At 54.4% G+C, this 57,671-nt stretch carries 49 protein-coding genes (2 of these 49 only partly in view); 26 read left to right on the top strand and 23 right to left on the bottom strand.

Going from position 1 to position 57,671, the window contains the following annotated elements:
- From accC to ACMVME_RS16875, 6 genes are all read right to left on the bottom strand, one after another.
- Positions 1–1,287, bottom strand: partial view of an acetyl-CoA carboxylase biotin carboxylase subunit gene (accC, locus tag ACMVME_RS16900; protein ID WP_020883502.1) — the 5' portion only. Its footprint begins 63 nt before the window's first position; only the first 1,287 of its 1,350 coding nucleotides appear in the window; the start codon lies at positions 1,285–1,287; the stop codon falls past the left edge of the window.
- Positions 1,288–1,297: 10 nt separating this feature from the next.
- Positions 1,298–1,759 carry an acetyl-CoA carboxylase biotin carboxyl carrier protein gene (gene accB, locus ACMVME_RS16895; RefSeq protein ID WP_251858900.1) on the bottom strand — a complete coding sequence of 154 codons (462 nt, stop codon included), beginning with the start codon at positions 1,757–1,759 and terminating at the stop codon, positions 1,298–1,300.
- A 21-nt stretch (positions 1,760–1,780) separates the two neighbouring features.
- A complete protein-coding gene (gene aroQ / locus ACMVME_RS16890; RefSeq protein ID WP_047956178.1) occupies positions 1,781–2,233 on the bottom strand; it encodes a type II 3-dehydroquinate dehydratase in 453 nt (150 codons plus the stop codon).
- A gap of 234 nt (positions 2,234–2,467) precedes the next feature.
- Positions 2,468–3,067: a protein-methionine-sulfoxide reductase heme-binding subunit MsrQ gene (gene msrQ, locus ACMVME_RS16885; protein ID WP_414743460.1), complete on the bottom strand. Its 600-nt coding sequence runs from the start codon at positions 3,065–3,067 to the stop codon at positions 2,468–2,470.
- Positions 3,068–4,069: a protein-methionine-sulfoxide reductase catalytic subunit MsrP gene (gene msrP / locus ACMVME_RS16880; RefSeq protein WP_251858901.1), complete on the bottom strand. Its 1,002-nt coding sequence runs from the start codon at positions 4,067–4,069 to the stop codon at positions 3,068–3,070.
- 77 nt (positions 4,070–4,146) lie between these two features.
- Positions 4,147–5,121, bottom strand: a complete 975-nt coding sequence (locus ACMVME_RS16875; protein WP_020883505.1) for an MDR family oxidoreductase — start codon at positions 5,119–5,121, stop codon at positions 4,147–4,149.
- Between the two features lie 182 nt (positions 5,122–5,303).
- On the opposite strand from ACMVME_RS16875, the gene csrD reads away from it, so the two are divergent.
- From csrD to tldD, 8 genes are all read left to right on the top strand, one after another.
- Positions 5,304–7,244, top strand: coding sequence for an RNase E specificity factor CsrD (gene csrD / locus ACMVME_RS16870; RefSeq protein ID WP_014171861.1), 1,941 nt, complete (start codon positions 5,304–5,306; stop codon positions 7,242–7,244).
- A gap of 281 nt (positions 7,245–7,525) precedes the next feature.
- Positions 7,526–8,569, top strand: coding sequence for a rod shape-determining protein MreB (mreB, locus tag ACMVME_RS16865; RefSeq protein WP_000913396.1), 1,044 nt, complete (start codon positions 7,526–7,528; stop codon positions 8,567–8,569).
- A 61-nt stretch (positions 8,570–8,630) separates the two neighbouring features.
- Positions 8,631–9,647 carry a rod shape-determining protein MreC gene (gene mreC, locus ACMVME_RS16860; protein ID WP_014171860.1) on the top strand — a complete coding sequence of 339 codons (1,017 nt, stop codon included), beginning with the start codon at positions 8,631–8,633 and terminating at the stop codon, positions 9,645–9,647.
- Positions 9,647–10,135 carry a rod shape-determining protein MreD gene (gene mreD / locus ACMVME_RS16855; protein ID WP_014071997.1) on the top strand — a complete coding sequence of 163 codons (489 nt, stop codon included), beginning with the start codon at positions 9,647–9,649 and terminating at the stop codon, positions 10,133–10,135. The genes mreC and mreD overlap by 1 nt, the downstream gene beginning before the upstream one ends.
- 9 nt (positions 10,136–10,144) lie before the next feature.
- Positions 10,145–10,738 carry a Maf family protein gene (locus ACMVME_RS16850; protein WP_014171859.1) on the top strand — a complete coding sequence of 198 codons (594 nt, stop codon included), beginning with the start codon at positions 10,145–10,147 and terminating at the stop codon, positions 10,736–10,738.
- On the top strand, positions 10,728–12,197 hold the full coding sequence (gene rng / locus ACMVME_RS16845) for a ribonuclease G (protein ID WP_014885432.1): 1,470 nt from the start codon (positions 10,728–10,730) through the stop codon (positions 12,195–12,197). The genes ACMVME_RS16850 and rng overlap by 11 nt, the downstream gene beginning before the upstream one ends.
- Positions 12,198–12,239: 42 nt before the next feature.
- On the top strand, positions 12,240–16,040 hold the full coding sequence (gene yhdP, locus ACMVME_RS16840) for an AsmA2 domain-containing protein YhdP (RefSeq protein ID WP_251858902.1): 3,801 nt from the start codon (positions 12,240–12,242) through the stop codon (positions 16,038–16,040).
- Between the two features lie 84 nt (positions 16,041–16,124).
- A complete protein-coding gene (tldD, locus tag ACMVME_RS16835; RefSeq protein ID WP_251858903.1) occupies positions 16,125–17,570 on the top strand; it encodes a metalloprotease TldD in 1,446 nt (481 codons plus the stop codon).
- A 51-nt stretch (positions 17,571–17,621) separates the two neighbouring features.
- Here tldD and ACMVME_RS16830 read toward each other — a convergent pair whose 3' ends face one another.
- Complete coding sequence (locus ACMVME_RS16830; protein WP_020883508.1) at positions 17,622–18,236, bottom strand: YagU family protein; 615 nt, start codon at positions 18,234–18,236, stop codon at positions 17,622–17,624.
- Positions 18,237–18,454: 218 nt separating this feature from the next.
- Positions 18,455–19,381 (bottom strand): HTH-type transcriptional activator AaeR, encoded by a 927-nt coding sequence (gene aaeR / locus ACMVME_RS16825; RefSeq protein WP_014171854.1) that lies wholly within the window; start codon positions 19,379–19,381, stop codon positions 18,455–18,457.
- Between the two features lie 179 nt (positions 19,382–19,560).
- On the opposite strand from aaeR, the gene aaeX reads away from it, so the two are divergent.
- The 5 genes from aaeX to ACMVME_RS16800 all read left to right on the top strand — a co-directional run bounded on the left by aaeX (position 19,561) and on the right by ACMVME_RS16800 (position 24,539).
- The gene (gene aaeX, locus ACMVME_RS16820) at positions 19,561–19,764 is read left to right on the top strand and encodes a p-hydroxybenzoic acid efflux pump operon protein AaeX (RefSeq protein WP_003860416.1); all 204 of its coding nucleotides are present in this window, start codon (positions 19,561–19,563) and stop codon (positions 19,762–19,764) included.
- A gap of 7 nt (positions 19,765–19,771) precedes the next feature.
- On the top strand, positions 19,772–20,704 hold the full coding sequence (gene aaeA / locus ACMVME_RS16815; protein WP_414743459.1) for a p-hydroxybenzoic acid efflux pump subunit AaeA: 933 nt from the start codon (positions 19,772–19,774) through the stop codon (positions 20,702–20,704).
- 5 nt (positions 20,705–20,709) lie between these two features.
- Positions 20,710–22,677 carry a p-hydroxybenzoic acid efflux pump subunit AaeB gene (gene aaeB / locus ACMVME_RS16810; RefSeq protein WP_014171852.1) on the top strand — a complete coding sequence of 656 codons (1,968 nt, stop codon included), beginning with the start codon at positions 20,710–20,712 and terminating at the stop codon, positions 22,675–22,677.
- A gap of 89 nt (positions 22,678–22,766) precedes the next feature.
- Positions 22,767–24,221: an NAD-dependent succinate-semialdehyde dehydrogenase gene (locus ACMVME_RS16805; protein ID WP_153853012.1), complete on the top strand. Its 1,455-nt coding sequence runs from the start codon at positions 22,767–22,769 to the stop codon at positions 24,219–24,221.
- A gap of 45 nt (positions 24,222–24,266) precedes the next feature.
- Positions 24,267–24,539: a barstar family protein gene (locus ACMVME_RS16800; protein WP_014171850.1), complete on the top strand. Its 273-nt coding sequence runs from the start codon at positions 24,267–24,269 to the stop codon at positions 24,537–24,539.
- A gap of 67 nt (positions 24,540–24,606) precedes the next feature.
- Here ACMVME_RS16800 and yhcN (ACMVME_RS16795) read toward each other — a convergent pair whose 3' ends face one another.
- From yhcN (ACMVME_RS16795) to argR, 3 genes are all read right to left on the bottom strand, one after another.
- Entirely contained in the window at positions 24,607–24,873 is a 267-nt protein-coding gene (gene yhcN / locus ACMVME_RS16795) for a peroxide/acid stress response protein YhcN (protein WP_277492683.1), read from the bottom strand.
- A 110-nt stretch (positions 24,874–24,983) separates the two neighbouring features.
- Entirely contained in the window at positions 24,984–25,247 is a 264-nt protein-coding gene (yhcN, locus tag ACMVME_RS16790; protein WP_014171848.1) for a peroxide/acid stress response protein YhcN, read from the bottom strand.
- Between the two features lie 377 nt (positions 25,248–25,624).
- The gene (argR, locus tag ACMVME_RS16785) at positions 25,625–26,095 is read right to left on the bottom strand and encodes a transcriptional regulator ArgR (RefSeq protein WP_014171847.1); all 471 of its coding nucleotides are present in this window, start codon (positions 26,093–26,095) and stop codon (positions 25,625–25,627) included.
- A gap of 397 nt (positions 26,096–26,492) precedes the next feature.
- Here argR and mdh point away from each other — a divergent pair, with 397 nt between their 5' ends.
- Positions 26,493–27,431, top strand: a complete 939-nt coding sequence (gene mdh / locus ACMVME_RS16780; RefSeq protein WP_014171846.1) for a malate dehydrogenase — start codon at positions 26,493–26,495, stop codon at positions 27,429–27,431.
- Positions 27,432–27,514: 83 nt separating this feature from the next.
- On the opposite strand, the gene degS is transcribed toward mdh, so the two are convergent.
- The 3 genes from degS to zapG form a co-directional block, all read right to left on the bottom strand.
- The gene (gene degS / locus ACMVME_RS16775) at positions 27,515–28,582 is read right to left on the bottom strand and encodes an outer membrane-stress sensor serine endopeptidase DegS (RefSeq protein ID WP_020883511.1); all 1,068 of its coding nucleotides are present in this window, start codon (positions 28,580–28,582) and stop codon (positions 27,515–27,517) included.
- A gap of 92 nt (positions 28,583–28,674) precedes the next feature.
- Positions 28,675–30,042: a serine endoprotease DegQ gene (degQ, locus tag ACMVME_RS16770; protein WP_014171844.1), complete on the bottom strand. Its 1,368-nt coding sequence runs from the start codon at positions 30,040–30,042 to the stop codon at positions 28,675–28,677.
- 169 nt (positions 30,043–30,211) lie between these two features.
- On the bottom strand, positions 30,212–30,610 hold the full coding sequence (gene zapG / locus ACMVME_RS16765) for a Z-ring associated protein ZapG (protein WP_014171843.1): 399 nt from the start codon (positions 30,608–30,610) through the stop codon (positions 30,212–30,214).
- Between the two features lie 189 nt (positions 30,611–30,799).
- Here zapG and zapE point away from each other — a divergent pair, with 189 nt between their 5' ends.
- The 3 genes from zapE to rpsI all read left to right on the top strand — a co-directional run bounded on the left by zapE (position 30,800) and on the right by rpsI (position 33,050).
- Complete coding sequence (zapE, locus tag ACMVME_RS16760) at positions 30,800–31,924, top strand: cell division protein ZapE (RefSeq protein WP_138614689.1); 1,125 nt, start codon at positions 30,800–30,802, stop codon at positions 31,922–31,924.
- A 289-nt stretch (positions 31,925–32,213) separates the two neighbouring features.
- Complete coding sequence (gene rplM, locus ACMVME_RS16755) at positions 32,214–32,642, top strand: 50S ribosomal protein L13 (protein WP_003860434.1); 429 nt, start codon at positions 32,214–32,216, stop codon at positions 32,640–32,642.
- 15 nt (positions 32,643–32,657) lie between these two features.
- Positions 32,658–33,050, top strand: a complete 393-nt coding sequence (gene rpsI / locus ACMVME_RS16750) for a 30S ribosomal protein S9 (RefSeq protein WP_003860436.1) — start codon at positions 32,658–32,660, stop codon at positions 33,048–33,050.
- 11 nt (positions 33,051–33,061) lie between these two features.
- Here the strand turns inward: rpsI and ACMVME_RS16745 are convergent, their stop codons facing one another.
- Complete coding sequence (locus ACMVME_RS16745) at positions 33,062–33,364, bottom strand: hypothetical protein (RefSeq protein ID WP_136342246.1); 303 nt, start codon at positions 33,362–33,364, stop codon at positions 33,062–33,064.
- Here ACMVME_RS16745 and sspA point away from each other — a divergent pair.
- From sspA to ACMVME_RS16715, 6 genes are all read left to right on the top strand, one after another.
- A complete protein-coding gene (gene sspA / locus ACMVME_RS16740) occupies positions 33,363–34,001 on the top strand; it encodes a stringent starvation protein SspA (protein WP_014071978.1) in 639 nt (212 codons plus the stop codon). The genes ACMVME_RS16745 and sspA overlap by 2 nt on opposite strands.
- A gap of 5 nt (positions 34,002–34,006) precedes the next feature.
- Positions 34,007–34,498: a ClpXP protease specificity-enhancing factor gene (gene sspB / locus ACMVME_RS16735; RefSeq protein WP_025202910.1), complete on the top strand. Its 492-nt coding sequence runs from the start codon at positions 34,007–34,009 to the stop codon at positions 34,496–34,498.
- Positions 34,499–34,876: 378 nt separating this feature from the next.
- Positions 34,877–35,560 (top strand): DUF1120 domain-containing protein, encoded by a 684-nt coding sequence (locus tag ACMVME_RS16730; RefSeq protein ID WP_014171839.1) that lies wholly within the window; start codon positions 34,877–34,879, stop codon positions 35,558–35,560.
- 120 nt (positions 35,561–35,680) lie between these two features.
- The gene (locus tag ACMVME_RS16725) at positions 35,681–36,385 is read left to right on the top strand and encodes a fimbria/pilus chaperone family protein (RefSeq protein ID WP_014171838.1); all 705 of its coding nucleotides are present in this window, start codon (positions 35,681–35,683) and stop codon (positions 36,383–36,385) included.
- Positions 36,386–36,394: 9 nt separating this feature from the next.
- Positions 36,395–38,815 carry a fimbrial biogenesis outer membrane usher protein gene (locus tag ACMVME_RS16720; protein WP_020883514.1) on the top strand — a complete coding sequence of 807 codons (2,421 nt, stop codon included), beginning with the start codon at positions 36,395–36,397 and terminating at the stop codon, positions 38,813–38,815.
- Positions 38,812–39,372 (top strand): membrane protein, encoded by a 561-nt coding sequence (locus ACMVME_RS16715; RefSeq protein WP_014171836.1) that lies wholly within the window; start codon positions 38,812–38,814, stop codon positions 39,370–39,372. Before ACMVME_RS16720 ends, ACMVME_RS16715 begins: the two co-directional genes overlap by 4 nt.
- A gap of 106 nt (positions 39,373–39,478) precedes the next feature.
- Here the strand turns inward: ACMVME_RS16715 and ACMVME_RS16710 are convergent, their stop codons facing one another.
- Together ACMVME_RS16710 and gltB are read right to left on the bottom strand one after the other, a co-directional pair.
- Positions 39,479–40,897: a glutamate synthase small subunit gene (locus ACMVME_RS16710; protein ID WP_251858906.1), complete on the bottom strand. Its 1,419-nt coding sequence runs from the start codon at positions 40,895–40,897 to the stop codon at positions 39,479–39,481.
- Between the two features lie 9 nt (positions 40,898–40,906).
- Positions 40,907–45,367 (bottom strand): glutamate synthase large subunit, encoded by a 4,461-nt coding sequence (gene gltB / locus ACMVME_RS16705; protein ID WP_020883516.1) that lies wholly within the window; start codon positions 45,365–45,367, stop codon positions 40,907–40,909.
- Positions 45,368–46,049: 682 nt separating this feature from the next.
- Between gltB and ACMVME_RS16700 the strand changes: the two genes are divergently transcribed.
- Positions 46,050–46,991: a TIGR01212 family radical SAM protein gene (locus ACMVME_RS16700; RefSeq protein ID WP_139252549.1), complete on the top strand. Its 942-nt coding sequence runs from the start codon at positions 46,050–46,052 to the stop codon at positions 46,989–46,991.
- On the opposite strand, the gene ACMVME_RS16695 is transcribed toward ACMVME_RS16700, so the two are convergent.
- Positions 46,971–48,473: a helicase HerA-like C-terminal domain-containing protein gene (locus tag ACMVME_RS16695; RefSeq protein ID WP_025202916.1), complete on the bottom strand. Its 1,503-nt coding sequence runs from the start codon at positions 48,471–48,473 to the stop codon at positions 46,971–46,973. The two genes, ACMVME_RS16700 and ACMVME_RS16695, sit on opposite strands and share 21 nt — an antisense overlap.
- Positions 48,474–48,610: 137 nt before the next feature.
- Between ACMVME_RS16695 and ACMVME_RS16690 the strand changes: the two genes are divergently transcribed.
- Positions 48,611–50,257 carry a glycerone kinase gene (locus tag ACMVME_RS16690; RefSeq protein ID WP_251858907.1) on the top strand — a complete coding sequence of 549 codons (1,647 nt, stop codon included), beginning with the start codon at positions 48,611–48,613 and terminating at the stop codon, positions 50,255–50,257.
- A gap of 81 nt (positions 50,258–50,338) precedes the next feature.
- Here the strand turns inward: ACMVME_RS16690 and ahr are convergent, their stop codons facing one another.
- The 5 genes from ahr to pepA all read right to left on the bottom strand — a co-directional run bounded on the left by ahr (position 50,339) and on the right by pepA (position 56,990).
- Positions 50,339–51,358 carry an NADPH-dependent aldehyde reductase Ahr gene (gene ahr / locus ACMVME_RS16685; RefSeq protein WP_020883520.1) on the bottom strand — a complete coding sequence of 340 codons (1,020 nt, stop codon included), beginning with the start codon at positions 51,356–51,358 and terminating at the stop codon, positions 50,339–50,341.
- Positions 51,359–51,441: 83 nt separating this feature from the next.
- A complete protein-coding gene (locus ACMVME_RS16680; protein ID WP_020883521.1) occupies positions 51,442–51,945 on the bottom strand; it encodes a GNAT family N-acetyltransferase in 504 nt (167 codons plus the stop codon).
- A 123-nt stretch (positions 51,946–52,068) separates the two neighbouring features.
- A complete protein-coding gene (locus ACMVME_RS16675) occupies positions 52,069–54,924 on the bottom strand; it encodes a valine--tRNA ligase (protein WP_020883522.1) in 2,856 nt (951 codons plus the stop codon).
- Positions 54,924–55,367, bottom strand: a complete 444-nt coding sequence (gene holC / locus ACMVME_RS16670) for a DNA polymerase III subunit chi (protein ID WP_008502815.1) — start codon at positions 55,365–55,367, stop codon at positions 54,924–54,926. Before holC ends, ACMVME_RS16675 begins: the two co-directional genes overlap by 1 nt.
- Before the next feature lie 111 nt (positions 55,368–55,478).
- Complete coding sequence (pepA, locus tag ACMVME_RS16665) at positions 55,479–56,990, bottom strand: leucyl aminopeptidase (RefSeq protein ID WP_014171826.1); 1,512 nt, start codon at positions 56,988–56,990, stop codon at positions 55,479–55,481.
- Between the two features lie 266 nt (positions 56,991–57,256).
- On the opposite strand from pepA, the gene lptF reads away from it, so the two are divergent.
- On the top strand, positions 57,257–57,671 hold the 5' end (the start) of the coding sequence (lptF, locus tag ACMVME_RS16660) for an LPS export ABC transporter permease LptF (protein ID WP_014171825.1). 686 nt of this gene lie beyond the right edge of the window; 415 of the gene's 1,101 nt are visible here — the first part of the coding sequence; the start codon lies at positions 57,257–57,259; its stop codon lies off the right edge, out of view.

Raw genomic sequence — 57,671 nt, 5'->3', positions numbered from 1 at the left:
GTGCTCGTCGCTCATGATACGCATCTGCAGTTCAACGTTGGTTTTGATACCGTCGATGATCAGCTCCTGCAGGGCGTTCTTCATGCGGGCAATTGCCACGTCACGGTTTTCGCCGTAGCAGATAAGCTTACCGATCATGGAGTCATAGTACGGCGGTACGGTGTAACCCGCGTAGATATGAGACTCCCAACGCACACCAAAGCCACCCGGCGCGTGGAAACGCGTGATTTTACCCGGGCTTGGCAGGAAGGTATTCGGGTCTTCGGCGTTGATACGGCATTCCACCGCATGGCCTTTGACCACAACTTCTTCCTGTTTGATGGACAGAGGCTGACCCGCAGCGATACGCAGCTGTTCTTTGATCAGGTCAACGCCGGTAATCATTTCGGTAACCGGGTGTTCTACCTGAATACGGGTGTTCATCTCAATGAAGTAGAACTCGCCGTTTTCGAACAGGAACTCGAAAGTACCCGCGCCGCGATAGCCGATATCGACACAGGCTTTAGCACAACGCTCGCCGATGTAGCGACGCAGTTCCGGCGTAATGCCCGGTGCTGGCGCTTCTTCAACCACTTTCTGGTGACGACGCTGCATGGAGCAGTCACGTTCTGCCAGATAGATAGCGTTACCCTGACCGTCAGCCAGCACCTGAATTTCGATGTGGCGTGGGTTTTCCAGGTATTTTTCCATGTACACCATGTCATTGCTGAAAGCTGCTTTCGCTTCCGCTTTGGTCATGGAGATGGACTGAGCCAGTTCAGCATCGCTACGCACAACGCGCATACCGCGACCGCCGCCGCCGCCGGACGCCTTGATGATAACCGGATAGCCAATGCGTTTCGCATGAGCACGGTTAGCATCCATGTCGTCGGTCAGAGGACCGTCAGAGCCCGGTACGGTTGGAACACCGGCTTTTTTCATCGCGGTGATTGCGGACACTTTGTCGCCCATCAGGCGGATAGTGTCAGCTTTCGGGCCGATGAAGATAAAGCCAGAGCGCTCAACCTGCTCAGCAAAGTTGGCGTTCTCAGAGAGGAAGCCATAACCCGGATGAATTGCCACCGCGCCGGTGATTTCAGCGGCGCTGATGATAGCCGGGATGTTCAGATAGCTTTTTACGGACGGAGCCGGGCCAATACAGACCGTCTCATCCGCCAGCAATACGTGTTTTAAATCGCGATCCGCGCTTGAGTGCACAGCGACGGTCTTGATGCCCAGTTCTTTACAGGCACGAAGAATACGCAGTGCAATCTCGCCGCGGTTGGCGATAACAATTTTATCCAGCATGTTCGCCTCGTTACTCGATGACGACCAGCGGCTCGTCAAATTCAACCGGCTGACCACTTTCGACCAGAATCGCTTTCACAGTGCCTGATTTGTCTGCTTCGATCTGGTTCATCATTTTCATCGCTTCAACGATGCACAGGGTATCGCCTGCGTTGACTTTCTGACCCACTTCGATGAACGCTTTCGCGTCCGGGCTCGGGGTGCGGTAGAAAGTACCAACCATTGGGGAACGTACGATGTGACCACTGATTTCTGCTGCAGCGGCAGGTGCAGCTTCAACTGCTGGTGCAACGGCTGCGGAAAGCGCAGGCTGCTGCACTGGCGCAGCATAAGCCTGCTGCATTACCGGGAAGCTAGCGGCTGGGGCTGCACGGCTGATGCGTACAGACTCTTCGCCTTCAGAAATTTCCAGTTCGGAGATGCCTGATTCTTCAACCAGCTCGATCAGTTTTTTAATCTTACGAATATCCATGAGTGGGTTCCGTACTCTTGTTTAGTGTGATTGTGACAAGCGTTTTACCGCTGTCTGTAAAGCGTATGAATAGCCGTCAGCGCCCAGTCCGCAAATAACGCCAGCGGCGATATCTGATAGATAGGAATGGTGGCGGAACGGCTCTCGGGCGTGCACGTTGCTCAGGTGGATCTCGATAAACGGGATACTCACTGCGAGCAGTGCGTCGCGAATAGCAACACTGGTGTGCGTAAACGCGGCCGGATTGATCAGGATATAGTCCACAATGTCTTTAGCCTGATGAATACGGTCGATGATTGCGTACTCCGCGTTCGACTGAAAATGATCCAAATCCACATTCAGCGACGTTGCTTCCGTGCTCAGACGGTTAACAATTTCACTCAATGTTAGCGAGCCGTACTTCTCTGGCTCGCGGGTGCCGAGCATGTTCAGGTTCGGTCCGTTTAAAACTAAGATATGGAACTTATCAGCCATTGTGCCGCTATCTCCTGCGATTCTCCGGTAAAAAACAAAATATACCTTCGAAGCACGATTGTCACCTTTTCAGAGGCCTAAAACCGCTGTCGGGTAAACCAAAGTCGCACATTATAACGATTTCGTAGCATTTGGCAGCTAAATACTGGTCTTATCAGGGAAGATTATCAACCGCTATCCGAAAAAGATTCGCGGTTGACAGGGATTCTGCGGGAAAACGCACAGTTTCGCGAATTATCGCAACCACTGACGGAACTTCTTGTAACGCCATGCTAAAAGCACCACAGCCAGCAGCGCGTAGAGTATGGGCTGCGGGGAGAGGATCTTCACCGACCACAGATAATGGATGGGAGCGAGGATCGCGACAAGATAGACGAAGTTGTGCAGCAGTTGCCAGCGCCTGCCCAATGTACGTTGTGCATATTGCGTTGATGTCAGTGCTAAGGCCAGTAACACCAGCCAGCTCACGATACCTAACGTCAGGTACGGACGGGTGACCAGTTCGCGGCCCAGCAGTGCCAGGTTGTTAATGCCCAGTTCCAGCAAGGCGTAGCTGGTCAAATGGAGCGTCGCCCAGGCAAAACACCATAGTCCCAAAAGCCGGCGGGTGCGTATCAATAATGGCTGTTTAGCGTAGCGCGCTAACGGTGACACCAGCAAGGTCGCCAGTAAAAATTTCAGAGCCATCCGACCGGTAAAGTGCTGGATATCCTTTGCCGGATCAGCGCTAAAAAGCCCCTGGCTGGCGGCCCAGAATAACCAGATAAAAGGAAGCAACCCGGCTAAGTGCAACAGCACTTTCAGCCAGGTTATCTGTTTTGCCGTTAAACGCACTCAGAAGTTCTCCCGTAAGTTAAGGCCACGGTAAAGCGACGCCACTTCATCAGCGTAGCCGTTAAACAGCAGTGTCGGCTGACGCTTCACATCCAGCGCGCCGCCGGAACCGATAAATCGCTCAGTGGCCTGCGACCAGCGGGGATGATCGACGTGCGGGTTCACATTGGCAAAAAAGCCATATTCGTCGGGCGCCGCCAGGTTCCAGGTCGTGGGTGGACGTTCGCGGGTGAGTTTAATGCTGACGATAGATTTAATCCCTTTAAAACCATACTTCCACGGCACCGTTAAGCGAACAGGCGCGCCGTTCTGCGGCGGGAGTGCTTTGCCGTAAACACCGACGGTCAGCAGCGTAAGAGGATGCATCGCTTCGTCAAGCCGTAACCCTTCGACATACGGATACGCAAGCCCACCGCCGATAAACCGATCTTTCTGGCCCGGCATCTCGTCCGGGGCGTAGCGCGTCTGGAAAGAGACATATTTTGCGTTGCTGGTGGGTTCAACCATCGCCAGCAGTTTATGCAGCGGGAAGCCTACCCAGGGCACAACCATCGACCAGGCTTCCACGCAGCGCATGCGGTAGATACGCTCTTCCAGTGGGAAACGGGTGGTGAGATCGTGATGGTCCAGCGTCAGCGGTTTTGCCACTTCACCGTCGATTTTCAGCGTCCACGGATCGGTTTTCATACTCCCCGCGTTGGCCGCAGGATCGGCCTTATCGAGACCAAATTCGTAGAAATTGTTATAGCCGGTCACTTTGTCTTCCGGCGTCAGCATCAGTGTGTTTTGCCACTGAGCGGGTTTCGTAAAGGTGAGTGGGGCGCCAGAAGGGGCTTTCGGGCGATCGTTACCTTTAAACCAGTCGAGCAGGTCGGCATGAGCCGCAGGGGAAAGCGTCAGTGCGGTGGCGCTGATGCCAAGCATTTTCAGGATCTGGCGGCGCTGTAACATAAAGACAGATTCCGACGTTACGTCGGCTTCCGTCAGTTTTCGGGTTTTCATGGCATCCTCCGTCATGCGTTTTTCTAAGCATGACGGAGGAGAGGGATTAGCGCGAATATGTCACGAAAATTTGAAGATTAGGCAATTTTCACCAGTGCGCGGCCATGGAACTGGTTGTCCATGATCTTGCTGGCATATTCAGGCGCCTGGCTAAGCGTGATTTCGGTTGCGCTCTGAGTAAAGAACGTGTCCGGCAAATCGCGCTGCAGACGTTCCCAGGCCGCAATGCGGCGCGCCGCCGGGGTCATTACGGAATCAACACCCTGCAGGCGAACGTTACGCAGAATAAAGGGCATCACGGTGGTGGGCAGGGCAAAACCGCCCGCCAGACCACAGGCTGCCACGCAGCCGCCGTAGTTCATCTGCGCCAGCACTTTTGCCAGCACTTTGTCACCGACGGTATCTACCGCACCTGCCCAGAGCTGTTTTTCCAGTGGACGGGTTTCGGCAAACTCGTCGCGGCTCAGGATGCGATTAGCGCCGAGCTGACGCAGGTACGCGTGGGTGCTCTCGCGCCCGGAAACTGCCGCAACCTGGTAACCCAGTTTGTGCAGCAATGTCACCGCCGTGCTGCCCACACCACCGCTGGCACCGGTCACGACGATCTCACCCGATTCAGGGCGAATACCGGCATCTTCCAGCGCCATCACGCACAGCATGGCGGTAAAGCCTGCGGTACCGATGATCATCGCTTTACGACCATCCAGGCCTTGTGGCATCGGCACCAGCCAGTCGCCTTTCACGCGCGCCTGTGTCGCCAGCCCACCCCAGTGATTTTCACCCACGCCCCAGCCCGTGAGCAGCACCTGCTGGCCGGCATGGAAGCGCGGATCTTCGCTCGCATGAACCCGGCCCGCAAAATCGATACCTGGCACCATAGGGAAATTTCGGATGATTTTACCCTTCCCGGTAATAGCCAGCGCATCTTTATAATTTAAACTGGACCAGTCGATGTCGACGGTCACTTCGCCTGCCGGCAGTCGGCTCTCTTCAACGGCCTGCACCGAGGCAAGCGTTTTGCCGTCCTGCTGTTCTAAGATCAAAGCCTGCATACAGGGTCCTCACGACTCAGATGATTGGAAAATAGCTCCTGAAGACTATACTCCCTCAGGGAAAAGCAATGCCGATTTAACGCAATAAATTGCCAGATACGCCAGGTTTGATAGTATGCCGCATTTGAAATGCAAGTTAGCGCTTACTCGCTAACCCCTCAACCCACGGAGTTATCTCAAGGATGCGATTAACGACGAAGTTCTCGGCTTTTATCACCTTACTGACGGGGCTGACCATTTTTGTCACGCTCCTTGGCTGTTCTCTGAGCTTTTATAACGCCATTCAGGACAAGCTGGTTAATCGGGTGCAGTCTGTCGCGTCGGTGATTGATAATCGTCTCCTCACCACCCCGCTGCCGGCGCTGTCCCGCGAGCTGGATGAGTTGATGGTGCCTGTCGATATTGTCCAAATCGACATTCTGCAGGGAAAGCATAATGTTTTAAGCCATGCCCGGCAGGACAGCTATCGGCCTGCGGGCGTGGTAAGCCAGTACCGGGAAGTGACGGTGCACTCCCTTAAAAACCCGGGCATGACCATAAACATGGTCTACCTCGATCCGATGGCCAGCTACTTCCGCTCGATGATGACCACTGCGCCGCTCACCGTCGCCGTCGCGTTTATTGTCCTGCTGATTTTTCTCGCGGTTCGCTGGCTGCGCCGTCAGCTCTCTGGTCAGGAACTGCTGGAGATGCGTTCCGTGCGAATACTGAACGGTGAACGCGGCCCGCAGGTGCGTGGCTCGATCCATGAATGGCCTGCGCGTGCCAGCAGTGCGCTGGATACGCTGCTCTCAGAAATTCAGTTCGCCAGCGACCAGCGCAGCCGTATGGACACGCTGATCCGCTCTTACGCTGCGCAGGATAATAAAACCGGGCTCAATAACCGTCTTTTCTTTGATAATCAACTGGCCACGTTGCTGGACGATCCGGAAAAAGTCGGGACGCACGGTGTTGTCATGATGATTCGCCTGCCCGATTTCGATCTGCTGCGCGACACCTGGGGACAGCGCGTGGCGGAAGAGAATCTCTTTACGCTGATCAACCTGCTCTCCACCTTTATTATGCGTTATCCGGGTGCGCTGCTGGCTCGTTATCACCGCAGCGACTTTGCCGTGCTGCTGCCTCACCGTACGCTGAAAGAGTCAGAAAGCATCGCCAGCCAGCTGCTGAAAGCGGTGGATGCGCTGCCGCAGAGCAAAATGCTCGACAGGGACGATATGGTTCATATGGGCATCTGTGCCTGGCGCGGCGGCCAGTCGACGGAACAGGTGATGGAACATGCTGAAGCGGCAACCCGCAACGCCGTGTTGCAGGGCGCTAACGGCTGGGCTGTGTATGACGATTCGTTACCGGAAAAAGGGCGCGGCAATGTGCGCTGGCGAACGTTGATAGAGCAAATGCTCAGCCGCGGCGGGCCGCGCATTTATCAAAAACCGGCGGTGATGAAAAACGGGAACGTTCATCACCGTGAGCTGATGTGCCGTATTTTTGACGGTACGGAAGAGGTCATCTCCGCGGAATATTTACCGATGGTGCTGCAGTTTGGGCTTTCTGAAGAGTATGACCGCCAGCAGATCACCCGACTCATGCCGTTTTTATCCTTCTGGCCCGAAGAAAACCTGGCGCTACAGGTTACCGTGGAGTCGTTAATTCGCCCGCGTTTTCAGCGCTGGTTGCGTGATACATTAATGCAATGCGAAAAATCGCAACGCAAACACATTATTTTTGAACTTGCTGAGGCGGATGTGGGTCAACACATCAGCCGGTTACGTCCGGTAGTACGGTTGATTAATGCGCTAGGTGCCCGTGTCGCGGTCACGCAGGCGGGTTTAACGCTGGTCAGTACTAACTGGATTAAGGAACTGGATGTGGAGTTATTAAAGCTGCATCCGGGGCTGGTAAGGAACATTGAAAAGCGCACGGAAAACCAGCTGCTGGTACAGAGTCTGGTAGAAGCGTGCAAGGGAACGCGAACACAAGTCTTTGCCACGGGCGTGCGCTCCAGAAGCGAATGGCAGATGTTGACAGAGCGCGGTGTGACGGGCGGTCAGGGGGATTTTTTTGCCTCCTCTCAGCCGCTTGACACCAATGTGAAAAAATATTTGCAAAGATACTCTGTTTGACCTGCCGTTTAATCCGTTTTCACGTAGAATATCGCGCCTGTAGCTTTGAGTATGACGAGCAAAAAGCCAGTGAACGACCTTTAGCGGGTTACAAATGTCAGTGAGGGACGCTACTGTGTACTCAGCCCTGAGGGAATCAGGGAAAGATTTGTAACATCAGGATACGTACTGCACAAATTTTCACCGCTGCAGATGATTTTTGCGCCTTGTCGCTGCTGCGTGTGGTTGGTAAAGTAAGCGGATTTTGTTTTCCGCCCCAGCTTTCAGGATTATCCCTTAGTATGTTGAAAAAATTTCGTGGCATGTTTTCCAATGACCTGTCCATTGACCTGGGTACCGCGAATACCCTTATTTACGTTAAAGGACAAGGCATCGTATTGAATGAGCCTTCCGTTGTGGCCATTCGTCAGGATCGTGCCGGCTCGCCGAAAAGCGTAGCCGCTGTGGGTCATGACGCGAAGCAGATGCTGGGACGTACCCCTGGCAACATCGCCGCAATCCGCCCAATGAAAGACGGCGTTATCGCTGACTTCTTCGTGACTGAAAAAATGCTTCAGCACTTCATCAAGCAGGTTCACAGCAACAGCTTCATGCGCCCAAGCCCGCGTGTTCTGGTGTGTGTGCCGGTTGGCGCCACCCAGGTTGAACGTCGCGCAATCCGTGAATCAGCCCAGGGTGCAGGCGCGCGTGAAGTGTTCCTGATTGAAGAGCCAATGGCGGCGGCAATCGGTGCGGGTCTGCCTGTTTCTGAAGCGACCGGTTCTATGGTGGTGGATATCGGTGGTGGTACCACTGAAGTGGCCGTTATCTCCCTGAACGGCGTGGTGTACTCCTCTTCCGTGCGTATCGGTGGCGATCGTTTCGACGAAGCCATCATTAATTATGTGCGTCGTAACTACGGTTCCCTGATCGGCGAAGCGACCGCTGAGCGTATCAAGCATGAAATCGGTTCCGCTTACCCGGGCGATGAAGTGCGTGAAATCGAAGTTCGCGGCCGTAACCTGGCTGAAGGTGTTCCACGCGGCTTTACCCTGAACTCCAACGAAATTCTGGAAGCGCTGCAGGAACCTCTGACCGGTATCGTGAGCGCAGTGATGGTTGCCCTGGAACAGTGCCCACCAGAACTGGCGTCTGATATCTCCGAGCGCGGTATGGTTCTGACCGGTGGTGGTGCGCTGCTGCGTAACCTCGACCGCCTGTTAATGGAAGAGACAGGTATTCCTGTCGTAGTTGCAGAAGATCCACTGACTTGCGTCGCCCGTGGTGGTGGCAAGGCGCTGGAAATGATCGACATGCACGGCGGCGACTTGTTCAGCGAAGAGTAGTCATTGTGAAAGGGTAGCGTATCGCTACCCTTTCTCTCTGACACGAGAATACGCATAGCCTATGAAGCCAATTTTTAGCCGTGGCCCATCGCTACAGTTTCGCCTCATTCTGGCGGTCCTGGTTGCGCTTGGGGTCATTATTGCCGATAGCCGCCTCGGTACGTTCAGTCAGATCAGAACGTACATGGATACCGCCGTCAGTCCTTTCTACTTTATTTCAAATGGTCCCCGTGAGTTGCTCGACTCCGTTTCTCAAACGTTGTCTTCACGTGACCAACTCGAACTCGAAAACCGGGCATTACGTCAGGAACTGCTGTTGAAAAACAGCGAGCTGCTGATGCTGGGACAATATAAGCAGGAAAACGCGCGTCTGCGCGAGCTGCTTGGCTCGCCGCTGCGTCAGGATGAGCAGAAGATGGTGACGCAGGTGATCTCCACCGTCAACGATCCTTACAGCGATCAGGTGGTGATCGACAAAGGAAGCGTGAACGGTGTGTATGAAGGTCAGCCTGTTATCAGCGATAAAGGCGTTGTAGGCCAGGTTGTTGCTGTGGCCAAACTGACCAGCCGCGTTCTGCTGATCTGCGATGCCACGCATGCGTTGCCGATTCAGGTACTGCGTAATGACATTCGCGTCATCGCGGCCGGTAACGGGTGTACCGACGATCTCCAGCTGGAACATCTGCCGGCTAACACGGACATTCGTGTGGGCGACGTTCTGGTGACGTCGGGTCTGGGTGGACGTTTCCCTGAAGGGTATCCGGTTGCGGTTGTCTCTTCGGTGAAGCTTGATACGCAGCGTGCCTATACCGTGATTCAGGCGCGTCCAACCGCAGGTTTACAGCGTCTTCGCTACCTGCTGCTGCTGTGGGGCGCCGACCGCAATGGTGCTAACCCCATGACGCCTGAAGATGTTCATCGCGTCGCGAATGAACGCCTGATGCAAATGATGCCGCAGGTTCTGCCGGCACCGGATGCTATGGGACCCCCTGCGCCAGTACCGGCCCCTGCTACGGGGCTAACGCAGCCGCTGCCGGATGCACCGCCACCGCCTAAACTCTCCTCGGGAGGGCAGTAGTGGCAAGTTACCGTAGCCAGGGACGCTGGGTTATCTGGCTCTCATTTCTCATTGCGCTGTTACTGCAAATCATGCCCTGGCCGGACGACATTCTCGTTTTCCGGCCAAACTGGGTATTGCTCATTTTGCTCTACTGGATCCTTGCCCTGCCGCACCGCGTAAATGTCGGCACAGGTTTTGTGATGGGTGCCATACTGGATCTCATTAGTGGCTCTACGCTTGGCGTGCGCGCCTTGTCCATGAGTATTATTGCGTACCTCGTCGCACTTAAATTCCAGCTCTTTCGTAACCTCGCGCTCTGGCAACAGGCGCTGGTGGTGATGTTGTTGTCGCTTGCTGCGGATATCGTTGTTTTCTGGGCAGAGTTTTTAGTGATCAACGTCTCTTTCCGACCGGAAGTGTTCTGGAGTAGTGTAGTAAACGGTGTGCTCTGGCCGTGGCTGTTCCTGCTGATGCGTAAGGTTCGCCAGCAGTTTGCTGTGCAATAAAAGGTTTCTATGACGTCTCTATATCTTGCTTCTGGTTCTCCGCGTCGTCAGGAGTTGCTCACTCAGCTGGGCGTCTCCTTTGAACGCATTGTTACGGGCATCGAAGAGAAACGCGCTGAAGGCGAAAGTGCCCAGCAGTACGTTTCTCGACTGGCGCGTGAGAAAGCGCAGGCAGGCGTGGCGCAAACGCCGCGTGACTTGCCGGTGCTGGGGGCAGATACCATCGTTATTCTTAACGGTGAAGTGCTTGAGAAACCGCACGACGCTGAACATGCGGCGCGCATGCTGCGCAAAATGTCCGGACAAACACATCAGGTAATGACCGCCGTCGCGCTGGCGGACAGCCAGCACGTGCTGGATTGCCTGGTGGTGACGGACGTGACATTCAGAGTGCTTACCGACGACGAGATCGCCGCTTATATCACCAGCGGTGAACCGATGGATAAGGCAGGTGCATACGGTATTCAGGGGCTGGGTGGCTGTTTTGTCAGGAAGATTAATGGCAGCTATCACGCCGTAGTCGGCTTACCGCTGGTGGAAACGTATGAGTTGCTGAGCAATTTTAACTCACTGCGTGAGGGAAGGGATAATTATGACGGCTGAATTGTTGGTAAACGTAACGCCATCGGAAACCCGTGTGGCCTATATTGATGGTGGCATTCTTCAGGAAATTCATATTGAGCGTGAAGCGCGGCGCGGAATAGTAGGCAATATCTACAAAGGTCGTGTCAGTCGTGTACTACCGGGTATGCAGGCGGCTTTTGTAGATATTGGACTGGATAAGGCGGCATTTTTACATGCCTCCGACATTATGCCGCATACCGAGTGCGTCGCGGGCGAAGAGCAAAAGCAGTTTGCCGTGCGCGATATCTCCGAACTGGTGCGTCAGGGCCAGGATCTGATGGTGCAGGTCGTCAAAGATCCGCTGGGCACGAAAGGCGCCCGTCTGACGACCGACATTACCTTGCCTTCCCGTTATCTGGTCTTTATGCCTGGCGCGTCGCACGTGGGCGTTTCGCAGCGCATTGAGAGCGAAAGCGAGCGCGAGCGTCTTAAAAAAGTGGTCAGCGCTTACTGCGATGAACAGGGCGGGTTTATCATCCGTACCGCCGCAGAAGGGATCAGTGAAGACGATCTGGCGTCTGATGCGGCTTATCTCAAGCGCGTCTGGACCAAAGTCATGGAGCGTAAAAAACGCAACCAGACCCGCTACCAGCTTTACGGCGAACTGGCGCTTGCTCAGCGCGTCCTGCGTGATTTTGCCGATGCACAGCTCGACAGAATTCGCGTGGATTCCCGCCTGACCTATGAAGCACTGCTGGAATTTACCGCCGAATACATTCCCGAAATGCCTGGCCTGCTGGAGCATTACACGGGGCGTCAGCCTATCTTCGATCTCTATGACGTCGAAAATGAGATCCAGCGAGCGCTGGAACGCAAGGTTGAACTGAAGTCCGGCGGCTATCTGATCATCGATCAGACCGAAGCGATGACGACGGTGGATATCAACACCGGCGCGTTTGTCGGCCATCGCAACCTGGATGACACCATCTTTAATACCAACATCGAAGCCACGCAGGCCATCGCCCGCCAGCTTCGCCTGCGCAATCTGGGTGGCATTATCATCATCGACTTTATCGATATGAGTAATGAAGACCATCGCCGTCGTGTGCTGCACTCGCTGGAGCAGGCACTGAGTAAAGATCGCGTGAAAACCAGCATCAACGGCTTCTCACAGCTGGGGCTGGTGGAAATGACGCGTAAGCGTACCCGCGAAAGCGTGGAGCACGTGCTGTGCAATGAATGCCCAACCTGCCACGGACGTGGCACAGTAAAGACGGTTGAGACCGTCTGCTACGAGATCATGCGTGAAATCGTTCGCGTTCATCATGCCTACGACTCCGATCGTTTTCTGGTCTATGCTTCCCCTGCGGTGGCTGAAGCGCTGAAAGGCGAAGAGTCGCACGCGCTGGCGGAAGTGGAAATCTTTGTCGGCAAACAGGTAAAAGTTCAAATCGAACCGCTCTATAACCAGGAGCAGTTTGACGTCGTGATGATGTAAGACGCGGTACGCCGCGTGACCAAAGCTGACAAGGAGAGATGAGTGAGGCGATTGCCGGGGATTTTATTGCTTACAGGGGCAACGCTGGTCGTGATTGTCGCGTTGCTCGTGAGCGGGCTGCGCCTCGTTTTACCGCATCTGGACAGCTGGCGTCCGCAGCTGCTGGCAAAAATCGAATCCACCACCGGTGTCCCGGTGGACGTGAGCCAGATAAGCGCCAGCTGGCAGAATTTTGGCCCGACGCTTGATGTCCGGGATATCAATGCCAGCCTGAAAGATGGCGGCTATCTGAAAATCAAACGCGTTACCCTGGCGCTGGATGTCTGGCAAAGCCTGCTCCATTTTCGCTGGCAGTTCCGCGATCTCACCTTTTATCAGCTTCAGTTTCTGACCAATACCCCGCTGTCCGGCGGCGATAGCAATCAGAGCCTTGAAACCAACCGCTTCAGCGATCTCTTCCTGCGTCAGTTCGATCATTTCGATCTGCGCGACAGCGAAGTGAGCTTTATTACCCTCTCCGGGCAGCGCGCTGAACTGGCGATCCCACAGCTGACCTGGCTCAACGGCAAAGAACGCCATCGCGCGGAAGGACAGGTGAATCTCTCCAGCCTGAACGGCCAGCACGGCGTGATGCAGGTTCGTATGGATCTGCGCGACGACGACGGTTTGTTAAATAACGGCAAGGTATGGCTGCAGGCCGACGACGTGGATGTTAAGCCGTGGCTCGGCGACTGGTTACAGCAAAATATGCAGCTGGAAACCGCCCGTTTTAGCCTTGAAGGCTGGATGACCCTGACGAAAGGGGTATTTGCCAGCGGCGATATCTGGCTTAAGCAGGGGGGCGCAAGCTGGAAGGGCGAAAAACAGCAGCATCAACTTTCGGTCGATAACCTCACCGCGCACGTGACGAAAGAGAAAGAGGGCTGGCAGTTTGCCATTCCGGACACACGCATCACCATGGATAACAAACCCTGGCCGCGCGGTGCTCTGACGCTGGCCTGGATGCCGGAGCAGGATGTCGGTGGGGCGACCAGCAAACGCAGTGACGAGCTGCGTATTCGCGCCAGCAACCTTGATCTGGCCGCAATAGAAGGTCTGCGCTCGATGGCCGCCAAGCTCTCTCCGGACCTGGGGGAGATCTGGCTGGCAACGCAGCCAAGCGGAAAGATAGATTCGCTGGCGCTGGATATCCCGCTTCAGGCCACGGAAAAGACCCGTTTTCAGGCCGCATGGAAAGGTCTGGCCTGGAAGCAGTGGAAGATGTTACCGGGCGCGGAAAACTTCAGCGGTAAGCTGGAAGGGAGCGTTGAGAACGGCAGGCTAACGGTCGATATGCATGACGCCAGAATGCCTTACGAAACGGTCTTCCGTGCGCCGCTGGAAATTGAACAAGGCAATGCGGTGCTCAACTGGCTGCGTAACGATAAAGGCTTCCAGCTGGATGGGCGCCATATCGATGTGAAAGCCAAAGCGGTGCATGCGCGTGGCGATTTCCGCTATCTGCAGCCTGAAGGTGAAGAGCCGTGGCTGGGTATTCTGGCCGGGATCAGCACTAACGACGGTTCTCAGGCCTGGCGCTACTTCCCCGAGAACCTGATGGGCAAAGCGCTGGTAGACTATCTGAGCGGCGCGATCCAGGGCGGTCAGGCGGATAATGCCACCCTGGTCTACGGCGGTAATCCGCATCTTTTCCCGTACAAGCACAATGAAGGTCAATTCCAGGTGCTGGTGCCGCTGCACAATGCCACCTTTGCCTTCCAGCCGGGCTGGCCTGCGCTGAAAAATCTCGACATTGAACTTAATTTTATCAATGACGGATTATGGATGAAGGCAGACAACGTGGCGCTGGGCGGCGTAACGGCCAGTAACCTGACGGCAAACATTCCGGATTACTCAAAAGAGAAGCTTTTGATTGATGCCGACATTAACGGCCCCGGGAAAGCGGTCGGCCCCTATTTTGAAGACACGCCGCTGAAAGAGTCACTGGCAGCCACCCTTCAGCAGCTGCAGCTGGATGGCGATGTGAGTGCTCGCTTACATCTTGATATCCCGCTCGACGGTGAAATGACCACCGCCAAAGGCGACGTCCGTCTCAATAACAACAGCCTGTATATTAAGCCGCTTGAAAGCACCCTGAAGAATCTCAGCGGGCAATTTAGCTTTGAGAACGGTAATCTGAAGAGCGAGCCGCTCACGGCCAGCTGGTTTAATCAGCCTGTGAATATTGATTTCTCGACCACCGAGGGCGAGAAAGCTTATCAGGTAGCCGTCAACCTGGACGGCAACTGGCAGCCATCGCGCATGGATGTTCTGCCGAAGCCGATTGAGGAGTCCGTTAACGGTACAGTCTCCTGGAATGGCAAGGTGGCAATTGAACTGCCTTATCACGCCGGTGCGCGCTATAAAGTTGATATCACCGGCGATCTGAAAAACATTCAGAGCCAGTTGCCTGCACCGCTGGATAAATCGTCCGGTCAACCCCTGCCAATAAAGGTTAACGTCGATGGCAATCTTAACAGCTTCGCGCTGACCGGCAGTGCGGGTGAGAAAAACCATTTCAACAGCCGCTGGCTGCTTAACCGTAAGCTCACGCTCGACAGAGCCATCTGGACGACGGACAGCCGTACCACGCCGCCGCTGCCCGATCACACCGGCATTGAGCTTAATCTGCCACCAATGGACGGGGCCGAGTGGCTGGCTCTGTTCCAGAAGGGCGTAGGCCAAAACGTTGATGAGGCTGCCCAGTTCCCGCAGAGCATTACTGTTCGTACGCCGTCGCTGATGCTGGGTGGACAGCAGTGGAATAACCTGAGCATTGTTTCGCAGCCCACGGCGAACGGGTCAAAAGTCGAAGCCCAGGGCCGGGAGATCAATGGCACGCTGACCATGCGCGACAACGCGCCGTGGCAGGCGGCGATTCGCTATCTTTACTACAACCCGGCCACCGCGAGCGGAAAAGATCGTCCGTCAAATACGGCGCCGTTGAATAACCCAACCCGTATCGACTTCAGCGGCTGGCCCGATCTCCAGCTACGCTGTGCTGAGTGCTGGCTTTGGGGTCAAAAGTATGGCCGTATTGACGGCGATTTCGCCATTAAGGGGAATACGCTGAGCCTTGCGGGCGGGCTTATCGACACCGGCTTTGGCCGTCTGAGGGCCGCCGGGGAGTGGGTTAATAACCCGGGCGAGCAGCGAACCTCTTTGAAGGGCGACATCAAGGGCAATAAACTGGATTCCGTGGCTAACTTCTTTGGCATCAGCACGCCGCTGCGGGGGGCATCATTTGACGTGAATTACGATCTCCACTGGCGTGCGGCACCGTGGACGCCGGATGAAGCCTCACTGAACGGCATTCTGAAAACCCGCTTTGGCAAGGGTGAGATTGCCGATGTGAGTACCGGGCATGCGGGCCAGATACTGCGTCTGTTGAGCTTTGATGCCCTGCTGCGTAAGCTGCGTTTCGACTTTAGCGATACCTTCAGCGAAGGTTTCTATTATGACTCCATCCGCAGTACGGCATGGATCAAAGACGGGGTGCTGCATACCGACGATACGCTGGTGGACGGCCTGGAAGCGGATATTGCGATGAAAGGCTCGGTCAACCTCGTGCGCCGCGAACTGGATATGGAAGCGGTGGTGGCACCTGAAATTTCTGCCACCGTCGGCGTGGCGGCGGCTTTTGTGGTGAACCCGATTGTCGGTGCGGCGGTGTTTGCCGCCAGTAAAGTGCTGGGGCCGCTGTGGAGCAAAGTCTCTATTCTGCGCTATCGCATCACCGGGCCGGTGGATAAACCGCAGATTAATGAAGTGTTGCGCCAGCCGCGCAAAGATGCACAGCAATGATTTGACGTGGGCAGGTAATTGCCTCACTCTCAATAAATACGATTTATATACCGCCACGGGCGGCAACGAACGAGTAGCAATACGATGAGTCTGAACCTGGTAAGTGAACATTTGCTCGCAGTGAACGGCCTGAGCCATCAGGACCTGTTCTCCATTCTTGGTCAACTGACCGAACGCCGTCTCGACTACGGCGATCTCTATTTCCAGTCGAGCTATCACGAATCCTGGGTTTTAGAAGACAGCATCATTAAAGATGGCTCTTATAACATTGACCAGGGTGTCGGTGTACGTGCCGTCAGCGGCGAGAAAACCGGTTTTGCTTATGCCGACCAGATTAGCCTGGCCGCACTGGAGCAGAGCGCGCTGGCCGCGCGGACTATCGTGCGCGAAACCGGTGACGGTCGCGTGAAGACGCTGGGCGAAGTGCAGCACTCTGCGCTATATACCAGTATCGATCCCCTGCAGAGCATGAGCCGTGAAGAGAAACTGGATATCCTGCGTCGCGTGGATAAAGTCGCACGCGCTGCGGATAAACGCGTGCAGGAAGTCTCTGCCAGCCTGAGCGGTGTCTATGAACTGATCCTGGTCGCGGCGACAGACGGCACGCTGGCAGCGGATGTGCGTCCGCTGGTACGTCTTTCTGTCAGCGTGCAGGTTGAAGACGACGGTAAACGTGAGCGCGGTTCAAGCGGTGGCGGCGGTCGTTTTGGTTATGACTGGTTCCTGGGCGATGTTGACGGTGAAGCACGCGCTGACGCGTGGGCAAAAGAAGCCGTGCGCATGGCGCTGGTGAACCTGTCTGCCGTGGCGGCACCCGCCGGTACATTGCCGGTGGTACTCGGCGCAGGCTGGCCTGGCGTGCTGCTGCACGAAGCGGTGGGCCACGGCCTGGAAGGCGATTTTAACCGTCGCGGCACCTCCGTATTCAGCGGCCAGATGGGACAACGCGTCTCATCTGAACTCTGTACCGTGGTTGATGACGGCACGATGCAGGATCGCCGTGGCTCGATTTCAATCGACGATGAAGGTACGCCCGGGCAGTACAACGTGCTGATTGAAAATGGCGTCCTGAAAGGCTACATGCAGGACAAACTCAACGCGCGTCTGATGGGCGTTGCGCCAACGGGCAACGGCCGTCGTGAATCCTACGCGCATCTGCCGATGCCGCGTATGACGAACACTTACATGTTGCCGGGTAAATCCACACCGCAGGAGATCATCGAGTCCGTTGATTACGGCATCTTCGCGCCAAACTTTGGTGGCGGTCAGGTAGATATCACCTCCGGTAAGTTCGTCTTCTCCACTTCAGAAGCGTATCTGATTGAGAAAGGCAAAGTGACCAAAGCGGTGAAGGGGGCGACCCTGATTGGCTCCGGTATTGAAGCCATGCAGCAGATCTCCATGGTCGGTAACGATCTGAAACTGGATAACGGCGTTGGTGTCTGCGGTAAAGAGGGCCAGAGCCTGCCGGTTGGCGTCGGTCAGCCAACGCTGAAAGTGGATAACCTGACGGTGGGCGGCACCGCCTGACCTGAACCAATCTGAAAAAATGGCGCGACTGTAAAAGTCGCGCCATTTTTTTTAACGTGCGTTACCCAGCGGGATTTCCGGGTCGGGCTCGTGCGTGATGCGGTTACGTAGGTCACGACGAATGATTTCAATCGACCAGAACCAGATCAAATGCCCCACGATCTCTGAGACGTGTTCGTACCAGGGCAGTTCGAACAGCGGGGGTGTCAGCCCCATCAGCGGGAAGGAGATCATGTGAACAAAAAGCTGTGCTAACGCACCCGCCAGTAAACCTTGCCAGAGTTTAATTTTTGGGAAGACTTCAGCAACTACACAATACCCTACAGCAAAGACGATAGAGAAAATAATATGTGTTACGCCGACCGCGTTAAATATATGTCCGGCAAAGGTATAAACCGCGGCGTTAGGGTCAGCAATGCCCAGCCAGTCGCGTAAAAATACATAAGGAGGATTTAAAAAATTGCGGGAACAATCAATCTGACCTGCGGCTCTTATTAATTGCTCCGGTCCGCATGCGCTGGTGAATAAATCGGTAGGGCTTCGCGGCGGAAGCGGCACCTCTGCTCCCCATTTTACGAAGGCGGAGACAATCCCTGCAATCAAACCAATGAACGCGGCGAGTCCATAGCGCCTGCGTGAAGGCGGTGTTTGTTCAAATATATTCATTTCTTTTCCTTGTTTAACGTCATCCTGAGAAATACATTTTATTATTCATATCGGTAACAAATTAATAACAGCCTGACTGTCAGACTGTTTATAAGGTAAGGCGCAGATGGCGGCAGTGTCAATTCGCTATTCCTGGCAGGGGTGAAGGAATATTCCTGAATGACGGTCTGTATCATCCTGGAATATTCATCACAAATATACATTTCGGAAATTAAAGGTTATTCCTTTCGTCTTTCGCGCATTCCCTGAAACAACTCTGCCACGTCCACAAAATACTCGGTCAGATAGTTTATGCACACCTGAACCTTGAGCGGCAGTTTGTCTTTCTCGGTATACAACGCGTACACCGGACGCGGATCGGATTGATAGCGCGGGAAGAGGATCTCCAGTACACCGCTGTTGATCTCGTTGATCACCCACATTAACGGCACATACGCAATCCCGGCACCGGCCACCAGCCAGCGCGAAATAGTCATCGGATCGTTGGTGACGAACCGTCCTTCCGGCAGCAGTCTGGTGGAAATCCCTTCCGGGGCAATCAGCTCAAATTCATTGTCGGGGCGAACGCTGTACTCCAGCCAGGAGTGGTTGGTGAGATCGGCGGGTTTCTCCGGTACACCGTACTGAGCCAGATAGCTTTTCGAGGCGCAGACCACCATTGGCATACTGCCTAGCCGCCGGGAGAAGAGGCTGGAGTCCTGTAATGCCCCCACGCGGATCACCACGTCCAGCCCGTCGGCAATCAGGTCCGGGGCGGGAATGCCCGTGACCAGATTGACGGTTAATCCCGGGTACTCTTTCAGCATGTCAGCGGTCATGGCGGCGAGAACATTTTGTGCCATAGTTGAAGAACAACCGATGCGCAGCGTACCGATAGGCGTGTTGTTGAAGGCGTAAAGTTGTTCGTGCACATCCTGCACTTCGAGCAGCATGCGGCGACAACCCTGATAGTAAATCTTACCCGCTTCCGTCAGCCCAATGCTGCGGGTGCTGCGGTTGAGTAGCTTGACCTGCAGCTCATCTTCCAGTTTGGACACGGTCTGGCTGATGGAAGAGACGCTCATCTGAAGCTGACGTGCAGCGGCGGTAAAAGAGCCAAGTTCAACCACTTTGGCAAAGACCGACATCCGTTTTAGACGTTCCATTGTTAACTCTGACTTAAAAGTGATTTAGATCACATATTATAGATAACAGCATAACAGTTACGTTAATATATTATTAATTACATAACGGCTGCGCCATTCTCGCCCGGCGTTTCTTGCTCTCCTGCGGTGGCGTGCGCTAAAAAAGTCTGAAGCCTGCACTCTCTCTAATCAAGGTCAACATGAGTCTGTTTCCCGTTATCGTGGTGTTCGGTTTGTCGTTCCCACCGATATTTTTCGAGCTTCTTTTATCACTGGCGATTTTCTGGCTGGTGCGCAAGGTGCTGGTCCCCACCGGGATCTACGATTTTGTCTGGCATCCTGCATTGTTCAATACCGCGCTGTATTGCTGCCTGTTTTACCTGATATCGCGCATGTTTGTCTGAGGTTGATGTGAAAACGCTAACAAGAAAAATCTCCCGCACTGCCATCACCATGGCGCTCGTTATCCTCGCGTTCATCGCTATTTTCCGCGCCTGGGTCTATTACACTGAATCACCGTGGACGCGTGATGCGCGCTTTAGCGCCGATGTCGTGGCAATCGCCCCCGACGTGGCGGGTCTCATCACTGCGGTCAATGTCCACGATAACCAGCTGGTGAAAAAAGATCAGGTACTGTTCACCATCGACCAGCCGCGTTATAAGAAAGCGTTAGAAGAAGCCGAAGCGGATGTGGCCTATTATCAGGCGCTGGCTTCCGAGAAACGCCGTGAGGCAGGTCGCCGTAACCAACTGGGTGTTCAGGCGATGTCCCGCGAAGAGATTGACCAGTCCAATAACGTCCTGCAAACCGTGCTGCATCAGCTGGCCAAAGCGCAAGCGACACGCGATCTTGCCCGGCTCGATCTTGAGCGCACCGTGATCCGTGCACCAGCCGATGGCTGGATCACCAACCTGAATGTTTATGCCGGGGAGTTTATCACCCGCGGCTCAACCGCCGTGGCGCTGGTTAAACAGAACTCCTTCTACGTGCTCGCTTATATGGAAGAGACCAAACTGGAAGGCGTGCGTCCGGGGTTCCGGGCTGAAATTACGCCGCTTGGCAGCAACCGAGTGCTTAAAGGCACCGTCGACAGCGTAGCCGCGGGGGTCACTAACTCCAGCAGCTCTAACGATACTAAAGGGATGGCGACGGTGGATTCCAACCTGGAATGGGTACGTCTGGCCCAGCGTGTGCCGGTGCGTATCCACCTGGATGAACAGCAGGGCAATCTGTGGCCTGCCGGGACCACAGCGACGGTGGTGATCACCGGTGAAAAAGACCGTGACGCCAGCCAGGACTCCATCTTCCGTAAAATTGCCCATCGCCTGCGCGAGTTTGGTTAATCGTTATGGGTATCTTTTCCATCGCCAGCCAGCACATTCGCTTCGCCGTTAAGCTGGCGTGTGCCATTGTGCTGGCGCTGTTTGTCGGCTTCCACTTTCAGCTGGAAACCCCCCGCTGGGCCGTACTGACGGCGGCGATTGTGGCGGCAGGGCCTGCCTTTGCTGCGGGCGGGGAACCTTACTCCGGGGCGATCCGCTACCGTGGGATGCTGCGCATCATTGGGACATTTATTGGCTGTTTCGCCGCACTGACCATCATCATATTGATGATCCGCACGCCGCTGCTGATGCTGATGGTGTGCTGTATCTGGGCGGGCTTTTGTACCTGGCTCTCGTCGCTGGTGAAAGTGGAGAACTCCTACGCCTGGGGTCTGGCCGGTTATACCGCGCTGATTATTATCATCACCATTCAAAGCGAACCGCTGCTTGCCCCGCAGTTTGCCGTAGAGCGCTGCAGTGAGATTGTCATCGGTATTGTCAGTGCCATTGTCGCTGACCTGCTTTTCTCTCCTCGCTCCATTAAGCAGGAAGTGGATCGTGAACTGGATGCGCTGATTGTTGCCCAGTATCAGTTGATGCAGCTCTGTATTAAGCATGGTGACAGCGAAGAGGTGGATAAAGCCTGGAGCGCGCTGGTGCGCCGCACCACGGCGCTGGAAGGAATGCGCAGCAATCTGAACATGGAGTCTTCGCGCTGGGCACGTGCCAACCGACGCCTTAAAGCCATCAACACCGTCTCCTTAACGCTGATTACCCAGGCGTGTGAAACCTATCTGATCCAAAACACCCGCCCGGACGCGGTAACCGATACCTTCCGCGAGCTGTTTGCGGAGCCGGTGGAAACCGTTCAGGACGTACACAAACAGCTTAAACGCATGCGCCGGGTCATTGCCTGGACCGGGGATCGTGATACGCCAGTGACGATCTATACCTGGGTCGGGGCCGCGACGCGCTACCTGTTGCTGAAACGCGGTGTGATCAGTAACACCAAAATCAGCGCGGTGGAGGAAGAGGTGCTGCAGGGTGAAGTGGTGATCAAGGCAGAATCCGCCGAACGCCATCACGCGATGGTTAACTTCTGGCGAACAACGCTTGCCTGTATGCTCGGCACGCTGTTCTGGCTGTGGACCGGCTGGACCTCCGGCAGCGGCGCGATGGTGATGATCGCCGTCGTTACCGCGCTGGCGATGCGTCTTCCGAATCCGCGCATGGTGGCCATTGATTTCCTGTTCGGCACAATTGCTGCACTGCCGATTGGCGCGTTCTATTTTCTGGTGATCATTCCCTCGACCCAGCAGAGCATGTTACTGCTCTGTATTAGCCTCGCGGTGATGGCGTTCTTTATCGGAATCGAAGTGCAAAAGCGCCGGCTGGGTTCATTGGGTGCCCTGGCCAGTACGATTAACATCATTGTGCTGGATAACCCGATGACCTTCCATTTCAGCCAGTTCTTAGACAGCGCCTTAGGTCAGCTGGTGGGCTGTTTCCTGGCGATGATGGTCATTCTGCTGGTGCGGGATAACTCTCAGGCACGGACGGGCCGCGTGCTGTTGAATCAGTTTGTCTCGGCTGCCGTGTCGTCCATGACCACCAATACCGCGCGTCGCAAAGAGAACCACCTGCCGGCGCTCTATCAGCAGCTGTTTTTACTGCTGAACAAGTTCCCGGGTGACATCGCCAAGTTCCGTCTGGCCTTGACCATGATTATCGCGCACCAGCGTTTACGTAATGCCCCCGTGCCCATCAATGACGATCTGTCGGCTTTCCACCGCCAGCTGCGTCGGACGGCCGATCACGTGCTTTCCGCCTCCAGCGATGACAAACGACGTCGTTACTTTAAGCAACTGCTTGAAGAGCTGGATATCTACCAGGAGAAGCTGAAAGTCTGGGAAGCACCGCCTCAGGTGACAGAGCCGGTAGGACGGCTGGTGTTTATGCTGCATCGCTATCAGAACGCCCTTACGGATAACTGACTGAAGTAAAAAAGCCGACGCCAAAAGCGTCGGTTTTTTTGTGGCTATACTTATTCCAGCATGCTCTTACATTCAGGAAGGGAGGACACATGACAACCCAGGCGCTTCAGGACAATCACCTTTTTCAGACCGGTTATCTGGTCAACGGCATATGGAAAATGCTGGATACGACGTTTGATGTGCTGAACCCGGCTACCGGTGAGGTCATCGCCAGAGTAGCCAAAGCCGGCAAAGCAGAAACCGAAGACGCCATTGCCGCGGCGGCCAAAGCCTTCCCGGCATGGCGCGCCAAAACCGCGAAAGAGCGTTCGGCAATTCTCTACCGCTGGTACGAACTGATCATTGAGAACAAAAGCTGGCTCGGGCGTTTAATGACCACCGAACAGGGCAAGCCCCTGAAAGAAGCGGAAGGCGAGGTGGAATACGCCGCGAGTTTTATCCAGTGGTTCGCCGAAGAGGCCAAGCGCGCGAACGGCGAAATTATTCCACCGATCAAACCGGGCTCCCGCATCCTGGCGACCCGCGAGCCCATCGGCGTGGTTGCGGCGATTACGCCGTGGAATTTCCCGATGGCCATGCTCACCCGTAAATTAGGTCCGGCGCTGGCGGCAGGGTGTACCGGGGTAATCAAACCGGCAAATAACACACCTCTCAGCGCCTTCGCGCTGCTTACGCTGGCAAAACAGGCCGGCGTACCGGATGGGGTACTCAACGCCGTAGCCGGGAATACGCATGAAATCAGTGACGCGATTATGGCGAGCCATGAGGTGCGGAAAATCTCCTTTACCGGCTCGACTTCCGTCGGCAAAACGCTGGTGCGTAACGCCGCAGAAACCATGAAGAAAGTGTCGATGGAGCTGGGAGGCAATGCGCCGTATATCGTCTTTGAAGATGCGGATATCGAGGCTGCCGTTAAAGGGGCTATCGCCAATAAATTCCGCAATGCCGGCCAGGTCTGCGTCAGCGTTAACCGTTTCTATATTCAGGAAACCGTCTACGACAAATTTGTGAATAAGCTTGCCGATGCGGTGAAGGCCCTGAAGGTCGGGAATGGTCTGGAAGAGGGCGTCATCGTGGGGCCGCTGATCGAATCCTCCGCCGTCGATAAGGTGCGTGAACACGTTGAAGATGCCGTGGCCCGGGGCGCGACCGTTCTGGCGGGCGGTAAACCCCATTCGCTTGGCGGCAATTTCTGGATGCCAACTGTCCTGGGTGATTGCCATGAAGGCATGAAACTGGCTGAAGAAGAGACGTTTGGCCCGGTTGCGGCCTGCTTCCGTTTCACCTCGGAAGATGAGGTTATCCAGCGTGCCAACAACACGCCATATGGCCTGGCGGCTTACTTCTATACCCAAAATCTGGCACGTGTCTTCCGCGTGTCGCAGGCCATCGAAAGCGGGATGATAGGAATTAACGAATGTGCCGTCTCCACAGAGCTGGGGCCGTTTGGTGGGGTAAAAGAGTCTGGCCTTGGGCGTGAAGGGTCCGTGCTGGGACTGGAAGAGTATCTGGAAGTCAAAACCCTGCATATTGGGGGATTATAATAATCAGGGCGGCGCAGGCCGCTCGCCTGGACTGGGTGACTGGCAATGAAAACCTATACCTTTGATTTTGACGAGATCGACAGTCAGGATGACTTCTATCGTGAATTTATCCGGGTGTTTGATCTTGAACGGGAAAGCGTCACCAATCTGGATACGCTGTGGGACGTGGTGACCGGCAGCCTGCTGCCGTTACCGCTGGAAATTGAGTTCATCCATCTGCCTGAAAAGTTGCGCAGACGGTTTGGCGCACTCATTTTGCTGTTTGATGAAGCGGAAGAAGAGCTGGAAGGGCAGCTACGTTTCAACGCGCGCCATTGATCAAGCCATAAAAAAGCCCCTGACCAGAAGGCCAGGGGCAAGTCGTATGATGAGATACGACGAGGGTTTATTTATACAGTTGAGCCGTTGCATGCCAGTGGTCACCCTGGTTCAGCTCGGTGACGCGATAGCTGCTGGCGCCTGCTTTTTCAGCTTTAGCGGCCAGTGCCTGACGGATATCCATTGGAGAGCCGGTAACGGACGTCACAGACACACTCCCCATAGACTGCAGATTCTGCGCCTGGTCAGCGTTTACTTGCTGTACGGCGGCACTTGCGCCGAAAGAGAGAACGGATGCCAGACCGAGGGTTGCGATGATGAATTTGATTTTCATAGTTTTTGCTCCTGAATAGGGTTTTTGCTCAACGGCGAGAAGGGTTGAACTGCTATTTTTATGCCTGGTGCCGTTGAGTAGAGATTTTGGTCTTCAGTTATTACTAAAACTTATTTGTACAGCTCAGCGGTGGCGTGCCAGTGGTCACCTGAACGCGCTTCAATGATGCGATAAGATGACGCACCTTGTTCTTCCGCTTTTTTGTTCAGCATCTCATGCATGTCCATTGGAGACGTGCCGATTGCGCCGACAGAAACCGTACCGATTGCCTGGCGGGATTGTGCCTGCTCGGCATTGATAGCGTCAGCGGCGAAAGCACCGAATGACAGGACAGACAGGACGCTGAGCGCCGCTACAGTAGTTTTGATTTTCATGATTCTTTACCTCGTCGAATTTTTAGTGGGGTCTTTGTTTCGTGACCCTCATCACAAAATCAAGTATACACTAATAACGTTAAAAATTAATACCAGACTAATTGTTTCTGTTGTTATTACGTATTAACTAACCTGTTTTTTATAACCTAATGGCATAAAATTGTACGTTTATTGTTCAGTGTGTGGCTGTATATCTAAGAAAATCATATGGATATCAGCTTTTGATTTTTTGTGCGATTTTTTGATTTATCATTCACCAAGTGAATGTTAATGAGCGGTAAAAAGCACTATTTGTTAAAGTAAAGGGCGGGATAAAACAGGGGTAAACGCAGCAGAAGCAGAATGATCCCCGCAGCAGAACGCCACGGGGAGGGTAATCAGAGTTCCTGCTCGAACAGGTCCAGAATCGCTTCGTAGAGATCTTTCACTGAGAAGCCATTGGCGGGGGTAGTGAAGATGGTATCGTCACCCGCAATCGTCCCAAGGATGCCTTTGGGCTTACCCAGCGAGTCCAGCATACGTGCAATCAACTGTGCAGCACCTGGGCTGGTATGGATCACGACAACGGCATCGTTGTAATCGATATCGAGAACCAGATTCTTCAATGGGCTGGAGGTGGTTGGCACGCCAAGTTCTGCAGGCAGGCAGTAGACCATCTCCATTTTGGCGTTACGCGTACGTACCGCACCAAATTTGGTTAACATGCGGGAGACTTTCGACTGGTTGATGTTATCGAAGCCTTGTTCCTGTAAAGCCTGAACAATTTCTCCCTGAGAACTGAATATCTCTTCTTTGAGTAGCGCTTTAAACGCCTTCACTAAATCTTCTTGCTTAGACGAGCTTCGCATAAGTCACCCGGAATATGACGAAAGAAACAACATTATTATGCATGTGGATGAATTTTTATGCAAATTATCTGCCAGCGGTTAGGCTGAAATAATGTTATGAAAGGGAGTGATTTTATCAGATTTCGTTATCAGAAAACATGCCTGGGTCACGGCAAGCAAATAAGCTTAAAAGTAAATTAAATGTTATCAAAATGATGTTGTTTTGGTGGCGTGGCAGGGTGTATTGTAACCCCCTCTTAATTCGTTGTCGTCTGTCGTCAGATAGCCTTCTGGTGAGAGATAAAGTCGCGCGACCTCAAATTATTTAGTGACGAAAATTGTAATTAATTACCTGCTGAATTATGGTCGCCGCAACGGAGTTACAGATACTTAAGTTAACCATAATAAGGAGTTTAGGATGAAAGTCGCAGTCCTCGGCGCTGCTGGTGGTATCGGCCAGGCGCTTGCCCTACTACTGAAAACCCAACTGCCTTCAGGCTCAGAACTCTCCCTGTACGATATTGCTCCGGTAACCCCAGGTGTGGCGGTTGACCTGAGCCACATCCCGACAGCTGTGAAAATCAAAGGCTTCTCCGGTGAAGATGCTCGTCCTGCCCTGCAGGGCGCGGACGTGGTGCTGATCTCCGCTGGCGTGGCGCGTAAGCCAGGCATGGATCGTTCAGACCTGTTCAACGTCAACGCGGGTATTGTGAAAAACCTGGTGCAGCAGATTGCTGAAACCTGCCCGAAAGCGTGCATTGGTATCATCACTAACCCGGTGAACACCACGGTTGCTATCGCGGCAGAAGTGCTGAAAAAAGCCGGTGTTTACGATAAGAACAAACTGTTCGGCGTAACCACGCTGGACATCATCCGTTCCAACACCTTTGTGGCTGAACTGAAAGGCAAACAGCCTTCAGAAGTTGAAGTGCCGGTTATCGGCGGTCACTCTGGTGTCACCATTCTGCCTCTGCTGTCGCAGATCCCTGGTGTTAGCTTCACCGAGCAGGAAGTGGCTGACCTGACCAAACGCATCCAGAACGCGGGCACCGAAGTGGTGGAAGCGAAGGCGGGTGGCGGTTCTGCAACCCTGTCTATGGGCCAGGCGGCGGCACGTTTCGGTCTGTCACTGGTTCGTGCACTGCAGGGCGAGAAAGGCGTTGTTGAATGCGCGTATGTTGAAGGCGACGGCGAACACGCTCGTTTCTTCTCTCAGCCGCTGCTGCTGGGTAAAAACGGTATCGAAGAACATCAGCCGATTGGCAAGCTGAGCGCGTTTGAACAGAACGCGATGGAAGGCATGCTGGATACGCTGAAGAAAGATATCACTCTGGGCGAAGAGTTCGTTAACAAGTAAAACGGATGTCCCCACAGGCCGGGTAAGCCGTCATGCCGCCCGGCAAAAAAAACGGAGCAATGCGCTCCGTTTTTTTATGCCTGTCAGTTGGTGGCCGGGTATTCCTGAATCGTCACCTGCAGCGTCAGCTTCTTATCGTTACGCATGACTTCAACCGGGATGATAGAGCCAGGACGGATCTCCGCAACCTGATCCATGGTCTCCAGCGCCGATACCGCTGGTGTGCCGTTGACCGACACGATGACATCATTAACCTGAATTCCCGCGTTAGCCGCCGGGCCGCCAGGCGACACTTCGTTGACCACGATGCCCTGAATCTGATCGATACCGCCGCCCTGCGAATGCATAGGCGCAATTTCACGACCGCCAATACCAATATAACCGCGGATCACACGGCCATCGCGGATCAGCTTATCCATGATCTTGGTCGCCAGCTGGAATGGAATGGCGAACCCAATCCCTTCCGGCGTCTCACCGTCATTGCTCTTATCGAACGAGAGTGTATTGATACCCATCAGTTCGCCCAGCGAGTTGACCAGCGCACCGCCGGAGTTACCATGGTTGATGGACGCATCGGTTTGCAGGAAGTTCTGCCGTCCCGACGGGTTGAGGCCAATGCGACCGGTGGCGCTGATAATCCCCTGGGTGATCGTCTGACCCAGGTTATAAGGGTTACCAATAGCCAGCACGACGTCGCCAATATGAGGGGTTCGTTTACGGTTGATAGGAATAACCGGTAAACCGCCCGTGGCGTTGATCTTCAAAACAGCCAGGTCGGTCAGGCTATCCGAGCCCACCAGCAGGGCCTCAAACACGCGGCCATCCTGCAGGGCAACGATGATCTGGTCGGCATCGTTAATCACGTGTTTGTTGGTAATGATGTAGCCGCGCTCGTCCATAATTACCCCGGAGCCGAGAGTGCGGATCTCCAGCTGGTTATGGGCTGAGCTATTGAGGCCACGGTTATAAACGTTAACCACGGCAGGCGCGGCACGGCGAACGGCCTGGTTGTAGGTCGCAGGCGTTTCATCCGCACTGTCGAACTGAGGCGCCGACAGCTTATTGAACTGGCGTAAAGACGGCATGACGACCAGCAGCAGGCCGGCAACAATCAAACCGATGACAATTGAACGAAAGAGCTTTAAAAGCATGATGCGCGTGTCGTTAATAAAGGAACGATTTGCAGCATAACATGAGTTATCCGGACATCACACGCAGCGGTGATGTCCGGAATCGCAAATGCTTAGCGCAACAGAATATAGATAGACTCGTTGCCGCGCATAACCTGCAGGGCAATGACCGCCGGTTTGCTTTCCAGCACCTTGCGCAGTTCTGCGATGGATTGCACGCGATTGCGGTTCACGCCGATGATCACATCATCCTGATGCAATCCGGCCTGCGCGGCAGGGCTGCTCTTCTCGACGGTATCGACGCTAATCCCTTTCGTCCCGTCTTTCAGCTGCCCATCGCTCAGCGTTGCCCCTTGCAGCGCCGGGGCGATAAGCTCCGCGCTGGCAGAGGATGAGGTGCTCTTATCAAGCGTCACTTCGACATCCAGCGGCTTACCATCACGAATCAGGCCTAACTTCACTTTGGCACCCGGTTCGGTGGTGGCAATACGCGAGCGCAGTTCCGCAAAGCTGCTCAGCGGTTTATCGTTCAGGCTGACAATCACATCGCCCGACTTCACGCCAGCTTTTGCCGAGCCGGAGTTTGGCAGCACTTCACTGACAAACGCACCGCGCTGCACATTGATGTTGAATGCTTTCGCGATGTCAGCGCTCATCTCCATCCCTTTGATGCCCAACAGCCCGCGTTTGACCTCACCGAACTGAATGAGCTGCTGCGCCAGCGTTTTGGCCATATTGCTGGGGATAGCAAAACCGATGCCGATACTGCCGCCGCCCGGCGCCAGGATAGCGGTGTTAATCCCAATCAGCTCGCCGTTGAGATTGAGCAATGCCCCGCCGGAGTTCCCGCGGTTGATTGAGGCATCGGTCTGGATAAAGTTTTCCAGACCTTCCAGATTCAGACCGCTGCGACCCAGCGCCGAGATTATCCCGGAGGTGGCGGTTTGCCCTAAACCAAACGGATTTCCCACGGCGACAGCAAAATCACCAACACGCAGTTTATCGGAGTCCGCAATGGCAATCTGAGTCAGATTGCTCGGGTTTTGCACCTGCAGCAGCGCGATGTCACTCTGGTCATCGCCGCCAATCAGTTTGGCCTCAAACTCACGCCCATCGTTCAGCTGTACGCTGATTTTATCGGCCTGACTGATAACATGATTGTTGGTCAGAATATAACCTTTGGCCGCATCAATAATGACGCCAGAACCCAGACCTTCAAAAGGCTGCGCCTGCTGGTCGGGCGACTCATCGCCAAAATATTTTTTCAGTTCTTCAGGTACGCGTTGATTTTGTAATGCCGTGCCTTCTACCTGCACGCTCACTACTGCAGGCAGAACTTTTTCCAGCATTGGCGCAAGACTTGGAATTGCCGCCTGGCCGGGTACCTGGGAAGGCAGGGCGGCAGATGCAGGGAAGGACGCCGAGAGAGATAACCCGACACTTAACGCTATAGCGCTCAACAGCTGGTTTTTTTTCTTCATCGATGCTGACTCTCGTAACCTGGAATAAAGGAAAAACGGCCCTAAAACACGTTGATGTTATTGAATTTTAAACCGCTGAACAATGAAGTGCTTACTCAATAATAGCTGGGGTCATGAAGAAAGGACGGGCGCAATAGCAGCGCCCGTAAAATAAATTCAGGTTGTGCGATTAATCGCGTTTTGCACCGCCGCGCAGTAGGCCGGATGCGCCATCTGAATAGTCGCGTGGCATCTGAACAGGGGCCTGATCGTTACCGGCTTCAGAGTCGGCCAGACGGTTACGGAATGGATTGGATTCCGCGGTCATTTCTGGCAGCAGGCTGCTGGAGCTTTTTGCCATATGTTGATAGAGCTGACGATAATCAGTCGCCATGTTGTCCAGCAGCTCAGCGCTACGGGCAAAGTGGCTGACCAGCTCTTCACGATACTCTTCCAGTTCGGCTTTGTTCTTTTCCAGTTCGTACTGCAGTGACTGCTGCTGACGCAATTTGCGATTACCGAAACGCATGGCCACAGCACCAATGACGATGCCGACGACTAAACCGATTAGCGCATATTCCCAGGTCATGAACTTCTCCCGTTGTCTTGTTGTTCCGTAGGGTGTTGGCTCGGCTCCTGCCTGTGCCTGATATTGCCACTATAACCGCTATTTCCGCAGAAGTGGAATCCTGACGTATCATCGCGTAGTGTAGAACGGCCTTTTTTTCATCAGTCACGTCTGCTGGTGAGTATTATTTGAAGGAATAACAATACGTTTATGCAAAACCTGTCCCCTGCATCGCGATACCAACTTGCCCTAAATGAGGGTACACATCAGCCGGATGACGTTCAGCGTGAAGCGGTGAATCGTCTGGATACGATTTATCAGGAGCTCACGGCAAAACCTGCAGAGGGTGAACAGAGCGGTGGGTTGAAGGCGGCTCTGGGGCGGTTGCTCGGAAAAAAAGAGCCGCAGACTCATGCGCCGGTGCGCGGTTTGTATATGTGGGGCGGCGTCGGGCGCGGGAAAACCTGGCTGATGGACCTCTTTTATCTGAGCCTGCCGGGTACCCGTAAGCAGCGCCTGCATTTCCACCGCTTCATGCTGCGTGTTCACGAAGAGCTGACGGCACTGCAGGGCAAAAGCGATCCGCTGGAGATTGTGGCCGACAGGTTTAAGGCGGAAACGGACGTACTCTGTTTTGACGAGTTTTTTGTCTCCGATATTACCGACGCCATGCTGCTGGGTGGCCTGATGAAAGCGCTGTTCGCACGCGGGATAACGCTGGTGGCGACCTCGAATATCCCGCCGGATGAGCTTTACCGCAATGGCCTGCAGCGCGCGCGTTTCCTGCCCGCTATTGATGCCATCAAACAGCACTGCGACATCATGAATGTTGATGCCGGGGTGGATTACCGCCTGCGTACCTTAACTCAGGCGCATCTGTGGCTCTCTCCCTTAAACGATGAGACCACGCAGCAGATGGATAAACTGTGGCTGGCGCTGGCGGGGGCAAAACGGGCTCATGCCCCTGAGCTCGAGATTAACCATCGCCCGCTGCAAACCCTGGGTGTCGAAAATCAAACCCTGGCCGTCTCCTTTGCAACGCTCTGTGTGGATGCCCGCAGTCAGCATGACTACATCGCGCTCTCGCGTTTGTTCCATACCGTGATGCTGCTCAACGTGCCGGTCATGACGCCGCTGATGGAAAGCGAAGCGCGCCGCTTCATTGCGCTGGTCGATGAGTTCTATGAGCGTCACGTGAAGCTTGTGGTCAGCGCCGAGGTACCTTTATATGAGGTGTATAAAGGCGAGCGGCTGAAGTTTGAGTTCCAGCGCTGTCTGTCGCGCCTGCTGGAGATGCAAAGCGAGGAGTATCTTAAGCTTCAGCATATGCCATAAATGCGACCTTCTCCCTGTGGGAGAGGGGCTGGGGGTGAGGGCGGCAGACCGCAAACACCTTACCCCCGAAAAACCCGCCTCGAATCACATTTAAGGGTCGATCTTTGACCTCAACTTCTCTATAATCTTGCGACCCCACGTTACGAGAAGGTTTTTTTCCCGAAACTTTCTATGTGTCGGCATTAGCTATTCGAAGGGGTAGGTTTGCCGGACTTTGTCGTGTGAACCTCAACTGACTAAACGTTTGGGTGTTCACCAACGTGTAACTTATTATTTGGGTAAGCTTTTAATGAAAACTTTTACAGCTAAACCAGAAACCGTACAGCGCGACTGGTATGTTGTTGACGCGACCGGTAAAACTCTGGGCCGTCTGGCTACTGAACTGGCTCGTCGCCTGCGCGGTAAGCATAAAGCGGAATACACTCCGCACGTTGATACGGGTGATTACATCATCGTTCTGAACGCAGATAAAGTTGCTGTAACCGGCAACAAGCGTACAGACAAAATGTACTACCATCACACTGGCCACATCGGTGGTATCAAAGAAGCGACCTTTGAAGAGATGATTGCTCGCCGTCCTGAGCGTGTGATTGAAATCGCGGTTAAAGGCATGCTGCCAAAAGGCCCGCTGGGTCGTGCTATGTTCCGTAAACTGAAAGTTTACGCAGGTAACGAGCACAACCACGCGGCACAGCAACCGCAAGTTCTTGACATCTAATCGGGATTATAGGCAATGGCTGAAAATCAATACTACGGCACTGGTCGCCGCAAAAGTTCCGCAGCTCGCGTGTTCATCAAACCGGGCAGTGGTAAAATCGTAATCAACCAACGTTCTCTGGAACAGTACTTCGGTCGTGAAACTGCCCGCATGGTAGTTCGCCAGCCGCTGGAACTGGTTGATATGGTAGAAAAACTGGATCTGTACATCACCGTTAAAGGTGGTGGTATCTCCGGTCAGGCAGGTGCGATCCGTCACGGTATCACCCGCGCTCTGATGGAGTACGACGAATCCCTGCGTTCTGAACTGCGTAAAGCTGGCTTCGTTACTCGTGACGCTCGTCAGGTTGAACGTAAGAAAGTGGGTCTGCGTAAAGCACGTCGTCGTCCACAGTTCTCCAAACGTTAATCCTTTTCTGCTTACGCAGAAACGATTGGCGAAAAACCCGCTTCGGCGGGTTTTTTTTTATGGATAATGTGCAGGTTATCCACAGCATCACTGCATATATCTTCTCTTTTTCCACATTTCCAGAATCCCCTCACCACAAAGCCATCAAAATCTGGTAAACTATCATCCAATTTTCTGCCCAAATATCGGTGAATACTCGTTTTTTGTTCGATTCTTGAACAATGTGTTTTCTCTGGGATGGGCGATACAACATCTGGCTGGCCCTGTTTGGGCTGGTAGCAGTAAAAATTCTGAATATACCTGGAGGTTTTCATGGCTGTCGCTGCCAACAAACGTTCGGTAATGACGCTGTTTTCTGGTCCTACTGACATTTATAGCCATCAGGTTCGTATCGTGCTGGCCGAGAAGGGTGTCAGTTTTGAGATCGAGCATGTGGAAAAGGATAACCCGCCTCAGGATCTGATCGATCTCAACCCGAGCCAAAGCGTACCGACGCTGGTGGATCGCGAGCTGACCCTGTGGGAATCCCGTATCATTATGGAATATCTGGATGAGCGTTTCCCGCATCCACCACTGATGCCTGTTTACCCTGTTGCACGTGGTGAAAGCCGCCTGTACATGCAGCGTATCGAAAAAGACTGGTACACGCTGATGAACGTTATCGTCAATGGTTCCTCTTCTGAAGCAGACGCTGCACGTAAGCAACTGCGTGAAGAGCTGCTGGCGATTGCTCCTGTGTTTGGTCAGAAACCATTCTTCCTGAGCGATGAGTTCAGCCTGGTAGATTGCTACTTGGCGCCATTGCTGTGGCGTCTGCCAACCCTGGGCGTAGAGTTCAGCGGTCCGGGCGCGAAAGAGCTGAAGGGCTACATGACTCGCGTATTTGAACGCGATTCTTTCCTGGCATCTTTAACTGAACCGGAACGTGAAATGCGTCTCGGCCGAGGCTAATGACTGTGGAAATGTCACAACTTACCCCACGCCGTCCGTATCTGCTGCGCGCCTTCTATGAATGGCTGCTGGATAACCAGCTCACGCCGCACCTGGTTGTGGATGTGACGTTGCCGGGCGTGCAGGTTCCTATGGAATATGCACGTGACGGGCAGATCGTACTGAACATCGCGCCGCGCGCGGTGGGTAACCTTGAACTGGCCAACGACGAAGTGCGCTTTAACGCGCGTTTCGGCGGTGTGCCGCGTCAGGTTTCTGTACCGCTGGCTGCGGTGCTGGCGATTTATGCGCGTGAAAACGGTGCAGGCACCATGTTTGAGCCGGAAGCGGCTTATGACGAGGATGTTGTCGGCCTGAATGACGAAAACGGCGCTTCGGAAAACGAAAGCGAAACGCTGATGTCGGTCATTGAGGGTGACAAGCCCGATCACAATGACGATCCTGATGACGATCCGCCGCCGCGCGGAGGCCGTCCTGCACTGCGCGTTGTGAAGTAGTAAAAGCATTTTTATCGACTATCCAGTTAGTTATTCAGACTAGCTGGATTTTTTATGTCTTTTTATGTCAAAACGTTTAATAAAGTAAATTATATACATCCCCTCTTTTTTGCCTGTCCCCACCGTTCGGATAATTTCAAGCTATATCTTCGCTGAATATAATATGTCGTTTTAAAGCTATATACACTCTTATAAATAAATATCACTTATTGATAACGTTATTCTAAATCCATAAATTAATTTTTCTAAATTGCTTGTATTTATAAAGATTATATTATCTACGCATGCTCTCAAGCATGACGATAAACAGTATGGGGTAAATTTATTTATCCCTGCTGTATTTAATATTGCAATTACTCATATGTTAAGGAATAACAAGTGAAAAAGGTTTTACTCGCTACTGCGCTCTCTCTCTGTGTGACATCCGCTTTTGCAGCTAACCCGACTGCCGTTCTGAAAGTCAAAGGTACGCTGACTAATTCAGCCTGTACGCCTCAGTTAAGCAACGGCGGAACGGTTGACTACGGCACAATTAGTTTGGGTGGTTTAAGCTCAACGGCAGTTAACCAGCTGGGCCAGAAAGACATCGATCTGACTATTACCTGCACCGCAGCAACAAAAGTGTCCTGGAATATGATTGACGATCGCGCTGATTCTAACGCGAAACTCACCGTTGAGAATGGCGTGTTTGGTGGTGGTTCTAATTCGTCTGAAAGCCAGACTTACGGTGTAGGTAAAACAACAGGTGCAACACCAGTGAACATCGGAACTTACTCGCTGTTCGTTAAAACTGACAGCGTAATGGCTGACGGCGCTAAAGTTGACCCAATTTACCAGCAGAATGCTACGGGTAACTGGTCGAAGAGCACCAACGGTACAACTCAGGGCGATAACTATCGTGATTTCACCGTTGCAACTGTTGGCACCCTGGCTCCACTGGCGTTCCAGACCGCAACCTTCCCACTGGTGACCTCTCTGGCGATCCAGGATACCACCACGCTGGCGATCACTGATGACACCCAGCTTGATGGTCAGGTGACTATCAGCCTGCGTTATCTGTAAGACTTTTAATCGAGTAAACGTAATTTAATTAACCGGAGAGTAAATGCGCTGCATTTACTCTCTTTTTAACGGCGCGATAAACATGGACTGTTCTGTTGTTGCTTTCAAGGAGATATTATTATGCATTGTTTAAAATCTACTTTATTTAACACGCTGATTACTGCCGCGTTATTATCTGCCAGTGTTGCTGTACATGCAGAAGGCATGGTGCCTGAAACCAGTCTGTTAATCATTGATGAAGCGACGCACAGTGGAACGATTAACGTCAAGAATACCGATTCGCATCCTTCACTTTTATATACAAATGTCGTTGACCTGCCGGACGATACCGGTCTTAAGCTTATTGCAACGCAGCCGGTGGTACGTCTTGAGCCAGGTCAGACGCAGCAGCTGCGCTTTATTCTTCAGAACAAACAGCCATTGGATGTAGAGCATTATAAACGCGTCACATTCGACGGTATTCCGCCTAAAAACGATGATAAAAAAATAAAGATTGGCATTAACATTCGCCAGGATATCCCCGTGCTTATTCGTCCGGCATCCCTGGGTGTGGTCACTGATGCCTGGAAGTTCCTGAAGTGGTCCTCAAACGGCACATCCGTCACCGTGAACAATCCCAGCAAATATGTGGTCCGTCTTGGGCAGAACGTGATGCTGCTGCCTTCAGGGGTGAGTGCCTCTCTGTCCAAAACCTACATTCTTCCTGGCGAAACGCTAACGGCTGATATGAGTAAGAAAGTCAGTGGTGACAGCAGCGTTAAGTTTTTCCCGGCCAGCCGTTATGGCGTTGAGGTCCCGAGCTTTACGTCGGAATTAAATAAATAAAATAGGGATATGACGGTGAGTAAACAAAGCCGCCTTGCACTTTGTGTCCGCGCCATTCTTTGCGGCACATTACCTCTGGTGTTACTTGATTCAACATCCGTACTGGCGAGGGAGGTCACCTTCGACACGGGGATAATGCAAACGCTGGGGTTGAATAAAGATCTCAACCATTACTTCGCAGAAGCACCGCGCTTTTTACCCGGAACCCACTCCGTTTCGGTGAAGGTCAACGGGAAAGAGCGAGGAATGGCTGCAGTTCGTTTCAACAAAGACGGCATGCTTTGCTTTGATAACGATCTCATGGAGTTTGCTGGGCTGATGCCTGTGTCAATAAAGTCCGGTGAGGAGTGTCATGATATTCGGGATAACTATCCTAAAGCCGTCATCAACGCCTTGCCTAACCAGGAGGCCGTTGAACTCTATCTGCCAGCTGAAGCGGTGAACAGTCTGTCGTCGGATATCAAAAACTTCCAGCATGGCGGAACGGCGGCGCTGCTGAACTATTCATTGTTCAGCACCCATAACGACTATGGTGACAATGACAGCAGCCGCTACTCTCAGGCCAGCCTGGAAGCCGGTTTCAACACGATGGACTGGGCGCTGCGCAGCCGTTATATCCTGACGGATGACGACGGTAGTCGAAATGCCGAAAGCATTTACACCTATGCAGAGCATGTCTTTACCGCGCAAAAAATGACGATGCAGGTGGGTGAAATCAACGCCATGTCCAATGTGTTGAGCGGGGTGCCGATTACCGGCGTTCAGTTTATGCCGACCAGCGGTCTGGCGAGAGCAAGCTCTGGCGTGAGCGTTTCCGGTATTGCACAGTCTTCCCAGGCACGTGTCGAAATCCGCCAGAATGGTCAACTGGTCTTCAGTACCCTTGTGCCAGCCGGCCCCTTCACGCTGGATGACGTGCCCGTGGTTCGCAACAATGTGGATCTGGACGTCTCGGTGGTGGAATCCGACGGCGCAACTAACCGTTTCATCGTCCCGGCGTCTCAGGTAAGGGCGCGCAACCTTTCACGCCCGCAGGGTCTAACCCTTTCTGTAGGTCAGGTGCGCAGCATCGACAGCGACTATAACGATCCGCTGGTGATGAACATCTCTGACGGCTGGCGTGTCTCTCCGTGGATGAATCTCCTGGCTTCAGGTGCCGCTGCGGAAAACTATCAGGCGGCAGGCGGCAGGACAGAGTTCCTGGTAAGCGATGACTGGACCCTTTCAACGGGCGCGGCAGTCAGCAATGCGAGCTTTGGTGACAGCAGCAGCGGGGTAAAAACCGAGCTGCAAAGCGATTACATTCTGAACGAGTACGTCGGTCTTTCAGGCAGTGCGACGCATTACAGCGGAGAGTATCGCGAACTGGCTGATGCGATGGACGACGATTATCAGGGATATGACAACACCTATTCCGGCAACGTTCGCTTCTCCTCCCCTCTGGCGGGGGTGTTTAGCGCAGGGTTCAACTACAACCAGACCAGCGGTGACGGTGAAGATTCACGTTACCTCTTGCTGTCATGGGGCAAGACCTTTACGTACGCGTCAGTATCCATGAACTGGCAAAGTGCGGTCGGTAATGTCGATGACGATCAGGACAATGAGATGTTCTACGTCAACGTGAGCATCCCGCTCGGCGGCAGTCAGTCCATCAGTACCTATATGCGTAAACAGGGTGATAGCACCTCCTATGGCGCGTCTAACAGCGGCTCGCTGGGAGACAATACGAACTATTACATCTCAGCCGATCGCGATCAGGATTCGAAAGACAACAGCTTCAACGGCAACATCAACACTAACCTGCGCTATACGCAACTGAGCGTGGGGGGCGGAACCAGTGGGGATAATCAGCGGAACTACAATGCGACATTGTCGGGTGGCGTGGCCATGCATAAAGAGGGTGTGACTTTCTCGCCGTATACGATTCAGGACACCTTCGCGATTGCCAGACTGAGCGAGAAGAAGAGCGGCGTTGAAATCTCCACTCCGCAAGGTACCGTCTGGACCGATCCATGGGGCCAGGCCGTGGTACCTTCACTCAACGAATGGCATAACTCCCGCATAGAAATTGATGCTAATAAGCTGCCGCAGAGTATGACGCTGGCTAACGGCACGAAATATATTGCCGCAGGCCATGCCTCGGTCAGCGAGATTGATTTCAAAGTACTTAACAGCCGCCGCGTCATGCTAAGCGTTAAGCAGGCTGACGGTCAGCCCCTGAGTAAAGGGATCTCGATTGTTGATGAGAAAGGTAACTATATCGTGACCACGGTTGATGATGGCCACGTCTTTATTAACGATGCCGATCAGCTGAGCGCGCTCTACGCGCTAGACGGTGACAATAACCGACTGTGTAAGATTGATTACACCCTGGCTGATAAGCGTGACGAAAATGCCTTCTATGAAGAAGTGAACGGAGTCTGCCGATGAACAGTCGACACTTATCGGGCTTAGTGGCCTTGCTGATGCTCGGTGTGACAGGAATAACCCATGCTGAAGATTGCCAGCTCAGTCTCTCACAGCCGGTGGTGGATTATCATGAAATGCGCCGGGATACGATCGAAACGACGCAGCAGGACTGGCATAAAATGGCCGATCGTGACATCACGGTAAATGTTTTTTGCCCTCAGTCTCAGCAGATGGCGGTGATACTGCGCGGTACAGCGGGAGATAAGGGGCGGTTTCTTTTTGGGCAGTCCGGCGGTGTCGCAGTCAAAATTGACAACATGACCGTCGATGGCAAAAGTTACACCGTGGGTAAAACGGTCGATCAGCTGAATTTTACGCCGGAAAACGGTACACCGACGCCGTTCTATCTGCGTAATAACGAGGCGGTGATTGCGCTTGAGAATAACCAGGTCCCTTCCGGCCAGCAGATGAGTTTCAACGTAACGCTCTCACCGGTTCTCAACGAAAGCGCGTTCAGCCATCTGACAGATCAAACTACGCTGGAAAGTGATTTGACCTGGAGCTTATTGACGAAGTAACCCTTCTTTTTGCGGCACCACAGAAAAGCGGAGCTGCAGGGGGAGAATCAACGGCGGTTAGCCGCATAAAAAAAGCCGGATGGTATTTGCCATCCGGCTTATTTTTTTACACTTCCAGGTAGTTCAGAATACCGTCAGCGGCTTTACGGCCTTCGGCAATTGCGGTAACGACCAGGTCGGAACCGCGAACGATATCACCGCCAGCAAAGATTTTCGGGTTGCTGGTCTGGAACGCGTTTTCGTTGCCTTCCGGCGCAATAACACGACCCTGAGAGTCCAGCTCTACACTGTGCTTCGCCAGCCACTCCATGCTGTGAGGACGGAAACCGAACGCCATTACTACGGCATCGGCCGGGATCACATGCTCGGAGCCTGCCATGATCTCTGCGCGACGACGACCTTTCGCATCCGGCGCACCCATCTCAGTGCGCGCCATTTTCACGCCGCTCACTTTGCCGTTGGCATTCACTTCAATACCCAGAGGCTGGATGTTGAACTGGAATTCCACGCCCTCTTCACGCGCGTTTTTCACTTCGCGTTTAGAGCCCGGCATGTTCTCTTCGTCACGACGATAGGCGCAGATCACGTGTGCCGCATTCTGGCGAATGGAGGTACGCACGCAGTCCATCGCGGTATCACCCCCGCCCAGCACCACCACGCGTTTGCCTTCCATGCTGACATACGGCTCATCGGCGGTTTCGCCATAGCCCATGATCTGTTTGGTATTGGCAATCAGGAACGGCAGTGCGTCGAATACGCCCGGCGCATCTTCGTTTTCCAGACCACCGCGCATGGACTGATAGGTTCCCACGCCCAGGAAGACGGCGTCGTAATCCTTCAGCAGGTCGTCGAGCTGCACGTCGCGACCCACTTCCACGTTCAGTTTGAACTCAATGCCCATACCGGTGAAGATTTCACGGCGGCGGGTCATGACCTCTTTTTCCAGCTTGAAGGCCGGAATACCGAAGGTCAGTAGACCGCCGATTTCCGGATGGCGGTCAAAGACCACCGCCTTCACGCCGTTACGGGTCAGAACGTCCGCACAGGCCAGGCCCGCCGGGCCCGCACCGATGATCGCCACACGCTTGTCGGTTTGCTTCACGCCGGTCATATCCGGACGCCAGCCCATTTCGAAGGCTTTATCGTTGATATAGCGTTCGATATTACCGATGGTCACCGCGCCAAATTCGTCGTTCAGCGTACAGGAACCTTCACACAGACGGTCCTGAGGACACACGCGGCCGCACACTTCCGGCAGGGTGTTTGTCTGGTGAGACAGCTCGGCAGCTTCAAAAATACGTCCTTCGTTGGCCAGTTTCAGCCAGTTCGGGATGTAGTTATGGACCGGACATTTCCATTCGCAGTAAGGGTTACCGCAGGACAGGCAGCGGTCTGCCTGTGCTTTGGCCTGGCCTTCTGAAAACGGCTCATAGATTTCTACAAATTCAATTTTACGGATCTTCAGCGGTTTTTTTGGCGGATCAACACGCTGCAGGTCGATAAACTGGTATACGTTCTGGCTCATCTGAATTCCTTACTGCGCCTGCACACGCAGCTCTGCTGCGCTACGACTACGGTGACCCAACAGGGCTTTAACATCGCTGGACTTCGGTTTAACCAGCGCGAATTTCGCAGAGAACGCCGGCCAGTTGGCCAGGATCTCTTCGCCGCGCGAAGAACCGGTATGCTGCACGTGTTCGGTAATCAGACCGCGCAGGTGTTCTTCGTGGATAGCCAGCGTTTCAACATCCAGCACTTCCACCAGTTCAGGGTTCACGCGTTTGCGGAACTCACCGTCTTCATCCAGGACGTAAGCAAAACCGCCCGTCATGCCTGCGCCAAAGTTCACGCCGGTTTTACCCAGGACGCACACAATCCCGCCCGTCATGTATTCACAACCGTTATCACCGATACCTTCAACCACGGTGATGGCACCGGAGTTACGTACGGCGAAACGTTCACCTGCACGACCCGCTGCAAACAGACGACCACCGGTCGCGCCGTACAGACAGGTGTTACCGATGATGCTGGCATCGCAGCTACGGAAGGCAGAACCGACCGGCGGACGCACCGCCAGCAGACCACCCGCCATGCCTTTACCGACATAGTCGTTGGCATCACCGGTCAGATACAATTCAACGCCGCCGGCGTTCCACACGCCGAAGCTCTGACCCGCGGTACCGCTGAAGTGCGCGGTAATCGGGTCGGCCGCCAGGCCCTGGTCACCGTGCGTTTGCGCGATGTAACCGGAAAGCGATGCACCGACAGAACGATCAGTGTTGCGAATATCAAACCAGAACGTTTTGCTCTGCTTGTCATCCACGTACGGCTTCGCTTGCTGCAGCAGCTGCGCGTTCAGCACGCCATTGTCGAACGGCGGGTTGTTCTCGGTGCAGTAGACCGCTTTGCCAGGATGTGGCTCGGCAGTTTCCAGCAACTTAGACAGCTCCAGCTTCTGCTGTTTGGCTGTGAAACCTTCCAGCTCTTTCAGCAGGTCGGTACGGCCAATCAGATCCACCAGGCGTTTCACGCCCAGCTGTGCCATCAGCTCACGGGTTTCGCGGGCGATGAAATCAAAGTAGTTCGTCACTTTGAACGGCAGGCCGTGGTAATGATTCTTACGCAGCTTCTCGTCCTGGGTTGCAACACCGGTTGCACAGTTGTTCAGGTGGCAAATACGCAGGTATTTACAGCCGAGCGCGACCATAGGGCCTGTGCCGAAACCAAAGCTTTCCGCACCCAGAATCGCCGCCTTGATGATGTCGAGGCCGGTTTTCAGGCCGCCATCCACCTGCAGACGGATCTTATGACGCAGACCGTTAGCCACCAGCGCCTGCTGGGTTTCCACCAGGCCAAGCTCCCACGGACAGCCCGCGTATTTCACGGAGGAGAGTGGGCTTGCCCCGGTACCACCGTCATAACCGGCGATGGTGATCAGGTCCGCATAGGCTTTTGCCACACCGGTCGCGATGGTGCCAACGCCCGGTTCGGAAACCAGCTTCACGGAGATCATCGCTTTCGGGTTGACCTGTTTCAGGTCGAAAATCAGCTGCGCCAGATCCTCGATAGAATAAATATCGTGATGCGGTGGCGGAGAAATCAGCGTCACACCCGGTACGGAGTAGCGTAATTTGGCGATATACGGCGTGACTTTATCACCCGGTAACTGGCCGCCTTCGCCCGGTTTTGCACCCTGAGCGACTTTAATCTGAATCACGTCGGCGTTAACCAGATACGCTGGCGTGACGCCAAAGCGACCGGATGCAACCTGCTTGATACGTGAGACTTTGTTGGTGCCATAACGGGCAGGGTCTTCACCACCTTCACCGGAGTTTGAATTGCCGCCGATGCTGTTCATCGCTTCAGCCAACGCTTCGTGAGCTTCCGGGCTGAGCGCACCGATGGACATTGCCGCGGTGTCAAAGCGTTTAAACAGTTCAGTGGCAGGCTCAACGTCGTCAATGCTGACGGCTTCATCACCCGGGTTCAGCGCCAGCAGGTCGCGCAGCGTCGCCGCCGGACGGTTGTTCACCAGTTCAGCATACTGCTGGTAATCGCTGTACTCGCCGCTCTGAACGGCCTGTTGCAGCGTACGCACCACGTCCGGGTTATAAGCGTGATATTCACCGCCGTGGACATACTTCAGCAGACCACCTTGATCCAGCGGCTTACGTGCCAGCCAGGCGCGTTTCGACAGGTTCATCAGATCCTGCTGGAAGTCAGCGAATCCGGCTCCGCCGATACGGCTGATAACGCCCTGGAAGCAAAGTGTCGCCACGTCGTCATGCAGACCGACCGCTTCAAACAGCTTCGAGCAGCGGTAGGAGGCGATGGTCGAGATGCCCATTTTGGACATGATTTTGTACAGGCCTTTGTTGATGCCGTTACGGTAGTTCAGCATCACCGTGCGGTAATCTTTGTCGATAGCACGGGTATCCACGAGACGCGCCAGCGTTTCGTAGGCCAGGTACGGGTAAATAGCCGTCGCACCAAAGCCTAACAGCACGGCAAAGTGGTGCGGATCGCGGGCGCTGGCGGTTTCAACAATGATGTTGGCGTCGCAGCGCAGGCTCTTATCGACCAGACGCGTCTGGATAGCACCTACCGCCATGGGGGCCGGTACCGGCAGACGGTTTTTCGCAATATTGCGGTCAGAAAGCACCAGCAGAACGGTACCGTTACGCACCATCTGTTCCGCTTTGTCACACAGCGCATTCACCGTCTCTTCGAGGGTCGCTTCGGTCACGTCGAAAGTGATATCGAGCGTGTCGGCGCGGTAGTGATCCTCTTTCAGGGTGGTGAGCTGTTTGAAATCAGAGTACAGCAGGATCGGCGATTTAAAGGTCAGGCGGTGCGCCTGGCCTTCAGCTTCGCAGAAGACGTTCATCTCGCGACCAATGCTGGTGGCCAGTGACATCACGTGTGCTTCACGCAGCGGATCGATTGGCGGGTTGGTCACCTGCGCAAACTGCTGACGGAAGTAGTCATAAATGATGCGTGGCTGGCTGGAGAGCACGGCAAACGGGGTATCGTCACCCATGGAGCCGACCGCTTCCTGGCCATTTTCACCGAGTACGCGGATCACGGAATCCAGCTCTTCGGCGCTGTAGTTAAACTGTTTCTGGAAGCTGGCGAGCGTATCATCGTCCAGCTCACGACTGCCCACTTCTTCATCCGGCAGATCTTCGAATGGCACCAGGCGACGAACGTTTTTCTCCATCCACTCTTTGTACGGATGGCGGCTCTTCAGATCGTTATCGGTTTCAGCAGAGTGCAGAATGCGCCCACCGCGGGTGTCGATAACCATCAGCTCGCCCGGGCCAACGCGGCCTTTCTCAACCACTTCGTCAGGCTGGTAATCCCAGATACCGACTTCAGAGGCGCAGGTGATGAGCTTATCTTTGGTGATGACGTAGCGTGCCGGACGCAGACCGTTACGGTCAAGGTTACAGGCAGCAAAGCGACCATCGGACATAACGATGCCCGCCGGGCCATCCCACGGCTCCATGTGCATGGAGTTAAAGTCGAAGAACGCGCGCAGCTCTGGATCCATATCCGGGTTGTTCTGCCATGCCGGTGGCACGAGCAGACGCATGGCGCGCACGATATCCATACCGCCTGCCAGCAGCAGCTCCAGCATGTTATCCATGGAGCTGGAGTCAGAGCCGGTTTCGTTAACGAACGGCGCGGCATCGTGCAGGTCAGGGATCAGTGGCGTCTGGAACTTATAGGTACGAGCACGCGCCCACTGGCGGTTACCGGTAATGGTATTGATCTCGCCGTTGTGCGCCAGGTAGCGGAACGGCTGCGCCAGCGGCCAGCGAGGGACGGTGTTGGTGGAGAAGCGCTGGTGGAAGAGGCAGATGGCCGATTCCAGACGCAGGTCCGCCAGGTCTAGGTAGAAGCGCGGCAGGTCAGCCGGCATACACAGACCTTTATAGATGTTCACCAGGTTAGAGAGGCTACAGACGTAGAACTCCTTGTCGTCCTGGAGACGTTTTTCAATGCGACGACGGGCGATAAACAGACGGCGTTCCATATCACGCGGACGCCAGCCCGCAGGGGCATTAACAAAAATCTGTTCAATTCGAGGCAGCGAGGAGAGGGCGATTTCGCCGAGTACCCCTTCGTTGGTTGGCACATCGCGCCAGCCAACAATAGACAGGGTTTCACGTTGAAGTTCTTCTTCGACGATGCGGCGTGAGGCGGCAGCTTTTTCAGGATCCTGATTCAGGAACAGCATACCGACAGCGTAGTTTTTGGCTAAACGCCAGCCGCGCTCTTCCGCAACGATACGGAAGAAACGATCCGGTTTTTGCAGCAGCAGACCGCAACCGTCGCCGGTTTTACCATCAGCAAGGATGGCACCACGGTGCTGCATGCGGGCCAGTGCGTGAATAGCAGTACGCACTACCTTGTGGCTAGGTTCGCCTTCTATGTGGGCGATCAGGCCGAAACCACAGTTATCCTTCTCAAGGGATTTATCGTACAACATATCAGTGAACCTCCCCAGGCTCGTCGGGCTTCCCACTGAACCGTGGCGCACAGGCACAGAAAGAGCATGGCGACGGGGTTTGCGTTTCATACGCGTACCTCGCATTCGCCCTCTTTTTCATCCTTTCGCGCAGGTAAACAAGTTTGAGGACTTGCTTCAGAGGGAATCTCAATTACTGCATAAATATGATGAGCAGGCTGCTCATCCAGAAAGCTTCCAGCGGATTTCCAACTTATCGGGAATTGGTACACAGGTCAAATGGCAATCTTATTTATACAAAAATGTGCTAAAGAGCTATTAACTATTTGTATATAAAAGAAATTCAACTCTATTTACAACGTTTGTAAGCTGTGGTGAGACGCAGCGGAGTGTGATCTGACTCACTATATGAAAGCGGTATTATCGATGTAGCGTGCTGAATAGCCGTTTTTTAGCAGAATAATTCTCTACGATGAAATGCAAACCCGCATAAAGTCACTGTTTTTCAGTGCTGACGCTATAAGTGAAAAAAACAATCAGAACATAAGGAAAAGTAATCACAACTGGCGTGAATGAAATTGCAGTAATCCTGAGTATTTATTCATAGAGATAAAGGCCTTCCAGGGCGATTGATCCAGGTCATCGCCGACAGAGGCTAAAAATGGCAGGCTTGTCCCCTTTCTTTGGGACGGTCTATCAGATTATGCAGTTACAGAAATTAGTCAACATGTTTGGTGGGGATCTTTTGCAGCGTTATGGGCAAAAGGTTCACAAGCTGACGCTGCATGGCGGTTTTAGCTGCCCGAACCGTGACGGGACGATCGGGCGCGGGGGCTGTACTTTCTGTAATGTGGCGTCTTTTGCTGACGAAGCGCAGCAGCATCGTTCTATCGTCGAACAGCTGTCCCATCAGGCGAGTCTGGTCAACCGTGCGAAACAGTATCTGGCCTATTTCCAGGCCTACACCAGCACATGGGCGGAAGTACAGGTCTTGCGTTCCATGTATCAGCAGGCGGTAAGTCAGGCCAGTATCGTAGGGCTGTGTGTGGGCACCCGCCCGGACTGCGTGCCGGAAGCGGTACTGGACCTTCTCAGCGAGTACAAGGAGCAGGGGTATGAGATCTGGCTGGAGCTGGGCCTGCAAAGTGCGCACGACAAAACTCTGCACCGCATCAACCGTGGACATGATTTTGCCTGTTACCAGCGCACCACACGTCTCGCGCGTGAGCGTGGGCTAAAGGTGTGCTCACACCTGATTGTCGGCCTGCCTGGCGAAGGGCAGCAGCACGGTCTTGAGACACTGGAAAAGGTGGTCGAGACCGGTGTGGACGGAATTAAGCTGCATCCACTGCACATCGTGAAGGGCAGTATCATGGCCAAAGCCTGGGAAGCCGGGCGCTTAACCGGTATTGAGCTTGATGCGTATACGATGACGGCGGGGGAGATGATTCGGCACACCCCGCCGGAGATTGTCTACCACCGCATCTCCGCCAGCGCCCGCCGTCCAACGCTTCTTGCACCGCTCTGGTGTGAGAACCGCTGGACGGGGATGGTGGAAATCGACCGTTATCTGCAAGAGCACGGCGTACAGGGATCGGCGCTTGGTCGCCCCTGGGTTCCCCGCTTACCGGCGACGACCGCCTAACAGGCTCCCCAGCATGCCGCGTACAATCTGATTCGTGACCTGACGCGCTGCACTTTTTGCCATGGTCTGCACGACGCCATCGCGTTTGCCGCCGCGTGGTCCGGTCGTACCAAACAGGATATCCTTAAGCCCGCCCAGGATGCCATCGTCCACGGCAACAGACTGGCCTTTGGCGGCAGGTGCGTCCTGGGATTCGGTGGTGGCCTGAACCCCTTTTTGCAGCATCTCGAATGCCGACTCGCGATCCACGTCGTCCTCATACTTACCATACAGCGGGGAGCGGTTAATCAGGCCGTTGCGTTCATCGTCCGTCACGGGCCCCATCCTGGAGCAAGGGGCAATCACCATTGCGCGCTCCACAACGGACGGGCTGCCTTTTGCATCCAGGAAAGAGATAAGCGCTTCACCGGTGCCCAACGCCTGGATGGCCGCTTCGGTATCAAATGCCGGGTTCGCTCGCATGGTTTGCGCGGCGGCTTTGACGGCCTTCTGATCTTTCGGCGTAAAGGCGCGCAGGGCATGCTGTACGCGGTTGCCAAGCTGTCCCAGCACGTTGTCAGGAATATCGGACGGGTTTTGCGAAACAAACCAGACGCCGACGCCTTTAGAGCGGATCAGGCGGATCACCTGTTCAATCTTATCCAGCAGAACCTGTGGCGCATCGTTAAACAGCAGGTGCGCCTCGTCGAAGAAGAAGACCAGCTTGGGTTTGTCGAGATCGCCGGCTTCAGGTAACTGCTCGTACAGTTCAGAGAGCATCCACAGCAGGCTGGCGGCGTAGAGCTTCGGCATCTGGTAAAGCTTCTCTGAGCTCAGAATATTGATGATGCCTTTCCCGTTGCTGTCGGTGCGCATCCAGTCCTTGATATCCAGCATCGGCTCGCCAAAGAAATGTTCGGCACCTTGTTGCTCCAGGGTCAGTAACCCGCGCTGGATGGCACCGACTGAGGCGCTGCTGATATTACCGTACTGGTTCTGGAACGATTTGGCGTTATCACCGATGTACTGGGTAATGGCCCGCAGATCTTTGAAATCAAGCAGCAGCAGACCCTGGTCGTCGGCAATACGGAAGATGATGTTCAGTACACCGGACTGCACGTCGTTGAGGTTGAGCAGACGAGCCAGCAGCAGCGGACCGAGATCGGAGACGGTTGCACGTACCGGGTGACCTTTCTCACCAAAGATATCCCATAACACGACCGGATTGTTGTGCGGTGTCCAGTCCGTGATGCCGATATTTTTGAGTCGGTCGAGCAGTTTTTCGGACGGAGTGCCTTCCTGAGCCACACCGGTTAAATCGCCTTTTACATCGGCCATAAAGACCGGTACGCCGATCTCTGAAAGCGACTCTGCCAGTTTCTGCAGGGTCACGGTTTTCCCCGTCCCGGTGGCCCCGGTGATGAGACCGTGACGGTTGGCCATCGCGGGCAGTAAAAACAGCTCTTTGTCCAGCGTGCGGGCAATTAACAATGGTGTACTCATAATGCGCTTCCTCTCTTAGTCCTCGGTCGAGTATAGGCAACCTGACGGCAAAATGGCTGAGTAAATTGCTGACTTTGCGGCGCATTATCCAGCGCGGACTATGCTTTTGCATACGGTTCACAAAATTTTGGAAAACTATGTCCAGATTCTTCTTTAACGATCGCAAACAGCTGGTCAACGACGCCATCGAAGGCATACTGATTTCGGCACCACACGCTAATCTCGTCAAACTTGATATCGACCCGGCCATTCGGGTGGTGGCGCGCAGCGACTGGGATAAAAGCCGGGTGGCGGTTATTTCAGGCGGTGGCTCTGGTCACGAACCTGCACACGCCGGGTTTGTCGGCAAAGGGATGCTCACGGCAGCGGTGTGCGGTGATCTTTTTGCTTCGCCGAGCGTTGATGCGGTGCTGAACGCCATTGTGGCGGTAACGGGCGATCGGGGTTGTCTGCTGATCGTGAAAAATTACACCGGCGACCGGCTTAATTTCGGCCTGGCAGCAGAAAAAGCCAAGCGCTATGGCCTGAAGGTCGAGATGGTCATTGTCGCCGATGATATTGCCCTGCCGGATAACAAGCAGCCGCGCGGTATCGCCGGTACGGCACTGGTTCATAAAATCGCGGGCTATGCGGCAGAGCACGGCAAATCACTGACCGAGGTGCGCGATATCGCGCAGCAGGCTTGCGATAATCTCTGGAGCCTGGGCGTGGCAATGCAAACCTGTAACCTGCCGGGCAGTGATGATGAAGAGGGGCGGATCAAGCAGGGGCACGTGGAGCTGGGGCTTGGGATCCACGGCGAGCCTGGTGCCTCGGTTGTCGATACGCAAAACAGCAAAGCCATCATCGACACGCTGGTCGAGCCGCTCAAAGCGCAGGCCGGTAACGGGCGTTTTGCGGTGCTTATCAATAACCTCGGCGGCGTGTCGGCGCTGGAGATGGCGTTGCTCACCAAAGAGCTGGCCCACTCGGCGCTGAAAGAGAATATCGCTTATCTGATTGGTCCGGCACCGCTGGTGAGTGCCCTGGATATGAAAGGCTTTTCGCTGACGTTGCTGAAGCTTAACGATCTGTTCGAAAAAGCTCTCCATGAAGAGGTGGAGACGTTGGGCTGGCAGAAGCCGGTGGCGTTTGCGCCGCTGCGCGTGCAGGAACATAACGCGATCCATGACCGCGTGGAATATACCGCCTCGGACAATCCACGGGTCGCAGAGATCGTCTCCACGGTCACGCAGACGCTGATCCAGCTGGAAAACCGCCTCAATGCGCTGGATGCCAAAGTGGGTGATGGTGATACGGGCTCTACCTTTGCGCAAGGGGCGCGGGATATTGCGCAGCGTCTGGAGAAGAAACAGCTTCCGCTAAATGATGTGTCGACGCTGTTGCTGCTGGTTGGCGAGCGACTGGCAACGGTTATGGGGGGCTCAAGCGGTGTGCTGATGTCGATCTTCTTTACCGCTGCCGGGCAGACGCTGCACGATGGTCAGCCGTTGCCGGAAGCGCTCTTAAGCGGGCTGGCGCAGATGAAGCAGTATGGTGGGGCAGATCTTGGCGATCGCACCTTGATCGATGCCCTGCAACCGGCGCTGGAGGCATTGCAGAAAGGCGACCTTCAGGCTGCTGCGCAGGCTGCGAACGCGGGCGCTGAGGCGACAGCGAATATGGTGAAAGCGGGTGCCGGACGTTCGTCGTATGTCAACAAAGAGAACCTGGAGGGTGTGACCGACCCGGGGGCCGTGGCGGTGGCAGAGGTGTTCAAGGCAATGACCGCAGCAAAACGGTAGCGTTTTGAGTATTACACCCTCTCCCGACGGGAGAGGGTGGCGATGCGTGCAATCAGGCCGCACGCACCCCGCGCGTTCACATCAAAAATCCGCTTTCAACACCACGCGATAACGGGCTTTACCGTCACGTACATGCTGGATAGCTTCGTTGATCTTAGACATCGGATACAGTTCGGTGGTGGGCGCCACTTTAGTGCGTCCGGCAAACTTCATCAGTTTGCGCAATTCGAACGGCGTACCGGTTGCTGAACCGGAGACGCTGCGATCCCCCCCGATCAGCGTAAACGCAGGCACCGGCAGCGGTTTCATCACTGCACCGACGGTGTGGAAGTTACCGCCGTGGGCCAGCGCTTCAAAGTACGGTTGCCAGTCGAGATCGACGTTAACGGTATTGATGATCAGATCAAACTGACCTGCCAGCGATTTGAGCGCTTGCGGATCGCGGCTGTTGACTACCTTATCCGCCCCCATCGCCAGCACTTCTTTCTCTTTGGCCGGGTTCGAGCTAAACGCCGTGACTTCACAACCCATCGCATGCAGCAGTTTGATTGCGATATGGCCCAGACCACCAATCCCGATGACACCCACACGGCTGGTGGCGGTGACATGATGCATCAGCAGCGGTTTGAATACGGTGATACCGCCGCACAGCAGCGGACCGGCAGATTCGATATCAATGCTGTCCGGCAGGGGAATAACCCATTGCCAGTCGGCACGCAGTTTATCGGCGAAACCGCCTTTGTTCAGAATGGTAGGGACTGCGCCTTCGAGGCAGTTGATTTGGTTACCGCTGATACAGGCATCGCAGTGACCACAGCTGCGCGCCGTCCAGCCAATACCCACGCGCTGGCCGACCTTCAGCCCTTTGTCCTGTGCGGCGCTACCGAGCGCCACAACGCGGCCAATGACTTCGTGGCCGGCAATCAGTGGATACTGTGAGAAGCCCCATTCATTGTCGATCATGGAGAGATCGGAGTGGCAGATCCCGCAGTAATCAACCTGCACTTCGACGTCTTCTGCTTTTAGGTCGCCCGCATCGTATTCGTACAGCTCAAGTTCTGCACCCGCCTGCGGTGCGGCGTAGCTTTTTATCTTCGACATCGTGTTTCCCCCGTTATGGTGTGAACTGAGAGTGTAGAGCATTCAGTTTACGGTCGCTTAACAGAAGAGGGCAGGAATGCCCTTTACAGAGTTTTCAGCATCCTGACTTCGCAATCGACGTGGCCGGTACAGCCCAGCGGCGCATCAATATGCGTAAAGCCCAGATGTTCATACAGGCCAATGGCCTCTTTGAGGAAGGCGGTTGTTTCCAGGTAACAGCGTTTAAAACCCTGAGTACGCGCATGTTCAAGGGCGATAAGCGCCAGCTTTTTCGCCAGCCCTTGCCCGCGTACCGACGGCAGAAAATACATTTTTTGCAGTTCGCAGATATCCGGCTCGCTGCAGCTTAAAGGCGCCACGCCACCGCCGCCCACCACCTGGCCGTTCTGCTCAATAACCCAATAGGCGTAGCCCGGCTGGCTGTACAGCTGAAACAGCTCATCCAGATTCGGGTCGGCAACGGTATAGCCTTTGTCGGCGGTCAGGCCATACTCAGCGGAAACCGTTCGGATAACGGCGGCAATAGCCGGGTTGTCCTGCTCAGTGATCCGACGCATCGTCGTCGCGACGGGGGTAATCACGCTCATAGTCTTACTCATTACAAAAATTGACACACAACTGCTGTTAATAGCACCGCAGTAAAGGGAGCGCAAGCGAGGAGTTTTCAGGAAGGATACCCCTTACGCCCTGAAGCGTAAGGGGTAAAAGCATTACAGGGCTGCAATAACCGCCTGCTGCTCGATCAGTTTGGTCTTAGCATCGGCGAAGGCAACCAGACGCTCACGCTCTTTCGCGATAACCGCTTCCGGCGCGCGGGCAACAAAGCCTTCGTTCGCCAGTTTGCTTTCGATTTTGCCAATTTCCACATCGACCTTAGCCACTTCTTTTGCCAGACGAGCCAACTCAGCGTCTTTGTCGATAAGACCTGCCATCGGGATCAGCAGCTCGGCGCCGTCGATGATTTTGGTCACGGATACCGGACCTTTGTCATCCGCAGGCAGCACGGTGATGCTTTCCAGACGCGCCATGGTTTTCAGGAAGGTGTTGTTCTCGGTGACACGGCGAACAGCAGCCTCACTGCAACCGCGCAGCAGCAGCTCCAGAGGTTTACCCGGGGCGATGTTCATTTCGGCACGGATATTACGTACCGCCACGATCGCCTGTTTCAGCCATTCGGTATCGGCTGACGCCGCTTCATCGACCTTCGCTGCATCGAATTCCGGGAACGGCTGCAGCATGATGGTGTCGGCGTTGATGCCGGCAATCACTTTCACACGCTGCCAGATGGTTTCGGTGATGAATGGAATAATCGGGTGCGCCAGACGCAGCAGACCTTCGAGAACGGTAATCAGCGTGTTGCGCGTACCGCGCAGTTCCGCTTCAGAACCGCCGTTCATTACCGGTTTTGCCAGCTCAAGGTACCAGTCACAGAACTGGTTCCAGGTGAATTCATACAGAATGCCCGCCGCGATATCGAAGCGGTAGCTGTCCAGCGCTTCGCGGAAGGCTTTTACCGTCTGGTTGAACTCTGCCAGGATCCAGCGATCGGCCAGAGACAGGGTCATCTCGCCGCCGTTGAAGCCGCAATCCTGATCTTCGGTGTTCATCAGCACGAAGCGGCTGGCGTTCCACAGCTTGTTACAGAAGTTACGGTAACCTTCCAGGCGCTTCATGTCCCAGTTGATGTCACGACCGGTTGAAGCCAGTGCCGCCAGAGTGAAACGCAGGGCATCAGTACCGTGAGGTTCGATCCCATTCGGGAACTGTTTCTCAGTACGCTTGCGGATCTTCTCCGCCAGCTGCGGTTGCATCATGTTGCCGGTACGTTTTTCCAGCAGCTCTTCGAGGGAGATACCGTCAACCATGTCCAGCGGGTCGATAACGTTACCCTTGGACTTGGACATCTTCTGGCCTTCGTCGTCACGAATCAGACCGGTCATGTAGACGGTATGGAACGGAACCTGTGGCTTGCCGTTTTCATCTTTGATGAAGTGCATGGTCATCATGATCATGCGGGCGATCCAGAAGAAGATGATGTCGAAGCCGGACACCATCACGCTGGTTGGGTGGAACTGACGCAGCGCGTCGGTGTTCTCCGGCCAGCCCAGCGTGGAGAAGGTCCACAGTGCGGAGGAGAACCAGGTGTCCAGTACGTCTTCGTCCTGACGCAGGGCGACATCGGCACTCAGGTTGTTTTCCTGACGAACTTCATCTTCGCTGCGGCCAACATAGACGTTGCCTTCGCTGTCGTACCAGGCCGGGATACGGTGGCCCCACCACAGCTGACGGGAGATACACCAGTCCTGAATATCACGCATCCAGGAGAAGTACATGTTTTCATACTGCTTCGGCACGAACTGGATGTCGCCGTTCTCGACCGCTTCAACAGCCGGTTTCGCCAGCACGTCGGCGCGCACGTACCACTGGTCGGTCAGCATTGGCTCGATAACAACACCCCCACGGTCACCGTACGGCACGGTCAGATCGTGAGGTTTGATCTCTTCCAGAAGGCCGAGTGCATCCACTGCAGCGACAATCGCTTTACGCGCGGCAAAACGTTCCATTTTCTGGAATTCAGCCGGAATGTCGCTGGAGTAAACGTCGGATTCGTTACCTTTGGTGTCATACACTTCCGCGCTTTCACGGATATCACCGTCGAACGTCAGAATGTTGATCATTGGCAGGGCGTGACGACGACCCACTTCGTAGTCGTTGAAGTCGTGTGCCGGGGTGATTTTCACACAGCCGGTACCTTTTTCCATGTCGGCGTGTTCATCGCCCACAACGGGAATGCGGCGGTTAACCAGCGGCAGCACCACGAATTTGCCAATCAGATCTTTATAACGCGGATCTTCCGGGTTAACGGCCACGCCGGTATCGCCCAGCAGGGTTTCCGGACGGGTGGTCGCTACCACCAGGTAATCTTTACCGTCTGCCGTTTTAGCGCCGTCGGCCAGCGGATAGCGGATATGCCACATGGAACCTTTAGACTCACGGTTTTCCACTTCCAGGTCGGAGATAGCGGTGCGCAGTTTAGGGTCCCAGTTTACCAGGCGCTTGCCACGGTAAATCAGGTCTTCTTTGTACAGACGGACAAACACTTCTTTAACGGCGTTGGAAAGACCTTCGTCCATGGTGAAGCGCTCGCGCTCCCAGTCCACGGAGTTGCCAAGACGGCGCATCTGACGGGTGATGGTACCGCCGGATTCTGCTTTCCACTGCCAGATTTTATCGATGAACGCGTCGCGACCGTAGTCGTGGCGGGTTTTACCTTCTTCAGCGGCAATTTTACGCTCAACCACCATCTGGGTCGCGATACCCGCGTGGTCAGTTCCCGCCTGCCACAGGGTGTTTTTGCCCTGCATGCGCTGGTAGCGGATCATGGTATCCATGATGGTCTGCTGGAAGGCATGACCCATATGCAAACTGCCGGTGACGTTCGGCGGTGGGATCATGATGCAGAAGGACTCTTTGCTTTCATCGCCGTTAGGCTTGAAATAGCCCTGCTGTTCCCAGTGCTCGTAAAGCGGCTGTTCGATATCGCGTGGGTTATATGTCTTTTCCATTATTTCCAGGTTGCCGTATTCAGGTTAAAACCAGCCAGGCGGTACGCTTTATAGCGTTCGCGCGCCAGTTGTTTCAAAGATTCTTCGTAAGGGACAAAGTCTACCACTTCTGTGAAAGCGGTGGCAAAATCTGCAAAATCTATCCGCAGGCTAATCAGAATATCGCGCGCGCTGCTGTTGCGCTTTTGCGGCCAGGCAATCTCTACCGGTGCGCCGCCACGAGGGCCTTCGCCAGACAGATTATGCGGGACAAAACTCTCCGGCGGGCGTGCCCAGAGTGCTTCGTCAAGGCGGATGGCCTGCTGCTCATCTTCGCAGGCAATCAGAACGCGTTTACCTGCGCGCCAACGTTCTGCGGCAATTTCACACACCAGCTGTTCAACTGCGCTGAGGCCGTCCTGATGGGTGTCGTTGTCCAGAAGGTAGAACGTTGCATTCTTCATATATGGGGCTTCTTGTTGTGGATTTAAATGTAAGGCCGGGCTGACCCGGCCTACAAACGGCATCTTTCCGTAGGCCCGGTAAGCGTAGCGCTACCGGGCATCTGACGGCAATTACTCTTCGCCGTTAAAACCCGCACGATTGAGCAGGAACTGCGACAGTAACGCGACCGGACGACCGGTTGCGCCTTTGGCCTTACCGGAACGCCAGGCGGTACCTGCGATATCCAGATGCGCCCAGTTGTACTTACGGGTAAAGCGCGCCAGGAAGCAGCCCGCAGTAATTGCCCCGCCAGGACGACCGCCGATGTTCGCCATATCGGCGAAATTAGACTCCAGCTGTTCCTGGTACTCGTCACCCAGCGGCAGACGCCATGCGCGGTCACCGGCCTGTTCGGACGCGCCAATCAGCTCGTGCGCCAGAGGATTGTGGTTCGACATCAGCCCGGTGATGTGATGGCCCAGCGCAATCACACAGGCACCGGTCAGCGTGGCCACGTCAATGACCGCTTCAGGCTCGAAGCGCTCAACGTAGGTCAGCACGTCGCACAGCACCAGACGGCCTTCGGCGTCGGTGTTCAGCACTTCAACGGTCTGGCCGGACATGGTCGTCAGAACGTCACCCGGACGGTACGCACGACCGCCAGGCATGTTTTCACAGCCCGCCAGCACGCCAATGACGTTTATCGGCAGCTGAAGTTCCGCCACCATACGCATCACGCCATACACTGCTGCTGCGCCACACATGTCGTACTTCATCTCGTCCATGCCTTCGGCAGGCTTGATGGAGATACCGCCGGAATCGAAGGTCAGACCCTTACCAACCAGCACAATCGGACGCGCATCTTCAGACGGGTTACCTTTGTACTCGATAACCGACATCAGCGACTCATTCTGGGAGCCGTTGCCGACTGCCAGATAGGAGTGCATTCCCAGCTCTTTCATCTGCTGTTCGCCGATGACGCGGGTGATGACATTCTTACTGTAGGCGTCAGCCAGCTGACGTGCCTGAGAGGCCAGATACGCTGCGTTACAGATGTTAGGCGGCATATTGCCCAGATCTTTTGCGGCTTTAATCCCGGCAGCAATTGCCAGACCGTGCTGGATAGCACGTTCACCGCTGGTCAGCTCGCGACGGGTCGGTACGTTAAAGACCATTTTACGCAGCGGACGACGTGGCTCGCTTTTGTTGGTTTTCAGCTGGTCGAAGCTGTACAGGCTCTCTTTTGCCGTTTCGACCGCCTGACGCACTTTCCAGTAGGTGTTACGGCCTTTGACGTGCAGCTCGGTCAGGAAGCAAACGGCTTCCATTGAGCCGGTATCATTCAGCGTATTAATCGTTTTCTGAATAACCTGCTTATACTGACGTTCATCCAGCTCGCGCTCTTTACCGCAGCCAATCAGCAGAATACGTTCAGACAGTACGTTTGGAACATGGTGCAGTAACAGCGTCTGCCCAGGTTTGCCTTCCAGTTCGCCACGGCGCAGCAGGGCGCTGATGTAGCCATCACTGATCTTATCGAGTTGCTCGGCGATCGGGGAGAGTCGGCGTGGTTCAAAGACGCCCACAACGATGCAGGCACTCCGCTGTTTCTCCGGGCTACCGCTTTTTACACTGAACTCCATGCACTACGCTCCTGAATCTTAAAGACAACAGCGGCTGCTACAGATAGAATTGAAACCTTTCGTAACTCATGTCCGCTGTTGTGGTGACTTCGTGTTAATCTTACGTTACTACGGTTTCGACACGTCAGAAAAAGTCCTGAAGCGTGAATCCGCCGGATGTTTTAATCTTAGCGATGATTTCGACGACTCAAGAGAATAAATGACGTTTAAGCCATGAAACAAGCGATTTTCCAGCAAAGAGACGGGTTTTTACGGGCGTATTTAAAGTGATAATCATAAGATATCTGGTGCGGGAGACGCTCAAAAGCCAGCTGGCGATCCTCTTCATCCTGCTGCTGATTTTTTTCTGTCAGAAGCTGGTCAGGATCCTCGGTGCGGCCGTTGACGGCGAAATTCCTACGAATCTGGTGCTTTCCCTGCTTGGTTTAGGGATCCCGGAAATGGCGCAGCTTATCCTGCCGCTAAGTCTTTTCCTCGGTCTGCTCATGACGCTCGGCAAGCTTTATACCGAGAGTGAAATCACCGTGATGCACGCCTGCGGCTTGAGTAAAGCCGTACTGGTGAAAGCCGCTATGGTTCTGGCGCTTTTCACAGGTATTGTTGCGGCGGTGAATGTGATGTGGGCGGGCCCAACGTCTTCCCGTCACCAGGATGAAGTGCTGGCAGAAGCCAAAGCAAACC

Origin of the sequence: Enterobacter cloacae complex sp. 2024EL-00711 (assembly GCF_047529885.1) — a bacterium.
Taxonomy (GTDB): domain Bacteria; phylum Pseudomonadota; class Gammaproteobacteria; order Enterobacterales; family Enterobacteriaceae; genus Enterobacter; species Enterobacter ludwigii.
This window is presented reverse-complemented; position numbering and strand designations above follow the sequence as displayed.

Excerpts from the sequence above, each read along its gene's own strand:
- ACMVME_RS16725 (WP_014171838.1), top strand. The coding sequence starts at position 35,681 with ATGCATTGTTTAAAATCTACTTTATTTAACACGCTGATTACTGCCGCG.
- ACMVME_RS16695 (WP_025202916.1), bottom strand. The coding sequence starts at position 48,473 with ATGAGTACACCATTGTTAATTGCCCGCACGCTGGACAAAGAGCTGTTT.
- ACMVME_RS16715 (WP_014171836.1), top strand. The coding sequence starts at position 38,812 with ATGAACAGTCGACACTTATCGGGCTTAGTGGCCTTGCTGATGCTCGGT.
- aaeX (WP_003860416.1), top strand. The coding sequence starts at position 19,561 with ATGAGTCTGTTTCCCGTTATCGTGGTGTTCGGTTTGTCGTTCCCACCG.
- degS (WP_020883511.1), bottom strand. The coding sequence starts at position 28,582 with ATGCTTTTAAAGCTCTTTCGTTCAATTGTCATCGGTTTGATTGTTGCC.
- tldD (WP_251858903.1), top strand. The coding sequence starts at position 16,125 with ATGAGTCTGAACCTGGTAAGTGAACATTTGCTCGCAGTGAACGGCCTG.
- aaeB (WP_014171852.1), top strand. The coding sequence starts at position 20,710 with ATGGGTATCTTTTCCATCGCCAGCCAGCACATTCGCTTCGCCGTTAAG.
- yhcN (WP_014171848.1), bottom strand. The coding sequence starts at position 25,247 with ATGAAAATCAAAACTACTGTAGCGGCGCTCAGCGTCCTGTCTGTCCTG.
- pepA (WP_014171826.1), bottom strand. The coding sequence starts at position 56,990 with ATGGAGTTCAGTGTAAAAAGCGGTAGCCCGGAGAAACAGCGGAGTGCC.
- accB (WP_251858900.1), bottom strand. The coding sequence starts at position 1,759 with ATGGATATTCGTAAGATTAAAAAACTGATCGAGCTGGTTGAAGAATCA.
- aroQ (WP_047956178.1), bottom strand. The coding sequence starts at position 2,233 with ATGGCTGATAAGTTCCATATCTTAGTTTTAAACGGACCGAACCTGAAC.
- rplM (WP_003860434.1), top strand. The coding sequence starts at position 32,214 with ATGAAAACTTTTACAGCTAAACCAGAAACCGTACAGCGCGACTGGTAT.
- ACMVME_RS16830 (WP_020883508.1), bottom strand. The coding sequence starts at position 18,236 with ATGAATATATTTGAACAAACACCGCCTTCACGCAGGCGCTATGGACTC.
- yhcN (WP_277492683.1), bottom strand. The coding sequence starts at position 24,873 with ATGAAAATCAAATTCATCATCGCAACCCTCGGTCTGGCATCCGTTCTC.
- csrD (WP_014171861.1), top strand. The coding sequence starts at position 5,304 with ATGCGATTAACGACGAAGTTCTCGGCTTTTATCACCTTACTGACGGGG.
- zapG (WP_014171843.1), bottom strand. The coding sequence starts at position 30,610 with ATGACCTGGGAATATGCGCTAATCGGTTTAGTCGTCGGCATCGTCATT.
- rpsI (WP_003860436.1), top strand. The coding sequence starts at position 32,658 with ATGGCTGAAAATCAATACTACGGCACTGGTCGCCGCAAAAGTTCCGCA.
- ACMVME_RS16720 (WP_020883514.1), top strand. The coding sequence starts at position 36,395 with ATGACGGTGAGTAAACAAAGCCGCCTTGCACTTTGTGTCCGCGCCATT.
- ACMVME_RS16745 (WP_136342246.1), bottom strand. The coding sequence starts at position 33,364 with ATGAAAACCTCCAGGTATATTCAGAATTTTTACTGCTACCAGCCCAAA.
- gltB (WP_020883516.1), bottom strand. The coding sequence starts at position 45,367 with ATGTTGTACGATAAATCCCTTGAGAAGGATAACTGTGGTTTCGGCCTG.
- mreB (WP_000913396.1), top strand. The coding sequence starts at position 7,526 with ATGTTGAAAAAATTTCGTGGCATGTTTTCCAATGACCTGTCCATTGAC.
- argR (WP_014171847.1), bottom strand. The coding sequence starts at position 26,095 with ATGCGAAGCTCGTCTAAGCAAGAAGATTTAGTGAAGGCGTTTAAAGCG.
- holC (WP_008502815.1), bottom strand. The coding sequence starts at position 55,367 with ATGAAGAATGCAACGTTCTACCTTCTGGACAACGACACCCATCAGGAC.
- ACMVME_RS16800 (WP_014171850.1), top strand. The coding sequence starts at position 24,267 with ATGAAAACCTATACCTTTGATTTTGACGAGATCGACAGTCAGGATGAC.
- ACMVME_RS16805 (WP_153853012.1), top strand. The coding sequence starts at position 22,767 with ATGACAACCCAGGCGCTTCAGGACAATCACCTTTTTCAGACCGGTTAT.
- mreC (WP_014171860.1), top strand. The coding sequence starts at position 8,631 with ATGAAGCCAATTTTTAGCCGTGGCCCATCGCTACAGTTTCGCCTCATT.
- zapE (WP_138614689.1), top strand. The coding sequence starts at position 30,800 with ATGCAAAACCTGTCCCCTGCATCGCGATACCAACTTGCCCTAAATGAG.
- ahr (WP_020883520.1), bottom strand. The coding sequence starts at position 51,358 with ATGTCGAAGATAAAAAGCTACGCCGCACCGCAGGCGGGTGCAGAACTT.
- ACMVME_RS16710 (WP_251858906.1), bottom strand. The coding sequence starts at position 40,897 with ATGAGCCAGAACGTATACCAGTTTATCGACCTGCAGCGTGTTGATCCG.
- mdh (WP_014171846.1), top strand. The coding sequence starts at position 26,493 with ATGAAAGTCGCAGTCCTCGGCGCTGCTGGTGGTATCGGCCAGGCGCTT.
- aaeR (WP_014171854.1), bottom strand. The coding sequence starts at position 19,381 with ATGGAACGTCTAAAACGGATGTCGGTCTTTGCCAAAGTGGTTGAACTT.
- degQ (WP_014171844.1), bottom strand. The coding sequence starts at position 30,042 with ATGAAGAAAAAAAACCAGCTGTTGAGCGCTATAGCGTTAAGTGTCGGG.
- ACMVME_RS16680 (WP_020883521.1), bottom strand. The coding sequence starts at position 51,945 with ATGAGCGTGATTACCCCCGTCGCGACGACGATGCGTCGGATCACTGAG.
- ACMVME_RS16700 (WP_139252549.1), top strand. The coding sequence starts at position 46,050 with ATGCAGTTACAGAAATTAGTCAACATGTTTGGTGGGGATCTTTTGCAG.
- ACMVME_RS16850 (WP_014171859.1), top strand. The coding sequence starts at position 10,145 with ATGACGTCTCTATATCTTGCTTCTGGTTCTCCGCGTCGTCAGGAGTTG.
- sspA (WP_014071978.1), top strand. The coding sequence starts at position 33,363 with ATGGCTGTCGCTGCCAACAAACGTTCGGTAATGACGCTGTTTTCTGGT.
- rng (WP_014885432.1), top strand. The coding sequence starts at position 10,728 with ATGACGGCTGAATTGTTGGTAAACGTAACGCCATCGGAAACCCGTGTG.
- ACMVME_RS16675 (WP_020883522.1), bottom strand. The coding sequence starts at position 54,924 with ATGGAAAAGACATATAACCCACGCGATATCGAACAGCCGCTTTACGAG.
- ACMVME_RS16875 (WP_020883505.1), bottom strand. The coding sequence starts at position 5,121 with ATGCAGGCTTTGATCTTAGAACAGCAGGACGGCAAAACGCTTGCCTCG.
- ACMVME_RS16690 (WP_251858907.1), top strand. The coding sequence starts at position 48,611 with ATGTCCAGATTCTTCTTTAACGATCGCAAACAGCTGGTCAACGACGCC.
- msrP (WP_251858901.1), bottom strand. The coding sequence starts at position 4,069 with ATGAAAACCCGAAAACTGACGGAAGCCGACGTAACGTCGGAATCTGTC.